General features: G+C 64.1%; 46 protein-coding genes (2 of these 46 only partly in view). 21 read left to right on the forward strand and 25 right to left on the reverse strand.

Annotated features, from left to right (window positions below; genetic code table 11):
• On the forward strand, positions 1-349 hold the final stretch of the coding sequence (locus tag WBP07_RS32335; protein ID WP_395397349.1) for a hypothetical protein. 482 nt of this gene lie to the left of the window's left edge; the window shows 349 of its 831 coding nt (coding positions 483-831); the start codon falls outside the window, past its left edge; the stop codon is at positions 347-349.
• A 2-nt stretch (positions 350-351) separates the two neighbouring features.
• Here WBP07_RS32335 and nagE read toward each other — a convergent pair whose 3' ends face one another.
• The 5 genes from nagE to WBP07_RS32360 form a co-directional block, all read right to left on the reverse strand.
• Positions 352-2,082 (reverse strand): N-acetylglucosamine-specific PTS transporter subunit IIBC, encoded by a 1,731-nt coding sequence (nagE, locus tag WBP07_RS32340; RefSeq protein WP_395397350.1) that lies wholly within the window; start codon positions 2,080-2,082, stop codon positions 352-354.
• A complete protein-coding gene (gene ptsP / locus WBP07_RS32345) occupies positions 2,079-4,667 on the reverse strand; it encodes a phosphoenolpyruvate--protein phosphotransferase (protein ID WP_395397351.1) in 2,589 nt (862 codons plus the stop codon). Before ptsP ends, nagE begins: the two co-directional genes overlap by 4 nt.
• A gap of 135 nt (positions 4,668-4,802) precedes the next feature.
• A complete protein-coding gene (nagA, locus tag WBP07_RS32350) occupies positions 4,803-5,933 on the reverse strand; it encodes an N-acetylglucosamine-6-phosphate deacetylase (protein WP_395397352.1) in 1,131 nt (376 codons plus the stop codon).
• Positions 5,933-6,988: an SIS domain-containing protein gene (locus WBP07_RS32355; protein WP_395397353.1), complete on the reverse strand. Its 1,056-nt coding sequence runs from the start codon at positions 6,986-6,988 to the stop codon at positions 5,933-5,935. Before WBP07_RS32355 ends, nagA begins: the two co-directional genes overlap by 1 nt.
• Before the next feature lie 232 nt (positions 6,989-7,220).
• Entirely contained in the window at positions 7,221-7,961 is a 741-nt protein-coding gene (locus tag WBP07_RS32360; protein ID WP_395397354.1) for a copper homeostasis protein CutC, read from the reverse strand.
• A 527-nt stretch (positions 7,962-8,488) separates the two neighbouring features.
• Here WBP07_RS32360 and WBP07_RS32365 point away from each other — a divergent pair.
• From WBP07_RS32365 to WBP07_RS32380, 4 genes are all read left to right on the forward strand, one after another.
• Complete coding sequence (locus WBP07_RS32365; protein WP_395397355.1) at positions 8,489-10,840, forward strand: GH92 family glycosyl hydrolase; 2,352 nt, start codon at positions 8,489-8,491, stop codon at positions 10,838-10,840.
• Positions 10,841-11,098: 258 nt separating this feature from the next.
• Positions 11,099-12,106 carry a N(4)-(beta-N-acetylglucosaminyl)-L-asparaginase gene (locus WBP07_RS32370; RefSeq protein ID WP_395397356.1) on the forward strand — a complete coding sequence of 336 codons (1,008 nt, stop codon included), beginning with the start codon at positions 11,099-11,101 and terminating at the stop codon, positions 12,104-12,106.
• A 100-nt stretch (positions 12,107-12,206) separates the two neighbouring features.
• Complete coding sequence (locus tag WBP07_RS32375) at positions 12,207-15,227, forward strand: TonB-dependent receptor domain-containing protein (protein ID WP_395397357.1); 3,021 nt, start codon at positions 12,207-12,209, stop codon at positions 15,225-15,227.
• A gap of 338 nt (positions 15,228-15,565) precedes the next feature.
• Positions 15,566-17,425 (forward strand): beta-N-acetylglucosaminidase domain-containing protein, encoded by a 1,860-nt coding sequence (locus WBP07_RS32380; protein ID WP_395397358.1) that lies wholly within the window; start codon positions 15,566-15,568, stop codon positions 17,423-17,425.
• A 60-nt stretch (positions 17,426-17,485) separates the two neighbouring features.
• Here WBP07_RS32380 and WBP07_RS32385 read toward each other — a convergent pair whose 3' ends face one another.
• On the reverse strand, positions 17,486-19,012 hold the full coding sequence (locus WBP07_RS32385) for a CehA/McbA family metallohydrolase (protein WP_395397359.1): 1,527 nt from the start codon (positions 19,010-19,012) through the stop codon (positions 17,486-17,488).
• Positions 19,012-21,486 carry a TonB-dependent receptor gene (locus WBP07_RS32390; RefSeq protein WP_395397360.1) on the reverse strand — a complete coding sequence of 825 codons (2,475 nt, stop codon included), beginning with the start codon at positions 21,484-21,486 and terminating at the stop codon, positions 19,012-19,014. Before WBP07_RS32390 ends, WBP07_RS32385 begins: the two co-directional genes overlap by 1 nt.
• Before the next feature lie 260 nt (positions 21,487-21,746).
• Between WBP07_RS32390 and WBP07_RS32395 the strand changes: the two genes are divergently transcribed.
• The 3 genes from WBP07_RS32395 to WBP07_RS32405 all read left to right on the forward strand — a co-directional run bounded on the left by WBP07_RS32395 (position 21,747) and on the right by WBP07_RS32405 (position 26,234).
• On the forward strand, positions 21,747-22,349 hold the full coding sequence (locus WBP07_RS32395) for an RNA polymerase sigma factor (RefSeq protein ID WP_395397361.1): 603 nt from the start codon (positions 21,747-21,749) through the stop codon (positions 22,347-22,349).
• Positions 22,292-23,359 (forward strand): FecR family protein, encoded by a 1,068-nt coding sequence (locus WBP07_RS32400; protein WP_395397362.1) that lies wholly within the window; start codon positions 22,292-22,294, stop codon positions 23,357-23,359. Before WBP07_RS32395 ends, WBP07_RS32400 begins: the two co-directional genes overlap by 58 nt.
• A 79-nt stretch (positions 23,360-23,438) precedes the next feature.
• Entirely contained in the window at positions 23,439-26,234 is a 2,796-nt protein-coding gene (locus WBP07_RS32405) for a TonB-dependent receptor domain-containing protein (RefSeq protein ID WP_395397363.1), read from the forward strand.
• Positions 26,235-26,282: 48 nt separating this feature from the next.
• On the opposite strand, the gene WBP07_RS32410 is transcribed toward WBP07_RS32405, so the two are convergent.
• Positions 26,283-27,989, reverse strand: coding sequence for a sulfatase-like hydrolase/transferase (locus tag WBP07_RS32410; RefSeq protein WP_395397364.1), 1,707 nt, complete (start codon positions 27,987-27,989; stop codon positions 26,283-26,285).
• 489 nt (positions 27,990-28,478) lie between these two features.
• On the opposite strand from WBP07_RS32410, the gene WBP07_RS32415 reads away from it, so the two are divergent.
• Positions 28,479-29,690, forward strand: a complete 1,212-nt coding sequence (locus WBP07_RS32415; protein WP_395397365.1) for an MFS transporter — start codon at positions 28,479-28,481, stop codon at positions 29,688-29,690.
• A 27-nt stretch (positions 29,691-29,717) separates the two neighbouring features.
• On the opposite strand, the gene WBP07_RS32420 is transcribed toward WBP07_RS32415, so the two are convergent.
• The 6 genes from WBP07_RS32420 to WBP07_RS32445 form a co-directional block, all read right to left on the reverse strand.
• Positions 29,718-30,161: a pyridoxamine 5'-phosphate oxidase family protein gene (locus WBP07_RS32420; protein ID WP_395397366.1), complete on the reverse strand. Its 444-nt coding sequence runs from the start codon at positions 30,159-30,161 to the stop codon at positions 29,718-29,720.
• Positions 30,162-30,315: 154 nt separating this feature from the next.
• Positions 30,316-30,894: a chemotaxis protein CheB gene (locus tag WBP07_RS32425; RefSeq protein ID WP_395397367.1), complete on the reverse strand. Its 579-nt coding sequence runs from the start codon at positions 30,892-30,894 to the stop codon at positions 30,316-30,318.
• Positions 30,891-31,715 (reverse strand): CheR family methyltransferase, encoded by an 825-nt coding sequence (locus tag WBP07_RS32430; protein ID WP_395396132.1) that lies wholly within the window; start codon positions 31,713-31,715, stop codon positions 30,891-30,893. Before WBP07_RS32430 ends, WBP07_RS32425 begins: the two co-directional genes overlap by 4 nt.
• A 9-nt stretch (positions 31,716-31,724) precedes the next feature.
• Positions 31,725-35,156, reverse strand: coding sequence for a response regulator (locus WBP07_RS32435; RefSeq protein ID WP_395397368.1), 3,432 nt, complete (start codon positions 35,154-35,156; stop codon positions 31,725-31,727).
• Between the two features lie 165 nt (positions 35,157-35,321).
• Positions 35,322-36,737 carry a UdgX family uracil-DNA binding protein gene (locus WBP07_RS32440; RefSeq protein WP_395397369.1) on the reverse strand — a complete coding sequence of 472 codons (1,416 nt, stop codon included), beginning with the start codon at positions 36,735-36,737 and terminating at the stop codon, positions 35,322-35,324.
• Positions 36,734-37,981 carry a putative DNA modification/repair radical SAM protein gene (locus tag WBP07_RS32445; protein WP_395397370.1) on the reverse strand — a complete coding sequence of 416 codons (1,248 nt, stop codon included), beginning with the start codon at positions 37,979-37,981 and terminating at the stop codon, positions 36,734-36,736. The genes WBP07_RS32440 and WBP07_RS32445 overlap by 4 nt, the downstream gene beginning before the upstream one ends.
• A 485-nt stretch (positions 37,982-38,466) precedes the next feature.
• Between WBP07_RS32445 and WBP07_RS32450 the strand changes: the two genes are divergently transcribed.
• The gene (locus WBP07_RS32450) at positions 38,467-39,984 is read left to right on the forward strand and encodes an alginate export family protein (protein ID WP_395397371.1); all 1,518 of its coding nucleotides are present in this window, start codon (positions 38,467-38,469) and stop codon (positions 39,982-39,984) included.
• 7 nt (positions 39,985-39,991) lie between these two features.
• On the opposite strand, the gene WBP07_RS32455 is transcribed toward WBP07_RS32450, so the two are convergent.
• From WBP07_RS32455 to WBP07_RS32465, 3 genes are all read right to left on the reverse strand, one after another.
• On the reverse strand, positions 39,992-40,447 hold the full coding sequence (locus WBP07_RS32455) for a c-type cytochrome (protein WP_395397372.1): 456 nt from the start codon (positions 40,445-40,447) through the stop codon (positions 39,992-39,994).
• Positions 40,448-40,451: 4 nt separating this feature from the next.
• Positions 40,452-40,724, reverse strand: coding sequence for a hypothetical protein (locus WBP07_RS32460; RefSeq protein ID WP_395397373.1), 273 nt, complete (start codon positions 40,722-40,724; stop codon positions 40,452-40,454).
• A gap of 61 nt (positions 40,725-40,785) precedes the next feature.
• Positions 40,786-41,214: a DUF983 domain-containing protein gene (locus tag WBP07_RS32465; protein ID WP_395397374.1), complete on the reverse strand. Its 429-nt coding sequence runs from the start codon at positions 41,212-41,214 to the stop codon at positions 40,786-40,788.
• 71 nt (positions 41,215-41,285) lie between these two features.
• Between WBP07_RS32465 and WBP07_RS32470 the strand changes: the two genes are divergently transcribed.
• From WBP07_RS32470 to WBP07_RS32505, 8 genes are all read left to right on the forward strand, one after another.
• Entirely contained in the window at positions 41,286-42,680 is a 1,395-nt protein-coding gene (locus WBP07_RS32470) for a PLP-dependent aminotransferase family protein (protein WP_395397375.1), read from the forward strand.
• 54 nt (positions 42,681-42,734) lie between these two features.
• On the forward strand, positions 42,735-43,343 hold the full coding sequence (locus tag WBP07_RS32475) for a hypothetical protein (protein WP_395397376.1): 609 nt from the start codon (positions 42,735-42,737) through the stop codon (positions 43,341-43,343).
• A gap of 360 nt (positions 43,344-43,703) precedes the next feature.
• The gene (locus WBP07_RS32480) at positions 43,704-44,717 is read left to right on the forward strand and encodes a sulfate ABC transporter substrate-binding protein (RefSeq protein WP_395398295.1); all 1,014 of its coding nucleotides are present in this window, start codon (positions 43,704-43,706) and stop codon (positions 44,715-44,717) included.
• Between the two features lie 56 nt (positions 44,718-44,773).
• Positions 44,774-45,625, forward strand: coding sequence for a sulfate ABC transporter permease subunit CysT (gene cysT / locus WBP07_RS32485; RefSeq protein ID WP_395397377.1), 852 nt, complete (start codon positions 44,774-44,776; stop codon positions 45,623-45,625).
• A complete protein-coding gene (cysW, locus tag WBP07_RS32490; RefSeq protein ID WP_395397378.1) occupies positions 45,622-46,461 on the forward strand; it encodes a sulfate ABC transporter permease subunit CysW in 840 nt (279 codons plus the stop codon). The genes cysT and cysW overlap by 4 nt, the downstream gene beginning before the upstream one ends.
• Positions 46,458-47,411 (forward strand): sulfate/molybdate ABC transporter ATP-binding protein, encoded by a 954-nt coding sequence (locus tag WBP07_RS32495; RefSeq protein ID WP_395397379.1) that lies wholly within the window; start codon positions 46,458-46,460, stop codon positions 47,409-47,411. The genes cysW and WBP07_RS32495 overlap by 4 nt, the downstream gene beginning before the upstream one ends.
• A gap of 16 nt (positions 47,412-47,427) precedes the next feature.
• Positions 47,428-47,604: a YezD family protein gene (locus tag WBP07_RS32500; protein ID WP_395397380.1), complete on the forward strand. Its 177-nt coding sequence runs from the start codon at positions 47,428-47,430 to the stop codon at positions 47,602-47,604.
• Positions 47,605-47,621: 17 nt separating this feature from the next.
• Positions 47,622-48,326 (forward strand): glutamine amidotransferase, encoded by a 705-nt coding sequence (locus WBP07_RS32505; RefSeq protein WP_395397381.1) that lies wholly within the window; start codon positions 47,622-47,624, stop codon positions 48,324-48,326.
• A gap of 24 nt (positions 48,327-48,350) precedes the next feature.
• Here the strand turns inward: WBP07_RS32505 and WBP07_RS32510 are convergent, their stop codons facing one another.
• The 4 genes from WBP07_RS32510 to WBP07_RS32525 form a co-directional block, all read right to left on the reverse strand.
• The gene (locus WBP07_RS32510) at positions 48,351-49,247 is read right to left on the reverse strand and encodes a bestrophin family protein (RefSeq protein WP_395397382.1); all 897 of its coding nucleotides are present in this window, start codon (positions 49,245-49,247) and stop codon (positions 48,351-48,353) included.
• On the reverse strand, positions 49,244-49,585 hold the full coding sequence (locus WBP07_RS32515; RefSeq protein WP_395397383.1) for a gamma-glutamylcyclotransferase family protein: 342 nt from the start codon (positions 49,583-49,585) through the stop codon (positions 49,244-49,246). The genes WBP07_RS32510 and WBP07_RS32515 overlap by 4 nt, the downstream gene beginning before the upstream one ends.
• Before the next feature lie 11 nt (positions 49,586-49,596).
• Positions 49,597-51,000 carry an aldehyde dehydrogenase family protein gene (locus WBP07_RS32520; protein ID WP_395397384.1) on the reverse strand — a complete coding sequence of 468 codons (1,404 nt, stop codon included), beginning with the start codon at positions 50,998-51,000 and terminating at the stop codon, positions 49,597-49,599.
• A 96-nt stretch (positions 51,001-51,096) separates the two neighbouring features.
• Complete coding sequence (locus tag WBP07_RS32525) at positions 51,097-51,459, reverse strand: hypothetical protein (protein ID WP_395397385.1); 363 nt, start codon at positions 51,457-51,459, stop codon at positions 51,097-51,099.
• 185 nt (positions 51,460-51,644) lie between these two features.
• Between WBP07_RS32525 and WBP07_RS32530 the strand changes: the two genes are divergently transcribed.
• Positions 51,645-52,190 carry a CHAP domain-containing protein gene (locus WBP07_RS32530; RefSeq protein WP_395397386.1) on the forward strand — a complete coding sequence of 182 codons (546 nt, stop codon included), beginning with the start codon at positions 51,645-51,647 and terminating at the stop codon, positions 52,188-52,190.
• 47 nt (positions 52,191-52,237) lie between these two features.
• Here WBP07_RS32530 and rfbA read toward each other — a convergent pair whose 3' ends face one another.
• Positions 52,238-53,185, reverse strand: coding sequence for a glucose-1-phosphate thymidylyltransferase RfbA (rfbA, locus tag WBP07_RS32535; RefSeq protein WP_395397387.1), 948 nt, complete (start codon positions 53,183-53,185; stop codon positions 52,238-52,240).
• A 545-nt stretch (positions 53,186-53,730) separates the two neighbouring features.
• Here rfbA and WBP07_RS32540 point away from each other — a divergent pair.
• Together WBP07_RS32540 and WBP07_RS32545 are read left to right on the forward strand one after the other, a co-directional pair.
• Positions 53,731-54,471 carry a LuxR C-terminal-related transcriptional regulator gene (locus tag WBP07_RS32540; RefSeq protein ID WP_395397388.1) on the forward strand — a complete coding sequence of 247 codons (741 nt, stop codon included), beginning with the start codon at positions 53,731-53,733 and terminating at the stop codon, positions 54,469-54,471.
• A gap of 260 nt (positions 54,472-54,731) precedes the next feature.
• Positions 54,732-54,992 carry a response regulator transcription factor gene (locus tag WBP07_RS32545; protein WP_395397389.1) on the forward strand — a complete coding sequence of 87 codons (261 nt, stop codon included), beginning with the start codon at positions 54,732-54,734 and terminating at the stop codon, positions 54,990-54,992.
• A 36-nt stretch (positions 54,993-55,028) separates the two neighbouring features.
• Here the strand turns inward: WBP07_RS32545 and WBP07_RS32550 are convergent, their stop codons facing one another.
• The 3 genes in view from WBP07_RS32550 to WBP07_RS32560 are tightly spaced (each overlapping or abutting the next) and all read right to left on the reverse strand, a layout consistent with a single transcriptional unit that may run on beyond the window.
• Positions 55,029-55,781, reverse strand: a complete 753-nt coding sequence (locus tag WBP07_RS32550) for a 4'-phosphopantetheinyl transferase family protein (RefSeq protein WP_395397390.1) — start codon at positions 55,779-55,781, stop codon at positions 55,029-55,031.
• On the reverse strand, positions 55,774-56,784 hold the full coding sequence (locus tag WBP07_RS32555) for a glycosyltransferase family 2 protein (RefSeq protein WP_395397391.1): 1,011 nt from the start codon (positions 56,782-56,784) through the stop codon (positions 55,774-55,776). Before WBP07_RS32555 ends, WBP07_RS32550 begins: the two co-directional genes overlap by 8 nt.
• A protein-coding gene (locus WBP07_RS32560; RefSeq protein ID WP_395397392.1) for a type I polyketide synthase crosses the window boundary here: on the reverse strand, positions 56,781-57,671 show its final stretch. It continues 5,526 nt past the right edge of the window; 891 of the gene's 6,417 nt are visible here — the last part of the coding sequence; its start codon lies beyond the right edge, outside the window; the stop codon is at positions 56,781-56,783. The genes WBP07_RS32555 and WBP07_RS32560 overlap by 4 nt, the downstream gene beginning before the upstream one ends.

Below are 57,671 nucleotides of genomic sequence, written 5' to 3' on the forward strand. Positions count from 1 at the left end.
GACCTCGACGCGCCTGTCCATGCCGATCCGACGGGATATCGTCAGTTCCGTAGTCCTGATCGACCGGGAGGCCGCCGCCGACCGCGACTTGCGGCAGATCGCCGACTATGCGGCGCTGCGGGCCCTGACAGGCGCCAAATTGAAGGGGTCGGCAACGGAACCCACCGTGCTGACGCTGTTTACCCGGGAAAGAGGCGCGGCGGCTCCCGACGGTCTCACCGAACCCGACCGCGCGTTCCTTTCCGCGTTCTACGCGGTCAGGGCAGACATGGCCCAGCCTCTCCAGCGCCAGCGGATGGTGGATCGCATGGCCCGATCGCACGTCACGAACGCGGACCAGGCCCCCTGAAATCAGGCCGCGAAGCGGTCTAGGTCCTCGGCTGCGAAGAGGAGGTGCACGGTGCTGCCTGCGGCTGTCGCCACGCCGCGAACGCCCGCCGCCGTCAGCGCAGCCGCATCGAGCAAGGCGGGGTCCTGCAATTCCACTCTCAGACGGTTGCCGTAGCGCTGCGCGCTGAGCACGTTCGCGCCGCCGCCAAGCGCCTGCTGCATCGCGCCGGGCACCGTCACCGTTGCCGAAGCGGCCGATGCAGCCTCGGGCGTGGCCGCAGCCTTCGGCGACGCCGGGCCTGCCGCAATCGCCTCGCGGATTTCCACCGAAACGATGTCCGCCACCGGGCCGAGGATCACCTGAAGCGCCTTGTCGGACGGGCGGATGATCCCCCGCGCGCCAAGGGCCTTTAACCGCGCATCGTCCACCGCGCCGTGATCGACGACGATCAGGCGCAGACGGGTGGTGCAGGCGGAAACGTCCACGATGTTGGCGCTGCCGCCCAAAGCCGCGAGATAGGCCGCGCCGCGCCCTTCGGCGATCGGGCTATCGGCAGCGGTGGGAACGGCGGCGACTTCCTCCTCGTCCTCGCGGCCGGGGGTCTTGAGGTCCAGCTTGCGGATCGCGAAGGAAAAGACGCCGTAGTAGACCGCGAAATAGACCAGCCCCACCGGCAGCAGCAGCAGCGGACGCGTGGCCTTTCCGAAGTTCAGCACATAGTCGAACAGACCGGCCGAAAAGCCGAAGCCAAGATGCATGCCCAGCGCGTCGGTCAGCCACATGGACAGGCCGGTCAGCACCGCGTGAATGGCGTAGAGCACCGGGGCAAGGAACATGAAGCTGAATTCGATAGGCTCCGTCACGCCGGTCAGCAGCGATGTCAGCGCCAGGCTGAAAAGCATGCCGGCCACTGCCTTGCGCCGCTCCGGCCGGGCCGCGCGGTACATGGCAAGGCAGGCTGCCGGCAGGCCGAACATCATCACCGGGAAGAAGCCGGTCATGAAGCTTCCGGCGGTGGGATCGCCGGCGAAGAACCGCCGGATATCGCCATGCGCGCCGTTATAGTCGCCGAAGACGAACCAGAAGAGGTTGTTGAACACGTGGTGCAGGCCGGTGACCAGCAGCAGCCGGTTGATCAGGCCGAACAGGAACAGCCCCGCGCCGCCAAGATCGGTGATGCTGTGGCTCACCCCGTCGATACCCAGCACGATCGGGTGGAAACCGAAGCCGACCACGCAGGCCAGCACCAGGCCGACCACGCCCGACACGATCGGCACGAACCGCCGCCCGCCGAAGAACGCAAGGTATTCCGGCAGCTTCACCGTCGCAAAGCGATTGTAGAACGTGCCACCGACAAGGCCCGAGATGATCCCGATCGGCACGTCTATCCGGCCGATGGCCTGGCTCTTCGCGGCCGCCACTGCCGCTGCGAGGGTTTCCCCCGATAGCGTGGGGTCTACGCCCAGCGGCACCGGCATCAGCACTTTCGCGCCTTCGGTGGTCACCAGAAAGCAGACGATGCCCGCAAGGCAGGCCGCTCCGTTGCCGTCCCGCGCATAGCCGGTGGCGACGCCGATGGAGAACAACAGGCCCAGGTGGGAGAACAGGGCATCGCCCGCCGCGCTCAGCAGTGCGATGTTCAGAAGATCCGGCTGGCCCAGACGCAGCAGCAGGCCGGCAACCGGCAGCACGGCGATCGGCAGCATGAGCGCACGGCCCAGCGGCTGCAATGCTTCGAGAACCCGCCTCATGCGCCCTGCTCCTTCAGAAATTCCCGCGCCAATTCGCGCACTTCCCCGGCCGTCGCGCATTCCAGCGCGGCGGCGGCGAGCTCGCGACAACGGTCGATCCGCAGCCCCGCGACCAGCGCCTTGATGTCCGGCACTTGCGCCGGCGTGGCGGAAAGCTCTGCCACGCCAAGGCCCAGCAGCAGCGGCACCGCCAGCGGATCGGACGCGAGCGAACCGCAAACCCCGGTCCAGCGACCGCCGCGCGAACCGCCCTCGCACGTCAGCCCGATCAGCCGCAGCACCGCGGGATGCAGGCCATCGATGGCCGATGCCACCGCCGCATTCCCGCGATCCATGGCAAGCGCATATTGCGTCAGGTCGTTGGTGCCGATGGAGAGGAAATCGGCTTCGCGCGCGAACACGTCCGCCGTTGCCGCCGCCGCCGGCGTTTCCACCATGATCCCCAGCGAAACCCGCTCGACCAATCCAAGGCGCGCGGCAACGCTATCGACCACGCCGCGCACGATGCGCAGTTCCGAAAGGCTGACGACCATCGGAACCATGATCCGGCATTGCCCTTCCGGACGCACGCGCAGGATCGCTTCCACTTGCGCTTCCAGCAGTTCGGGATGGGCCAGACAGACGCGGATGCCGCGCAGGCCCAGCGCCGGGTTTTCCTCCGCCGCCATCGGCAGGAACGGTGCCGGCTTGTCACCCCCAATATCGAGCAGGCGCACGATCAGCGGCCGCCCTTCCAGCGTATCGGCGATGGCCTGGTAGGTTTCCGCCTGCTCCGCCACACTGGGCGCCTGAGGACGCTCGACGAACAAAAACTCGCTCCGCAGCAGGCCGCAGCCTTCCGCTCCGTTCGCCATCGCCTGACGGGCATCGGCCAGCGAGCCCAGATTGGCAAAAACCTCGATGCGTACGCCGTCTGCGGTGTGACACGGCCCCTTCGCCTCGCGCGCGGCAGCGCGGCGCGCGGCGAGCGCTTCAAGCTGCCCGCGAACATGCGCGACCCGATCCTGAGAGGCAGCGGTTTCAAGCTGTGCGGCAGCCGCGTCCACTACCAGCGTGGTACCTTCGGCAACGCCGTCCAGCGCCGTTCCCATCGCCACCAGCATCGGCACGCCAAGCCCGGCCGCCAGGATCGCCACATGCGAAGTGGGCCCCCCGCTGACAAGGCAGATCGCCGTGAGCCGCTCCGGATCGAGCGCCATGAGCTGCGAGGGCAAAAGATCCTCGGCAATGACCACGGCGTTTTCGGGCAGTGTGAAGACCACTGCGTCCCCACCCGCCAGCGCGCAGAGCACCTGCCGCTCAAGGTCGCGCATGTCGTCCACACGCTCGGCAAGGCGGGGATCGCCGGATCGCAACAGAAGTTCGACCTGCGGGCCAATGGCGGCGCGCCAGCCTTCGCCGGCGCTGGCGCCACGGGCAATCGCCTCGTGCGCGGCGGCCAGCAGATCCTCATCCTCCAGCATTACCGCATGCGCGGCAAGGATCGAGGCGGCGTGTGCCGGTGCGCTTTCGCTTTCCGCTGCAATCTTCGCGCGCAACTGTGCCAGTGCCTGGTCCAGCGACGCGCGCTCGATGGCCGGATCGCCCGAACCGGCGGCAACTTCCACGTCGCCAAGCCGATAGTGAACCGCCTGTCCCACCGCCACGCCCGACGCGGCAACGACGCCCGCAAGCGTGCCGTCCGGCGCAATGGCCGTTTCCCGCCGCAGCACCGGCGCGGCGACGCGGCCGGGTTCGGGCGCGGGCTTCTCCTCGGGATGGGCCAGTTCGCCCATGCCGCTGGCGATCAGCGCTTCCAATGCATCCAGCACGTCCGCCGCCTGCGGCCCGCGCGCGTGGAGCGAAATGCGGTCGCCCAGCTTCACGCCCAACGCCAGCACGCCGACCGGGCTGCGCAGGCTGGCCGACTTGCCCGTGATCTCCATCCGCACGCCAGCGTCGAAAGACGTCGCCACTTGCCGCAGCCGCGCAGCCGGGCGCGCATGGATGCCGTGGCGAAGCGGCACCGGAACCTCACGCACCAGTTCCTCATCCCCGGATGCGGGCGAAGCCGCCTCGCCCGCTGCCACAGCAACCTGCCGCAGCGTCATGACCACATCGCCAACCCGGACCGGGCCGGGATCGCGCCGCGATTCCAGCGCCCATTCCTCGCCCGCAAGCAGCAGCACCGGCGTCATCGCGCTCGCCGCGCCGGTGACGATGGCGTCCAGATCGAAACGGATCAGCGGATCGCCCGCCGCAACGGTCTGGTCCTGCACCACCAGCGGCGTGAAACCGCGCCCGCCCATCGCCACGGTATCGACGCCGAGATGGACCAGCAGTTCCGCCCCGCCCTCAAGGCGCAAGGTCACCGCATGGCCGGTTGCCGCGATGGAGGCGATCATGCCGGCACAAGGCGCGTGGAGCACGGAGCCGGTGGGATCGATGACGACGCCATCGCCGACCATGCCGCTTGCGAAGGCCGGATCGGGAATTTCGCCAAGCGGCGCCAGCCAGCCATCCAACGGTGCGGCAACGGCAATCGTCCGTTCGGCAGGCGTGTGCGCGCGATCGGTGGTCAGAGTAGGGGAAACGGAAGCAGACATCGGACTTGCTTGTCTCCTGAAGCGTGCTCGAAGCCGGGGCCTATTGCCGGGCAATTCGAAAGCATGCAGCAAACAAAGGGAAATTCGAAAGGCACAATCCGCCTCGGCAGACCGGATTGCCCCCCGGCATCAATCTCAGAACACCCGCTCTCCGCCGATCCACGTCGCCTGCGGCTTCATGGCGCGATCGAGGCGGACGAAGTCAGCCACGCGACCGGCAGCGATGGTTCCCCGTTCCGCGGCGAGGCCCAGGAACGCGGCGGGTTGCAGAGTGGCCATTTCCACGGCCTGCGCAAGCGAAAGGCCCGCCATGTCCACGGCATTGCGAACGGCATCGGCCATGTTCAGCGAAGCGCCCGCCAGCGTGCCGTTTGCATCCACGCAGCGGCCGTCCGCCACGATAATCTCCCGCCCGTCAAGCTCGAAGCTTGCAAGGTCGGATCCGACGCAGGGCATCGCATCGGTCACCAGCACGAAGCGGTCGAGCGGGCGGCTCGCCAAGGCCACGCGCATCACTGCCGGGTGGACATGGTATCCATCCGCGATCAGTCCGCACCAGGCGGAGCGGTTTTCCAAGGCCGCGCCCACCATGCCGGGATTGCGATGATGCAGCGCGGACATGGCGTTGAACAGGTGCGTCACCCCGGTCACGCCCATGTCGAAGGCGGCCCGTGCGGTCTCGTAATCGGCGTCGGAATGGCCCATGGCCAGCACGACGCCGGCATCGACCAGCGCGCGTGCCTGATCGGCGTGGAGGTATTCGGGCGCAATGGTGAAGAGGACGCGTCCTGCGCGGGGCCGGGTGAGCAGCTCAACCATGGCATCGTCCAGCTTGCGCAGGCTGCCCTCGGAATGGATGCCCCGGCGCCGGGCATTGAGCACGGGCCCTTCCACGTGGATGCCGATGCAGCCCGGCACGCCGGAGGAAATCGCCTCGTCAGTGGCATCGAGCCCGGCGGCGATCACGTCCGGCGCGGCACTGATCAGGGTGGGCAGCATGGCCGTCGTGCCGAACTGCGCGTGCGCGGCGGCAATGGCGGCAATGCCCGCCACGGTGGGGCTATCGTTCAGCAGCACGCCGCCGCCGCCGTTGACCTGCACGTCGATGAAGCCCGGCAGCAGCCAGCCTCCCTCCAGATCGACAACCTCATCGGCGTCGCTGCCGCGCTCGGCGGTGACGATGCGGCCCTGCTCCACGCTCACCACGGCATCGCGCGCCCACGCGCGGCCAAGGTAGACGTTGCCGTTGACGAAAGCGGTCTTCATCACAGGGTCTCGGTAACCTTGCGCAAGTGGGCGGGTCTGTCGGGGTCCAGCCCCCGCGCCAGCGACAGCGCGTTCACTTGCGGATACAGCGCCTGGATCATCAGCAGCGGTTCCAGCGCGGCGTGACCGGCCAGTGCGGCAAGCGTTCCCGCACCAACGGCGCCGAACGGTTCGGCGGCATCGAAAAGCGCAACCTGCGCGCCGCGTCCGGCGAATTCACGGGCGGCTTCCCGCACGCTTTCACCGCTGGCGTCGGACGTGGCGAAGGCCACGATGGGAAAGCCGCCATCGATGATCGTCATCGGCCCATGCCGCACTTCGGCTGCACTGTAAGCTTCGGCATGGAGCGCACAGGTCTCCTTCAATTTCAGCGCGGCTTCCTGCGCCACGGCAAAGCCGTACCCGCGCGCGATCACGAACAGGTTGGCGGCATCGGCCAGCTGCTCGACCAGATCGAACGGGGCGGTTTTCGCGGCCGTTTCCATGGCATCCGGCAGGCTGTCCAGCGCTTGTCCAAGATCGGCATCGCCGGTCCAGTGCGCCACCAGCGCGGCAACGCCGGCCAGAGAGGCGATGTAGGACTTTGTGGCCGCCACCGATTTTTCCGGCCCGGCATGAAGCGGCAGCACCCAATGCGCCAGATCGGCGAGCGGTGCGCTCTCGTCATTCACCAGCGCGACGATGCGCGCGCCGGCGCGACGATGGGCCTCTACTGCAGCCAGCAGATCGGGGCTGCGCCCACTTTGCGAGATTGCCAGCACCAGCACGCCGCTCGACTGCATTTCCGCGCCGAACACCGACGAAACGCTGAGCGCGGAAGAGGAGACCGGCACACCGGCCATCGTCTCGATCAGATACTTGGCATAAGTCGCCGCGTTGTCGGAAGATCCGCGCGCACAGGTGACCACGACCGAAGGCGGATCGGCACGCAAGTCCCGCGCCAGATCGGCCAGGGCTTCGCGGTTGGCCGCCATGAAGGCGCGCACGGCCTGCGGCGCCTCGGCCGCCTCGCGGGCCATCAGCGAAAGAGAGGAAACGGCGGCGTCGGACTGCATTACGGCGAGATCTCCCTGGCTTCACACCCGCCGGCGAGCAATACGCCAGTGGACAAGCGGCCATCCTACCAATGTCTATATAAGTTCTATATTGGTATTCACGAAGTTGAAGCCGCGCGCAATTGGTTTTGCACAGCGGTACCGATTTTTCCCGACGCCCGCACTTGCGCAAGCGCGGGATCGGTACCGTTCGCGCACTGCTCCGGCAGCTTTAGGTGTCGTTAGGTGCCGTTCAGGTCACCGCCGCGATCGCGGCCTTGACCCTTGCCACCTCGCGGGCATCCGTCACCATCCGCGCCCCCTTCTGGAAGCCCAGTTGCTCAAGGCGCGAACCGCCTGCAGGCGCGGTTCCCGCAGTCCGGCAAGAGCCGTGAAACTCCCTGATACCGGCCGCCGCCAGCACCGGAATCGTTTCGGCCGAGACCCCCGATCCGGCCAGGATCACGATGCGCCCCGCCGCCTGCCTGCAAAGCTGCGCCAACCGCTCCGCACCATCGGCGGCCCGCACGGCTCCGCCCGAAGTCAGGATGCGGTCGAACCCCATCGCCACGGCCTGCTCCAGCCCACTCTCCATGTCATCCAGCAAGTCGAAGACACGGTGCAGTGTCACCGACAGCGGCGCACCGCGCGCAAGGCCGGCACGCCGGGCATGATCGAGCCATTCGCGCAGGACCGGCAAGTCAAGGCCCGCAGCACTGCCCGCGCCGATCACGATCCCCGCCAGCCCCATTTCAGCAGCAAGATCGATGTCATCCCGAACTTGCGCCACTTCCTGCGCGTCATAGGCGAAATCGCCCTCGCGCGGGCGGCACAACATATGCACGGCGATCGGCGCTTCGGCCGCGACCCGAACCAACGACCGGGGCGGCGTCAAGCCACCCAGCGCCAGTGCGCTGCAAAGCTCCACCCGGTCACCCCTACCCATTACGGCAGCGGCGATTCCCCCGGCATCCTCGACACAGACTTCCAGCACTGCACCCCTCCACAAACTGCCCTGTCAGGCCCTCGCGCGCCGATTCGGGCAGCGGGAAATTGGACATACTTTGGCCCATGATACGATCCAATTCCAAAAATTGGATAGAACCACATACACGCTGACATCGCTGACATATTCTCAAAAATAACGGATTTCAGCCACCAATGAGGCTGACGAGAAAATTTCGGCTCTGGAAAGGATCTATTTTGATAACATTGACTTCGCACATTGGAATGGTATTGGCATTGCTATAAGGAAACGTAGCGGCCTCGCCTTTCAGCAATGATCGGACGATGCCCACGGGGTATCGAGGAAAACCATGATGGAACGTGCGCGGGCAATTGTCGTCACCGGAAAGGCCAGCGCGCAAAATCCGTCCATGGGCCCCGCCTAAACCAGCTTCTAAGTCCCGTGCAAAGCGAGCAGGTCTCCCCCTCCTCCTCCGAGATCTGCATGCACACGGGCCGGCGCCTGCCGTAAGGTTTCGACCGTCCCGGCAGGCGCCGTCCTTTTAAGGAATTACCATGACAGCTTTCAGCCGCCGCCGTCTCATGGCCGGCTCCTGCCGCCTTGCGCTGCTGGCCGCCGCCGGTTCGGCCGCCACGACGCGAACGATGGCAGCCGAAACGCTCAATTCCGAAGGCCCTGAAAAGACCGATCCCTTTATCGGCACCGGTGGTGACGGTCACACTTTCCCCGGCGCCACCCTGCCCTTCGGCATGGTCCAGCTCAGTCCCGATACGGACACGGCGCGGTGGGATACCTGCTCGGGCTACCATCATGGCGATGCCTCGATGCTGGGCTTCTCGCACACCCATCTTTCCGGCACCGGCATCGGCGACATGCTGGACGTGCTGGTACAGCCCTGCCGGGGCGAAGTACGGCTTCAGCCCGGTCCGCTTGACCGGCCGGACGAAGGATACCGCCTGCGCTACAGCAATGAGGCGGCAGAGCCGGGCTATTATCGGGTCCAACTGGAAAACGGCGTCGCCAGCGAACTTACCGCCACGCTGCGCACCGGCATCCAGCGGCACACGTATCCGGCCGGCGGAGACGGTGGGCAGAGCGGCGGCCACCTGCTGATCGACCTGTCGCACCTCGTCCTGGATTCCTCGGACGCCCATCCGCTGATCGACGACGCTGCACTCACGCTGGAAGCAAACGGCACGCTCACCGGGCAGCGGCGCGTCTTCCGCTGGGCCAAGGGGCGGCACATCTACTTCGCCATGCAGTTCTCCCGCCCGCCAAGCCGGGTCGAGTTCTTCGGCGATGGAGATGCGCCGCAAGACGCCACCGCCCGGCAGGTCAAGGGCCGCCGGGTGAAGGCCGCCATCCATTTCGACGATGCCGGCACTGCGCCGATCGTCGTGCGCACCGGGATTTCGGCAGTCGATATCGCCGGCGCCAGGGCAAACCTTGCGGCCGAGGCCACGCATTTCGATTTCGACGCGTACCGGCAGGCCGCAAGCCGGGCCTGGGGTCAGGAGCTGGACCAGATTACCGTGCGCGGCGGCACTGCCGACCAGCATACGATCATGGCAACGGCGCTCTATCACACCCTTATCGGCCCAACGCTGTTTTCCGACGTAGACGGCCGCACGATGGGGCTGGACCGCGCCGTTCACCAGCTCGAGGCCGGACAGGCCGCCTACAGCGCCTATTCGCTCTGGGACACCTATCGCGCCGTCCACCCCTTGCACACGTTGCTCCGCCCCGCGCAGGTGGAACGGTTCGTGGGCGACCTTATCCGCCAGACCCAGCAGAGTCCCTACGGGCCGCCAGTCTGGCCGCTGCAGGGCGTGGAAACCGGATGCATGATCGGCTGGCACTCCGTGCCGGTGCTGGCCGAAGCCATGGCGAAGGGCATTCCCGGCGATTACGCCGCCGCCTGGCCCGGCATTCGCAAGCGCGCGTTCGACTTCGCGACACCGGCGCAGGACAATGCACTGGGCATTCCGCTGTACGATGCCAAGGGATACGTCCCGGCGGACAAGGTGTTCGAAAGCGTCAGCCGCACGCTCGAATACGCCTACGACGACTATGCCGGCGCTCGGATTGCGCGTGCTGCCGGCGCTTTGGACGATGCCAAGCGGCTGGAGAAGCGTTCGGGCAACTGGAAGAACGTGTTCGACACCGCGACCGGCCACGCCCGCCCGCGCCTTGACGACGGAAGCTGGGCAGAGCCTTACGATCCCGTGGAACTCGGCCATTCCGCAAAGTGGCGGGATTTTACGGAGAGCAACGGCTGGCAGGCGACTTTCCTCAACCAGCACGACGTTCACGGCCTGGCCGAAGCGATGGGCGGGCCCGCCGCGCTCGAAGCCAAGCTGGATGCGTTTTTCAATGCGCCATCCGTGCTGCCGAAGAACGCGCCGCCAGACATCAGCGGCATGGTCGGCCAGTATGCGCACGGGAACGAGCCCTCGCATCACGTGGCCTATCTCTACGCCTGGACCGGCGCGCACTGGAAAACGCAAGGCATGGTGCGCCGCCTGCTCGCAATGATGTACCGCGCGCATCCTTCCGGCGTGATCGGCAACGACGATTGCGGGCAGATGAGCGCCTGGTACGTGCTGTCCGCCCTTGGGTTCTATCCCGTGGATCCGGTCAGCGGCATCTACATCTTCGGCAGCCCGCTGTTCGAAGAAGCGCGCGTGAAACTGGGCAGCGGCCGCGAACTCATCGTCAGTGCGCCAGGCAACCGTTCGGACCGGCCGTACTATGGCCGCGTGGAATGGAATGGCAAGGCGCACGGAAGGTGCTGGATCAGCCACGAAGAGATCATGCAGGGCGGAAGGCTGACCTTCCACATGCAGACCACGGCAGACCTTTCGTTCGGACGCGATTCGCGCAACCGCCCACCGCGCCGGGGCTGACACAATAGGCAGGAATGGCTGAAATCCTTCCCTTCCCGTATGGAGGGAAGGATCGCCCGCAACAGCCATTACCCGGATAAATGATACCAATAAGCGACAAAGAGACAGAAAATGTCGCCAAAACATATCCAAAAGTAAATTTTGGTATTGAATTGATTCGGCGCCTATGACAGCTTTGTTGCAAGACAGGCTTTGGGAAACGGCAAGCCGGTCCACGTACGGAAACGGACGAGGACTTGTCGACAGGGGAAAATGGGCATGGGAATTTCGCGTCGCGATACCTTGGGACTTGCCTTGGCCGGATCGGTCACTGCCGCTACCGCGCGGGCTGCGCCCGCCGTTAAAGGCACTACCGGAAGCACCGGCAATGCCGCACTCGTCGTCTCGACATGGGACTTCGGCGCCGCGGCCAACGCAGCAGCCTACAACAGCTGGAAAGGCGGCGGCACGCTTGTCGATGCCGTGGAAGCCGGTGCTCGCGTGCCGGAAGCCGATGTCACCAACCATTCGGTAGGCCTGGGCGGCTATCCCGATCGGGACGGTCATGTCACGCTTGACGCGATCATCATGGACGATCGCGGCCACGCCGGCGCGGTTGCTGCACTTGAGGGCTATGTCCACGCCATTTCCGTGGCGCGGCGGGTCATGGAACGCACGCCCCACACGATGCTGGTCGGCGAAGGGGCAGCCCAGTTCGCGCGGGAGCAAGGCTTCACGGCCCAGAACCTGCTGACGCCGGAGGCCGAGGCGGCATGGCGTGAATGGCTTAAAACGGCGGAATACAAGCCGGTCGCCAATATCGAGAACCAACGCGGTTCCGCGCTCGACCACGACACCATCGGCATTCTTGCCCGCAGCCCCGAAGGGCGCCTCGCCGGTGCCTGCACGACGTCCGGCATGGCCTTCAAGTTACGTGGACGAGTGGGCGATTCACCCCAGGCCGGCTGCGGACTGCTGGTCGAACCGGGCGTGGGCGCCGCTTCGGCAACGGGCGTGGGTGAGGAAGTGACCCGCATTGCCGGATCCGCACGCGTGGTCAGCTCGATGCGCATGGGGCTGTCCCCCATGGCGGCGTGCCGCGAAGCGGTGGAACATATCGTCAGTCTGCGGGGTGACGCGGTGAAAGACGCACAAGTCGCCTTCATCGCCATCGACAAGAACGGCCGGGTAGGCGCTTTCGCGATACAGCCTGGCTTCACTTACGCCGTCACCGACGCGACGGGGCGAACGGTCGTCCACCCAGCGGACAGCCTCCGCCGCGCCTGACCGCATCATACCAATTTCGTACCTTTGCCGGAAACGGAAGCAAGGACGATTGCGTCAAGTAAAAATCGTATCAATTTCAGGGAAGAAGATGGGTCAACGAATGAGGAAGATTACAAAGTTACTGTTGGCGACAACCTGCATCTCCGGTCTCGCCGCCCCCGCCCTGGCGCAGGACAATGCGCCTGACGACGCTGCCACCGATGGCGCAAGCGGCGGTTCCGCCGGTTCCATCATCGTCACGGGTTCGCGCATCAACCGCCCGAACGCCACTGCGGCCGCGCCGATCACGTCCGTCACCAATGACGCGATCCGCGCGCAGGCCGCCGTGAATATCGAGGAAGTTCTCAACCGCATCCCGCAGATCGCGCCGGACAGCCAGCAGAACTACCAGGATTCCGACGGTCGCCAGCGCATCAAGCTGCGCAACCTCGGCTTCGAACGCACGCTGACCCTGATCGACGGCAAGCGCGTGGGCACCATGAACGGTGTCGATGCCAACATGATCCCCACCTCGCTGATCAAGCGCGTGGACGTACTGACCGGCGGCGCCTCCGCCGTCTACGGTTCGGACGCGGTCGCCGGCGTGGTGAACTTCGTCATGGATGACGATTTCGAAGGCGTCCAGATCAACGGCAACTACAACTTCTATCTTCACAACAACAAGCGCACGCTGGTTTCGGACGTTACCAGCCAGTACGGCTTCCAGCAGCCCGCCAGCGGCACCACTGCCGACGGTGGCCGCACCGACATCTCGCTGACGTTCGGTAAGAAGCTGTTCGATAACCGCTTCCACATCAGCGGTTACGTCAACTATCGCGAAGCCGCGCTGGTCCCCTACTCGTCGCGCGAAACCTCCGGCTGCCAGCTCACCGAATCCGTCAAGGACGGTCCGCTCGGCTGTACCGTTTCGACCTACACGCCCTATGGCTACGTCTCGCCCCGCACGGGTGCGGCCAGCGGCGAACAGTACGTCAACAATCCCGACGGGTCGCGCACGTTCGTTCCCTATAGCGATGCCCTGGCCGCCAATCCCTATGACGGCTACTCCTTCCAGCGCGCGGACAAGCGCTGGAATGCCGGCGGTTTCACCTCGTTCGAGATTTCCGACGCGGCCGAACTCTACGGCAGCCTGATGTGGTTCCGCGACCGTTCGACGAACCCCTACCCGGCGCGGGTCTATAGCCCCACCGCCTATGGCGACGGTTCTTCGCCCTACTATGTGAACTGCAACAATCCGCTGATGTCGGCCTCTCAGGCACAGACCGTCTGCGGCGCCGACGCGGGCACTTCCACGCTCGCGCCGATCGAACTGCGCTATCGCTTCAACAACGCGCAGCCGCTCGACGACGTCTATCTCAACAAGGGCCTGCGCACCACAGCCGGCGTGCGCGGCCAGTTCGCGCAGGGATGGAACTACGACCTGGGCGGCGTCTATGCCCGCAACCGCCAGGACATCACCTGGGGCCAGCCGGACTATGACCGCGTCAACAACGCACTCAACGTGGTCAGCGTCAACGGCCAGCTTCAGTGCGCCACCGGCTCGGCCGACGGCTGCGTTCCGTTTGACGCCTTCAGCGCCAATTCGGCACTCAACACGCAGGCGCTCTACAACTACCTGATCGAAGGCAACTTCGGCACCAGCACCACGATCAACACGCTCTACAACGTCGTCGGCACGGTTCAGGGCGACCTCGGCACCTACGGCATCAAGACGCCGTGGGCCGAACAGGGCGTTGCGGTCGCTTTCGGCGCGGAATTCCGCGAGGATAAGCTGAAGAGCTACGCCGACGACGTCTGGCGTGAACAGAACGGCGGTTCGGACAGCAACCTTTCGCAGCACGCCTGGGAAGGTAACGTGGAACTTCAGGTTCCGATTGCCGAACACCAGCGTTTTGCAGATCTGCTCCAGTTCAACGGCGCCTATCGACTGTCCAAGTACAGTTCCAACCCCAGCGTCTTCTCCACCTGGAAGGCCGAGGCGATCTGGTCGCCGATCCGGGACATCACCTTCCGCGGATCCATCAACCGCGCCCAGCGCGCGCCCACGGTGGTGGAAGCCTACCAGGGCTCCAACATCAGCTACGGCCGTGCCACCACCGCCTATAACGACATCTGCGCACCGACGGTCAGCTATACGACCGACCCGGTAACCGGCCAGCAGGTGCCCGTCTACGGCGCTCCGGCAGCGTCGCGCGAAGTCTGCGCGGCAACTGGGCTGGCTGACAACCTCTACGGCAGCCCGACCCTGATCTGCCCGACCGACATCGGCTGCACGGTGCGTCACGGTGGCTACACGGTGGACCCGGAAACCGCCTATACCAAGACCTTCGGCGTCGTCCTCAAGCCGTCGTTCATTCCGGGCCTTACCGTCTCGGTCGACCGCTTCCTGATCGATATCAACGACTCGATCGGTTACAACGACTTCGACTACTTCTCGAACGGCTGTCTGCAGACCGGCAGCGACTTCTTCTGCTCGATGTTCGTGCGCAATGCGGACGGCACGCTGTCGAGCAATCCCAGCACCAATCCGACCACCGGCTACATCCGCGGCGGCACGACGAACTATTACAAGAGCAAGTCGCACGGCTGGGACTTCCAGGGTCAGTACAACCTTGGCCTTGGCAATTACGGCAGCATCGCGTTCGACTTCGCCGGCTCGCTTACGACCCTGGCCGGCGGGCAGGATTCGCCGATCCTCGCAAAGTACAACTGCGCGGGATACTACGGCGGTCCTTGCGGTCAGCTGATCCCCAAGTGGACCCACACCCTTCGCGCCACGTACACCACGGACAATCGCGTGTTCAACGCGTCGTTCAACTGGCGCTATGTCGGCCCGCTGACGAATGTGTCCAATTCGGGCGATCCGGCACTGGGCTGGAGCGAGAGCACCGAGCGTGAGACGTTCTACCGCATCGGCGCGCAGAACTACTTCGACCTTGCCCTCACCGTCCGCGTGAACGAGCAGTTCTCGCTGCGCATGTCGGCGAACAACATCTTCGACAAGCTGCCGCCGCTGCTTCCCAATTCGTACAACTACGGATTGTCGCGCAGCAACACGCTGTCCGCCCGTTACGACTCGCTGGGCCGCCAGCTCGCAATCGGCGCAACCGTCAACTTCTGATAGCCATGTGCCGGGATCCTGGAAAACGGGATCCCGGCATTTGCCGATACGTCGGCATTCATTCGTGACGCCGGGCCTGACGGCACGCCTTCCGATGTGGAAGAACCCTGCGTCCTTCCGCCGCGCCACTTGCCAACCGGACGGCCATCGCCCGAAAGCACGGAAAATCAGGCTTCCACGGTGCTTGCATTGTGGTGATGCGCCTGATTTACCAGACCTATACAACACCATTTGAATACCGGAGAGCCTTGGTGAAACAGTATCGTCGCCGTCTGAATCTGAGCGCAAAGGGGGCCCTCCTCCTCGCCGCGGCCTTTGCCGCGCCGCATGCCAGCGCCATGACGGAGACACTGCCGGGCATCTTCCCCACGCCCACTTCGATGCAGCTCAACGGCGGCACGGTTGCGCTCGGCACGTCGGTCGTGCTGGTGCAATCGGCGAAGACCGATGCCGAAACCATCGAATTGGTGCGGCAAATCCTGGCCAATGCCGGTGTCACCAAAATTCGCACCGCAACCCGCGTTCCGGCCAAGCTGGACCAGTCCTATATCGTTATCGGCACCGGAAATTCGGCGGTCCTGCGCGATGCGGCAAGCCGGGCAAAGGCCGCCCTTCCCACAGAGAAAGAGGGCTACACGCTCGCCAGCACAGTGGAAGGCAACGGCAACCTGACCGTCCTTGCTGGCTTCGACGGGGACGGGCTGTTTCACGCCGCGCAGACGCTGCGCCAACTGGCGAAGCAGGCCAGCTTCCCTGCCGTGCGGATCCACGACTTCCCCTCCATGCCCGTGCGTGGCACGATCGAGGGCTTCTACGGCGCCCCGTGGACGATGCAGGACCGCGACGCACACCTGGCATTCCTGGGCCGCGCAAAAGCCAATACCTACATCTACAGCCCCAAGGACGATCCCTACGCACGCGACCGCTGGCGCGACGATTATCCCGCCGCGACACTGAGCGAGCTGGGCGCGCTGGTGCATCAGGCCAAGCGCAACCACATCGATTTCGTATACGCCGTCTCGCCCGGCCCTTCGGTCTGCTATTCCAGCGCGTCGGACCTCAAAGCGCTGCTGCGCAAGTTCGATGCCATTCGCGCGTTGTCCGTGCGGTCGTTCTACGTGGCGCTGGACGACATCGAGTACACCAAGTGGAATTGCGATGCGGACAAGGAGAAGTTCGGCCCTTCCAGCGATAAGGCCGCTGCCGCCGCGCAGGCCTATCTGCTGAATGCCGTTCAGGCCGATCTCGCGTCCGGCGGCCACGACATTCCATCGCTGATCATGGTGCCGACCGAATATTACGATGCCAAGGAAACGCCCTACAAGGCGGGGCTGCGCGAGAAGCTCGATCCCCGAATCATCGTGCAGTGGACCGGCACCGACGTCGTGCCGCCGGCCATCTCGATCCCCGATGCCAAGGCCGCGACCAAGGCGTTCGGCCGCAAGACGCTGCTCTGGGACAATTACCCGGTGAACGACTACGCCCAGTCCACGGGCAGGCTTCTGCTTGCGCCTTACACGCGGCGCGAAGCCGGCCTGTCGAGCGAGTTGACCGGCATTGTCGCCAACCCAATGAACCAGGAGGCACCCAGCCGCGTCGCGGTGATGGGGCTGACCGCCTTCGCCTGGAACGACAAGGCCTACGACGCGGAGCTGACGTGGCATGCGGCGGCGCGGGAAATCGCATCCGACGATCCGCGCACGACGGCGGCCTTGCTCACTTTCTTCGATACACAGCACCTTGCGCCCACGTTCGGCACGCAGCCCTGGCAGCCGCAATCGCCACGACTGAAAACGGTGCTGGATCGCGTGCGGGAAACCCTCGCCCATGGCGATGCGGATGCGCGCAAGGCGGCTCTCAAGGATCTTGCGCGTCAGGCCGACGATATCGCCAATGCGCCCGCTACCATCCGCGCCGGCGTTGCAGACAAGAACTTCATTGCGCAAGCAGCGCCATGGTTGGACGCCATGCAGCGCTGGGGCAGCGCCCTGCAACTGACAGCCGCAGGCCTGAGCGCCGCCAATGACGGAAGCGCCACGGCAAGGTCCCTCTTCGCCGATGCGAAGAAGCAGGCGGACGAAGCCGCAGCGGTGCAGTCGATCCCCGGCGCGACCCGTTTCGATGGTCCGATCAAGATCGCCGATGGCGTGCTGGACCTGTTCATCGCCGATGCTCCGGGCCTGATCGCCGTACCGTGATCGCTACGGGAAACGTCGCGCTTAGGGGCGCGGCGTTTCCCGATGGCAGCAAACGGCCTGTCAGCGGGCCGGTGCGATATAGACGGGATTGCCGAGCAGGATCAGCTTCCCCGCCTTGTCGCGGACTTCCGCGCGTATCGAGTGACGCTCACCATCGCTGCGCCACATCACGGAGCCACTGACGCCATCCGTCGCCCGCGTCAGGGCGGACACCGCCACGCCATCGACCAACAGGGCCACAGTCCCCTGCTCCACGCCGCGCACTTGCGGGTCGAGGGTGACCTCGTCGCCCTTCGGAACCTCAAGGGTCTCGCCCATGTGGATTGCCCTGCCCTGCGCGCTGGCGACAAGGTCGAGCATGCGTCCGCCCGTTCCGTCGATGTCGATGAAGACGCGGCCGGCGCGAATGCCCGCCAGAAAACCGGGAACTGACAGCTCCTTCATGTAGACGACCGTTGTCGGCGTGCCGACCGGGTTCGGCAGCTTGTCCGCCGTGGGCGCATCATGATTGTCGCTGCCGCCGATACCGGTAACGTGCTTCCCGGCGGCAAGCAGGCGATCCCACAGGCCGATGCCCTGATTGGGACTGTCCGGCCGGCCGGTTTCAGCCATCGTCCCCCCGTTGATCACTTCCACCGCGCCCACCGTACCGGCTGGCAGGTCCGGAACGCGCCAGCCGCAGCCCATGCAGTTCTCCCCGCTGGGAGAGCCTGCGTGATTGAGCGATACGATGCCGCCCGCGCGGTTGGCCGCCTCCATCCACTTGCGCGCCTGGGCCCAGGTCGGTGCATCCATTCGCCAGTCGAGTGGGGCGGTAATGCCGAACACATTGGCATGGCCGTAAAACGTCGTGATCTCGCGCCCCGGCACCAGCAGCAATCGGTCGAACGCCGGCTGCAGTTCACGCAAGGCGTTGGATTGCGCGGTGGTGTTGTGATCGGTCACAGCAATGAAATCGAGCCCGCGCGCAGCCGCCGCCTCCAGCGTACGATAGACCGGGCATGGCACTTTCCGGCCGCTCTGCGCGCTGCATTTGCCGTCGCTGTTGCCGGTGTGCATGTGCAAGTCGCCGCGATACCAACCGGCCTTGTCGTTCAGCGGGGCGTCCGCGAAGGACGTGACGATGGCTCCGCGCTCCACGAAGATTTCCGCCTTCCACGGCGCATGTCCGTCCACGCGCAAGTTCGGCACACCCAACAGCAGGTGCCACTTGCCCGCCGGAAGCAGGCCGGGAAGGTAGCCCGGCGTGGCGTCGGTTTCGGACAGCGTCATCCCGCTGCGCGCACCACCGCTCCATCCGCGCAGGCGCTGGGGATCGACAAGCCCCATGTCGATGGCGGCTTTCTGCTCCCTGCCTTCATAACTGAAGCGGATCGTCAGCCTCGTCACTCCAGCGGGAAGAATGAAAGGTATCTCGCGATAATGTTCGTGATCGGCGCGTGTCATCGTGCCGGTCAAGGTGGCGAAAGGACGGACCGCCGTATCCACGCGGGCAGGCGCATCGTCGGCAGCGGCCGTGGCCGGAACCGCTGTCCCCATGGTGAGGAGCAGCGGCAGGGCGCACCGAACGAGGGTTCGCACGATCATCAGAACTTGTAGAGCACCGAGGCGCGGAAATTGCGGCCCAGCAACGGGCGGGCGATGAACACGCTGGCCCCCGCATCGCCGTTCTGCACTTCGCCCGCGCGGGGATTACCCTCGGTCAAGCCCAGCGAATTGTTCACATTGTCGACATAGGCGAACACCGTCAGACGATCGCTCACCGCAAAGCTGCCGCTCAGGTTGACGGTGGCATAGGCGGGCAGCTTCACCGAATTGGCGGTATCGACATAGCGAGCGCCTTCATACTCCCACGATCCCTGAAGGCGCAGGCGGCCATCCACCAGATTGAAGCCCGGCACGATCCGCAGGCTGGTAATCGGCACGCGGATCAGGCGATTGCCGTCGTAATCGTTGATGGCGCCGGTGCTGTCCGTGTAAGTCAGCCCCTTGTAGCGCGGATCCTGCAGCGTTGCCGTGCCGGAAATGTCGAACCACGAAGTGGGCCGCAGCGTGCCTTCCAGTTCAAGGCCGAACGTCTGCGTATCCGCATAGAGCGTCTGGCTGGTCGTCGAGCCGTTGAGGTTGAAGATGTAGTTGGTGAAGCTGACGTCGTTGTAGCGCGTCCAGAAGCCGGTGGCGTAGAATTCGACCAGCCGGCTGGCATACTTGAAGCCCGCCTCACCCAGGCTCATCGTCTGCACATAGGGCTTGGCGCTGGCGTTGGTGACGTAGTTGCCAAGGCTGGGCAGGCGGTTCGCATATGTATAGCGCGCGAATACGCCGGAGCGGTCGTTGAACTGGTAGTTCGCACCGGCCGTCCACGTGGCATGGCTGAAGGTATCGTTATAGTTGGCGTAGACGCCGCTGCCGGTAACGATGTTGGATGTGGCGAACGTGCCCAGGTTCGCCGTCGTCTTCAGCCCAACGGTACCGCGGGTGTTCATCGTTTCCCACCGCACGCCGGCATCGATACGCAGCGCGGGGGTGATCTGCCATTCGTCGGTCAGGTACAGCGCATTGGTGGACTGCTGGCCGTGGGCATCCTCCCACTCATAGCCGTAGCGATAGATGCCGTTGTCCGTGATCGTGGAAAGCACCTTGCCCGTGTTGTCCAGCGCGACAAGATCAAGCAGGCGGGCGTTGTCCTGCACGTCCAGCAGCGCGGTCGACGAATAGCGGCTGAAACTCTCGTCCAGATGCGCGTAGTAATAGCCGAAGGTGACGTTGTGCGTCGTCCCGCCCATGGCGAACTTGTGGGCGATACGCGTATCGCTCATGAATTCCTTCACCGGCATCGTGATCCCGCGCAACCCGCCAACGATGACAAGGCCGTTGCCATTCTGGTTCGCGGTGTCGAACATATCGCCACTGGTGGTGTACCGCAGCCCCAGCGCGGTTGCGCCCGGCACCGTTGCCAGCAGCGGCGATCCCGACTGCAGCAGGCTCTGCGCGCTCTGTATCGAGTTGGGATAGACGCCGTTGCGCTGCGTCCAGGTATCGTTGTAGCGCATCGACTCGCTGACGCGCCAGCCGTCTGCCGGTTCGAAATCGAACTTGCCGGTGATCTGGGTGCGCTTGACGTGGGTTCCTTCGGTATTGTCGAAAGTATAAGTGCTACCGTCACCCTGGATCATCTTGATCAGCTGGGTTTCGGGACCGGCAACAGTGCCGGTGTGTCCGCTGAAACCCTTGACCGCAACGATGTCTCCATCATTGTCGTAAGTCATGGGAATGCCGGTATAGAAGATGACCTTGTCATCCATCCGCTTGACGTCCAGGCTGAAGTGGCCCGTGCTCCAGTCGCGCGAGAGGGTGGCGCGGACTTGCCCGCCCTGATTGCCAGTGAAGCCCGGATCGCGCACGCCGTCATCCGCGCGGTAGAAACCGCCTGCGGCCAGTTTCCATTCGCCGCCGATCGGCGTGCCGACCCAGAAATCCGCGCGATAGAGGCTGCTTCCGCCCACCGTCAGCTTCACAAGGCCTTCGGCGGTGTCGCCAGCCTGACGCGGAATGTAGTTCACGGCACCGGCCGGGGCGTTGGAATAGAACAGTGCCGAAGGGCCGCCGCGCACCACTTCGATCCGGTCGATCGTTTCATCCAGGCGGAAAGCCTGGTCGGCATTCAGATAGCCCAGTGCCGGATCGTGCTGGACCGGCATGCCGTCTTCCAGAAGCTGGATCGAACCGAAACCGTCAACCGGCACACCGCGTGCGCGCACGTTGCCGCTGGCCTCGCCGCCCGACGCTTCGACCCAGAAACCGGGAACGGACTTCAGGGATTCGGTGACGCTGGTGGGCGCCTGCAGGCGAAGCTTTTCCTCGTCGATATTGGTCACGGAATAGCTCGTCTGCGCCTTGGTCAGTTCGCCGGTGCCGGCACGGCCGGTGACGATGATCTCGTTGTAGCCGTTCTTGTCCTGATCGCCGGTCTCGGCCGGCGCGGCGGCGGCTTCCTGTGCCTGGGCGGGCACGGCAAGCGCAAGGGCGATGAGAGAGGAAGTCAGCAGTAACGATCGCATGGAATAGCCCCTTAAAAGTCTGAAAAATATGCAGTCTTCACAAGTCCACATGCATCGATGCATGCGCCTGCCCCGCCGCTTCGCCGGTAAGATCGAAGCGGTTCGCGGCATTCGGCGGGAGGACGCGGGGAGAGAGACTTTCCGCTATCGAGAGGCGAAAAAAATTTCTGCCGAAGCAGGCGATGGAGTGTCAGCCGGCTGTAACATCACCCCGCTACCCGGCTGCCAAAGGGCGCATGAGGGAGTGAAAACGGGGAACTATGGCCTGGCTGCGCGACATCGACGTATGGTTCGCCGACCACGTCTTCATTCACCGCGATCGTCACCGTCGCTATGCGGCCAGCATCGTTCGCAGTGCCGACGATGCCGAGGAACTGGTACAGGAGGCCTATGCCCGGCTGTTCGCGCTGGAAAACTGGCGCGCCATCGTCAACCCCCATGCCTTCACCATCCGCATCATCCGCAATCTGGCGATCGAAAGGGCGCGCAAGGCCGATGTCGTGCGGATCGACGACGCCGCATTGCTGCACAGGGCCGAACTGGCGGACGAGCAACCGACGCCCGATGTGGTCGCCTCGGATCGCAGCGAGCTTGACCGCGTGGTCTGCGCCATGCAGGAACTGCCGCCGCGCATGCGCGAGGCACTCTATCTGCGCAGGGTCGAAGGTTTGCCCCCGCCGCAGGTAGCGGAAAGGATGAACATATCAGTCTCCACAGTGGAGACACACTTGGTAAAGGGCCTGCGATTGCTGGTCAGACGCCTTGCGGGGCGTGACGGGCAGATCGGGGCGGAGAATACGGTTCAATGCGAGGCGACGGACAAGACGAACACCAGCACGAGAGGCCGTCGCGAGACGACCTGACGGACCAGGCGGCCGCCTGGCTGGTCGCGCTTGATTGCGGCACCGCGGACGAGGCCGCTTTCGAAGCCTGGCGCAATGCCCATCCCCGGAACGCTTCCGCCTTCGCACAAGCGGCAGCAACCTGGCGCCGTACCGCCGATCCGCGCATCCCCTCGCTGTTGACCACTTCGCCCGCTGCTTTGCCTGTATCCGCATTTCACCCTGCGACAGCGGATATTCCCGATGACGCAGCGTTCCTGCCCGCCCCGTCATCGGCCATGTCGCGCCGCTCCGCACTCGGCGCGGGCCTTGCCGCCGTACTGGCCGCCGGTGGAGTTACCACCTGGCTGGCGTTCCCCCAGCGCGCCTACGCCGAAACTATGGTGGGCGAGCGCCGCCGCGTCGTGCTGCCAGACGGCAGCGCCGCAATGCTCAACACCAACTCGCGCATTGGCTGGCATTTCGGGAACGAGCGATCGATCTGGCTGGAACGTGGGGAAGCCGTCTTCGAAGTCCGGGCTGGCAACCGGGCGCTGCGGCTCCACAGCGAACCGATGCAGGCAGAGCTGGGCCCGGGCCGTTTCAGCCTGCGGCTTGAACCGGACGCAGGCCGCTTGATGGTGTTGGCGGGCACCGCGAAAGTGAAATCCTACACCGTGGGCAGCGGTCATATGGCCACGGCACGCGGAGGCGGCCTCTCGATCGATCCGCTCGATCCGCAAGCCGCCGCCGATGCCACCGCCTGGGAAGCCGGCCGGATCGTGTTCAACGGCATGAGGCTGGATCAGGCCGTTGCCGAATACAATCGCTACCTGCCCTACGCGATCGAAGTCGCGCAGCCTGACCTTGCATCGACGCGGCTGGGCGGCGAGTTCCAGATCAGCCAGCCCGAAGTCTTCCTGCGTTCGCTGGAAGACGGTTTCGGCGTCCATCACTTTTGGCGCGACGGGAAAATCCAGCTCGTTTCCGCAGCGGTGCCGACCGGCAGCCCTCCATCATCCCCCGCTTCAGCAAGCACCGTCGGCAAATGACATGAAGCTGTCGCCCCGCCGTTGCATGGCGGTGCCACAATAAGCGAATCGGGGCGCGAGCCGGGCGAACAGGCAAGTCATGTACAAGCAAGCAACGCGCCTGCTGGCGGCGACGCCCTGCGCCATGGCTGCCCTTGCGTGCACCACCCAGCCGCTGGCAGCCCGCACCGATCTGCGCGCCTTCGACATTCCCGCAGGCAATCTTGCGGCCGCCCTTGATGCATTCGGCCATCAGGCCGGCGTGCAGATTCTCTATCCCTACGCATTGGCGGCAAGTCTGCGCACGCCTGGTCTTCATGGCCGGATGAGCGCACGCAGCGCGCTGGACAGGCTGTTGAGCGGTCAGCAATTGGCGGTAGCACGCTTCGAAGCCGGTCTCGTCGTCCTGCGGCCCCTTCCTCCTCGCCAGCCGGTCCTTCCTTCCGCGCGCGCGCAGGCCAAGCCCCATGCCGCGACGCCCCTGCCCGCGGCCCCAAAACCGCCAATCGAACCGCAAGCGGACATCGTGGTAACCGGCCGGGCCGCGAACGCAGCGCTGTTGCCATCCGAATTGAGCTATGCGCTGACCGGCCTCGACCATGGAACCATCATGCGCGAAGGCGCGGTTTCAACGGCCTCCCTGTTTGAGCATATCCCCGGCTTCTGGGTGGAGGCTACCGGCGGCGAAGCCAGCAACAACGTGCGCGCGCGGGGCATACCCACCGATGGCTACTCCTCCGTCGCCATCCTGGAGGACGGACTGCCCGTTCAATACGACGGCGGCCTGGGCTATCTCAATACCGACCAGGTCTTCCGCACCGACGCCAGCGTGGAGCGGGCCGAGGCGGTGCGCGGCGGCCCATCGGCTGTGTTCGTGCCCAACGCGCCAGGCGGCAGCGTCAACTTCCTCACCCGCAGCCCGCTCAGGCACCCCGGCGCCGACATCTCCGTAACCGGTGGAAGCTTCGGCTATGCCCGCATCGATGGCTATGCCGGGATCCGGCTGAGCCCGAACATTGGGGTCGGGCTTGGCGGATTCTACCGCACCGACGCGGGCTTGCGCGATCCCGGTTACCCGGCGGATCGCGGCGGGCAGCTACGCGCCGCGATCGCCTATGACGATGGCAACCTGAAGATCGATGCAAACGTCAAGCATCTGGACGACAGGGTAATCCTCTACCTCCCGGTGCCGCTGCAATTCGGGGCGGACGGGCATGTGGAGGCGATCCCGGGTTTCGATCCGCTGCAAGACACGCTGGCCGGGCCGGACAATGTCCACGTGCCTTTTCTCACACCCAATGGCCCCCGTGATTTCGACCTTTCACAAGGCACGACCAGCCGGATAACATTCTATTCGCTCAGCGCGCGAATGGCTCTTCCCGGCAGCAGCGCGCTGGAAGTTCGCACACGGCTGCGGACCGGGACGACCCGCCGCAGCGGCCTGTTTCCCATCGGCCGGCCCACCACCGCCGAGGGCTACCTCGCCGGCGCCATGGCGAAGCTGCGCGCGGCGTGGCCCGGCGCGGCGAGTGCAGAAATCCGATACGCGGACGATGGCTCCGCCTTTTCCGGTGCAAGCAACGGCAACGGGCTGGTTGTGGGCGCAAACCTGATGGCCATTCAGATGCCCCTGCGCGAGGCCATGGCGGACGCACGCTTCACGACCGCTATGGAACTGGCCGGTCATCACGATCTGGCCCTGGGCGCGACTTTCGACGCCATGGACATGACGTTCGACCGGCAGACGGGCACAGTGCTGCTCGATGTGCGCGGGCAAGCGCGGCGGCTCGACGTCTTGGCGCTGGACGCGGCCGGGCAGGTCCTTGGCGGGCTGACCGACAACGGGTTCGTACGCTACGGATCGATCTACAACGCGGCGTCGCTGAATTCGAAAAACGTCGCCATCTATGCGGCAGACGAGTGGAAGCTCACGCCAACATGGCGGCTGGACTTCGGCGCGCGCTGGGAGAAGGTGCGGATCGGCGGTGGTACGGAACAAACGACCACCGTAGACCTCGGCGATCCGGCTACGCTTGCCGACGACGCGGTGATGACAGGAACTGGCGTGATCGAACCGATCGACAAGGCCTATTCCGGCGTGAGCTGGACGATCGCGGTGAACCATCGGCCGATCGCAGGCATCGGTACTTTTGCACGTTTCACTCGCACCGCGAGACTGCCCGCACCCACCGACTTCACCGAGAATGCGCAAGGCGTCGATCTCGCCCCCGTGCCGATCACGATGGCCGAAGCCGGGCTGACGCTCGAACACCGGAACTGGAACCTGACGGCCGTGGCGTTCCGCTCCCACTTCGCCCGCCTGCCCTTCACCGACTATCGCTTCGATACGACGAGCAATGCCTACATCGAGCAGACGTCCATTGCCGACACGACCACCTGGGGGCTGGAACTGAGTGGGCAAGCCCATGTCGCCGGACCGCTGCGCCTCGACTGGCAGGCCACCCTGCAAAACCCGCGATACCACGACTTTCGCTACACCGCGCTGGACGGGAACGCCAATGGCTCCTCCCAGGATGCCAACGGCAACCAACTGGTGCGGGTGCCCCGCCTTTCCCTCCGCGCCAGCTCGAGCATGGACCTATTCGATGGTAAGCTGACCATCGCCATGGATTTCCTGCGCTTTTCGCAGCGGTTTGCGGACGTTGCCAATACGCAGCGCCTGCCCGGCTATTCCATGATCAATGCACGCATCCACGCGGTGCTGCCCGATCACTTCGAACTGAACGTGCAGCTCAGCAACCTGACGAATGCTTTGGGCCTTACCGAAGGCAATCCGCGGGTGGGATCCTTCGATGCCGGAGGCAGCACCGGATACTTCCTTGCCCGCCCCGAATTCGGGCGCTCCATGCGCGTGACGCTCGCCTGGAATTACTGAGCCCTTGCCAATGATGCCCGCCGACCTGCTGCGTCTCCGCCGGACGATCTAGCTGTCAGACGAGAGAGGCTGGATCAACCGCCGGCGGTCGAGCGGCACCCAGACCGGCTGACGTTTGAGCCTGGCGTTGAACAAGATGTTGAAAGTGCCCGGGTCGATCGAAGGCGCGTCAAGGGGCAACCCATAACGCTGCTTGCTGATGACCGGATCGTAACCCATCAATTGCAATAGCGTCGGAAAGATCATGAAATGGCTTGAGCGGTCGTGATTGCCTGCAAGATCGCGCCGCCAGTCCACGCCGGAACCTCCCCTACCCGAACCACCTTTGCCCTCAATGACGACCAGCGGCACAGCCCCCTCCTGAGAAACCGGGGCTGGATCGCAGTGGGTATAGAGGCCAGAACTGCCATCCTCATGCAAGTTCTGGCCGTGGTCGGATGTGTAAATCAGGGTGGTATCTGCAAAATTGCCGTGTCGCAGCAGCAGGTCGAAAAAGACGCCAACGTTCCAAAGCAGCGTATTGCGATAACTGTTGCGATAGGTGACCCATTCGGACGGAGACCCAGTGAAGCCGATCTGCTTTCCGGTGTTGAACGGGTCAGCCACACCGCGCTTCAGCGCGGGCAAATACCGTAGTTCCGCGTCGGGATAGCGGTCCTGGATGGGGAAATGGGCCCCCTCCTTATTGATCAGGACGAACTTGGGCCGGGGGTCGTCAAGTGCCCGAATAAGCTGCCGTGCAGCAGCCATGTCGCGCTGTTGCAGCGGCAGATCCCGCAACTGAATGAAGTCGTCGATTTCGGCGCGCTCTGCCTCGGTCATGAAGTTCTGCAGGGTGCCGCCGGAGGTCTGGGCGTCGATATAGACGGTGCGCAGGCCGGCTTTGTGCGCGTAGGCCCAGATGGATGGCTGGGTTGCGATAATTCGCCGGTAATCGCCTCGAGTTCCGCCGTAACGCAGGGTCACGTTACTGCTCGAACTGCAATTGCTGACCGAGACAGCAAGGCCATAGTTGTAGATATCAAGCCCGGACCACGGGTGGGACAAGGGCGTCGGCACGCCTCCAGGTGAATTGATGTCAAGATATTGGCCCGCAATGCTCTCATCGACGACCAAGACGATATTCCGACTGCCCGGCCGCCGAATGCGGCGGATTTGCACGGGTTGGCGAGCGCCAATCTCTCCGCTCAACGCTTCGTAACCAGCAAGCCCCATATAAGCGATTGGCGGGAACGCGGACGGAAGCCCATCGCCACCGTCTCCGCCACGCACGAACATGATGAGGGCAAGGCCAAGCGAAGCCAGCCAAGGCGCTGCAACCGCCGCCCAGTTCGGCAACAGCGCCTTGCGTTTGCCCGGCCCCCACCCAATCGACAGCAGAAGAATAAGTGCAGGCACAAGCGCGCCAAGGAAGGCCGCTGCGTTCTGCGCGAAGGCATCGCCTAGCTCCCCCGTCGCATTCGTCAGGTTGATGAAGGCCTCATACGTCATGAACTGGGTGGTCGCGTGCCGGAACACCACCATAAAGTAGGCCGAACATGACAAAACCAGTGCACTCAGCCACCGAACCGCCGCTGGACGGATGAAAGCTGCGGCGAAAATTGCGCCCCACAGGAGCAGGAGCCTGCCGGCGAAACCCAGAAACATCTCCGGACCGTCCAGCATGGAAATATATCTGACCGTATTGGGCACCTCGATCAGAAAGGCGAGCGTCAGAAGGATGCCCTTCAGGTTAGCCCTACTAAAATAGATCATGCCGCAACGATCCGGGTTTAACGTGGAAAATCTTTGCTATGGAAGCGGGAACGCCGATCGATGCTGCGCCGGTAAAGACGCGTGCAATAATGCCTATTTGCCAAGTCGCATATTAAATCCCACCCCAGATAAGGGGGTATAGAAGCCACCGAGCCAGACGATACAGCCTGTGAAACAATTTTAATTGATTGAGGCGCCATTTTCTCAATATCGAAAATAGCTGATCGCACGCTAATCGTTGAATACGCCTTGCTACCTGGCGATAGCCATTGAAAAATAGCTTCCCGAAAGCGTCAGCGAGGGTGCCATCGGACTCCGGCGCATCGCAAACTTTCCAAACCCGGCTCGCAAACGGCCGGAGTGACCGCCGGGGTGATCAATGGGCCTGCCACGCGCGATTTTCCTGGTAGCATTCGTGTCCATCCTGTCTGCGGTGTAGGGTCAGGGCCACATCGCACCGGCTGAAAGGCCAGAAGAGCAGGTATTTTCGTGACCTATCTGGATGAATTGCGCTCGAATTGGCGCCCGCTACTTGCCGCAACGCTGGGGATCGGCACTGGAATGTCGCTCATCGGAACGGTCACGAGCGCCATCGCCCCCAGCATGATCGCCGACAACCACTGGTCGAAGGCAAGCTTCGCCATGGTGGGCAGCCTGGGCATCCTGACGGCGCTGGCCTTCCCGTTCATCGGCCGGCTTGCCGATGTGATCGGCGTGCGGTGGACGGCGCTGATCGGGCAGGTTTCGCTGCCGCTGGTCTACCTGGCCTACAGCATGATGAGTGGCGCGCTGGCCACGTATGTGTGGATCTTCGTGGTCCAGAGCACGATCTGCGTGACTACTACCGCCACCGTCTATGCCCGTCTGCCCGTGCAATACGTTCTGCGCGCAAGAGGCATGGCGCTTGCGATCGTCGCCTCCGGCCCCGCCATTACGAGCGCCATCGGCGGGCCCATCCTCAACACCTACGTAGAGACGAGCGGTTGGCGCGCAGCCTACGTGGCGATGGCGATCTTTACGGCGATCGCCGGCCTTGCGACCTTCCTGCTCATCCCATCACAGACGGGAACGCAGGCGGGGGCGATTGCCAAACCCAGAAGAGGGCGCGAGGACTATCCCGAAATCTTCCGCACGCGTGCATTCTGGATCTTGCTGGTCGTGATGCTGCTATGCAACTTGCCGCAGGTGATCATGCTGACCCAATTGAAGCTGGTTCTCCTCGACAACGGCGTGAGCGGCAAGGGTGCGGCGGTCATGATCAGCGCGCTGTCCATCGGCATGCTGTGCGGTCGTTTCATTACCGGATTTTCGCTCGATCGCTTCAATCCCTTCACGACCTCGTTCGTCACCCTTGGCCTGCCGAGCATCGGCCTGCTGATCATCGCCACCAGTTTCGATGCACCGGCGGTTCTGACACTGGCCGTCTTCCTCCTGGGCTTCGCGTTCGGAGCGGAAGGCGACATCGTGGCGTTTCTGGTCGGCGCCTGTTTCCCCGTGCGCGTGTTCGGTTCGGTGATGGGGCTTTTGACGGGCGCCATCTCGCTATCCGCCGCCTCGGGGGCCATGCTGCTCAGCTTCACGCTGGCCAGAACGGGCGGCTATGACCTGTTCCTTCAGATATCCGGCTGCGCGGTCATCGCCGGCGCTGGGTTGCTCTTGTTGCTAGGCAGGCAAAAGCAAGGGCTTGTGGAGGGAGTTTGAGAAGTCACTCAGCTTCGAAGCGGCTGATCAATAATGTTCGCCCAGCTTCGAATGATCCCAACTCACGAACTTGAATGGCGTAAACAAAACGACGGCGCGCTTTGTCATCGAAGCGCGTACTTGCCCCTCCATTTCCGAGCCTTCCGGGATCTTGAGCAGACCGCTCGAACGAATGTGGCGCATGTTCTCCGCCACCCGGTCGGGATCGAGGATGATTTCCGCGTCCGCATAGAGGATGACCGATTTAAGCGCATGATAGGTGTCACCGCTTTCCACCAGCAACGTCGCCCTTGGATCGCGCTGCAGGTTGAGGATCTTCTGGCTCTTGCGGAATGTCGTTATGATGATCCGGCCGGCGTGATCGATGCCGTAGTTCATCGGGACAGGATGGGGCATGCCGTCCGGGCCGATCGTAACGACGATGATGCGGCGCTGCTCATCCAGATATTGGCGAATTTCCTCCAGGGTCATCCTTATGAGGCTGCGACGCGAAGTCATCGTCCAATCCCGCTACAATCGATCCAGACTTGAAGTGGAATTGCAGGTGCAAAAACTCAATCGGGATCGCCGCCAGCCCCACGCATGATCGCCCCCGCGTCTCACGGAAGGCAATTCCAGCGCTTGGTCAGGTGGCCGCCGCCAGCCGCCGCATGCAATCGATGATGCCCGGCAGGTCTAGCACCAGAGCGGTCGGACAGGCCGACCGAGCCGCAGCCGGCATGGCCGCGCTGGCGGCGCTAGCCGGATCTTCGACGATTGCCAGTCCGCCAGCCTCGGCGATCGCCTTCAAACCCGCCGCGCCGTCATGGTTTGCCCCGGTCAGCACGATCCCTGCCAGTGCAGCGCCGAAAGCATCGGCAGCGCTCTCGAACAAAACATCGATCGCCGGCCGCGAGTAATTTACCGGGTCATCTACCGACAGGGCAAGCGATCCGCCGCTCTCGACAAGAAGGTGATAATCGGCGGGCGCGAAATAGACGACGCCGGGTAGCGCGATTTCCTTGTCTTCCGCTTCCTTGACCGGAAGACGGCAACGCGCAGCGAACAGGTCCGGCAATGCGCTGGCGCGATCGGGCGGGATATGCACGACGATGAGGATCGGCAGCGGATATGTTTCGGGCAGCGCCGGCAGGATCTCCAGCAAGGCCTGCACGGCTCCCGCCGATGCGCCGATGACGACGGCCTCGACCGGGTTCGGCGTCATCCGTCCAGCCTCTGATAGATTTTCTCTTCGCTCACAAAGTCCCCGAACGAACCGGCGTGCTGCGAGAAACGCAGGCTCTCCTTGGAGCCAAGCCCCAGGAAGCCCTTCCGTGCAAGCGAATCCCGGAAAAGGCCAATGGCGCGATCCTGCAATGGCCGGTCGAAATAGATCAGCACATTGCGGCAGGATATGAGGTGCATCTCTGCAAAGACGGCGTCGGTCACCAGACTGTGGTCGGAAAAGACCACCTGACTGCGCAGGCTCCTGTCAAAGACCGCCCGGCCGTAATCAGCCATGTAGTAGTCGGAAAGGGATGTGCGCCCGCCGGAATTCTGGTGGTTCTCGGTATATTTCTTGATCTGGTCCAGCGGATAGAAGCCAGCCTCCGCCGCGCGCAGCGCTTCCGGATTGATGTCGGTTGCATAAAAGATCGTACGGTCAGCCAAGCCCTCCTCCCGGAAGAGGATCGAAAGCGAATAAAGCTCTTCCCCATTGCTGCACCCCGCGACCCAGACCTTCAGGGAAGGATAGGTGGCAAGATGGGGAATGACCTGTTCGCGCAGCGCCCGATAATAGCCGGGATCGCGAAACATCTCGCTCACCTGCACGGTCAGGTAATTGAGCAGGCGCGGCAGGGTTCTCCCGTCATGCAGAAGCCCCTCCTGCATGGCGGAAAAGTTTGCAAAGCCCAGCCTCGCCCGCGCCTCCGTCAGACGCCGTTTGATGGACGCACGGGCGTAGTGCCGGAAGTCATAGTGATAATGCTGGTAGAGCGCCTCCAGAAGAAGCTCGATCTCCAGATCCTCAACCCCGTCGCGCACAAGGCCTCCTCATCGCGGCATCCATACGCGAACAAGCGAAAGCAGCTTGTCCACGTCGATCGGCTTGGCCAGATAATCATTGGCACCCGCCTCCAGACAACGTTGCTGGTCATCGGGCATGGCCTGCGCGGTGAGCATGATGATCGGCAGCTTGCCCCAGCGGGCATCGGCGCGAATTTCCCGCGTCGCGGTGAGGCCGTCCTTCACCGGCATCATCACGTCCATCAGCACGAGATCGATCGGGGACGAAGCGTCCTCGCCAGCGCTTGCCAGTGTATCGATCGCCTCCTGCCCATTGCGGGCAATCTCGACGATGGCGCCGCGCGGTTCGAGCACGCTCGACAGCGAGTAGATATTGCGCACATCGTCCTCGACGATGAGGATGCGCCGCCCCTCAAGCGCGGCATCGCGATGCCGGGCCTGCTCGATCATGCGGCGGCGCTCGGGCGGCAATTCGGACACTACTTGGTGCAGGAAGAGCGAGACTTCGTCGAGCAGGCGCTCGGGCGATTTGGCCCCCTTGATGATGATCGAACTGGAATAGCGGCGCAGCCGCTGCTCGTCGTCGGCGGAAAGTTCATGACCGGTATAGACGATCACCGGCGGGAAGCCGTGTTCGCCCTCTTCACTCAGCGCTTCGAGCAGGGCGAAACCGGACGTGTCCGGCAGCGAGAGGTCCAGCACCATGCAGTCGAACGTCTGGAGGCGAAGCTGTTCCAGGCACTCTGCGGCCGACCCGACGCCCACCGTCTCGACATCGTCGGAAACCAGCAGGCGCGAGACCGCGTCGCGCTGGATATCGTCGTCCTCGACAATGAGCACGCGGCGCATGCGCGAGGCAAGTTTGGCCTGAAGCCCCGCCAGCACTTCGGCAAGCTCCTCTCGCTTGACCGGCTTGATATGATAGCCAACGGCACCGAGGGACAGCGCGGTCTGGCTCTGGTCCGCCGCCGAGATCACATGGATCGGGATGTGCCGCGTCTGGTCGTCATGCTTGAGGCGGTCCAGCACGGTAAGGCCAGACTGGTCCGGCAGGCCGAGATCCAGCACGATGGCGCTTGGGTGGAATTCGTGCGCAAGCTTCATGGCCTCTTCCGCCGTCCCGGCGACAATGCACCGGAAATCGAGTTCGCGCGAAAGATCGCAGACGATCCTGGCAAACACCGCATCGTCCTCGATCACGAGCAGGACGCGATGGCCTTCCGACAGAGCACCGCGATCGTCCTCCAGGCTCCATGCAGAGGCCATGGGCGCGGCTGGCGCCTTCGCTGCCGGGATGGCCGGAACCTCCACCGGTCGCGTTGCCCTCGCAGCCGGCAAAGCAATGGCGCCGGCATCGTAGGCCGCAGGCAGACGCAGGCTGAAGGTGCTGCCCTCGCCTTCACGGCTTTCCAGTGCAATCCTGCCCCCCAGAAGGCGCGCCAGTTCGCGGGAGATCGAAAGCCCCAGCCCGGTGCCCCCGAACTTGCGGCTGATGGTGCTGTCGGCCTGGTGAAAAGCCTCGAATATAGTGGACTGCTGCTGCGCGGATATGCCGATCCCGGTATCGCGCACGGCAAAGGCAATGCCCTGCTCTCCCCCGCCGCCGATTGCCAAGGTAACGCCGCCACGCTCGGTGAATTTGAAGGCGTTCGAAAGCAAATTCTTGAGGATCTGCTCAAGCCGCACGCGATCCGTTTCGATGGTGCGCGGGCAATCTTCGGCAAGCGCGATGTCAAAGCTGAGCGAGCGTGCTTTAGCTACAGGTTCGAACACCTGCCGCAAGTCCGCGGTTAGCCGCTGCAAGGCCACCGTTTCGGGACGGATATCGACATGTCCCGCCTCGATCTTCGACAGGTCCAGGATGTCGTTGATCAATGTCAGCAGATCGTTCCCGGAGGATTCGATCGTCTGGGCGAACTTGATCTGTTCGTCGGAAAGATTGCCCTGCGGATTATCTCCCAGCAACTTTGCCAGAATGAGCAAGGAATTGAGCGGCGTGCGCAGTTCATGGCTCATGTTCGCAAGGAAGTCGGACTTGTACTGGCTTGCCTGTTCCAGCTCGCGCGCCTTGGTTTCCAGCCCGGCCGCTGACCGTTCGAGTTCGTCGCGCTGGGTTTCCAGCGTTTGCGCCTGCTCCTCCAGCTGGCTGTTGTTCTGCTCCAGCGCGACCTGCTGCTGTTCCAGGCGCGTCTGCGATTCCTTGAGCGCGCGGCCCTGCTCCTCAAGCTCCTCGTTGGATACGCGCAGTTCCTCGCTCTGCGCCTGCAATTCGCCGGCCTGCCGCCGCGTTTCCTCAAGCGCATCTTCAAGGCGGGCCCGGAATCGTGCCGAGCGAAGCGCTATGCCGATCGCGGGCGCGGCCTCTTCCAGGAGTTCGAGTAATTGCGGATCGACCGTCTTGAAAAAGCCAAGTTCCATGACGGCGTTGACGACACCGTCGGCAAGCGCCGGAACGATCACAAGGTGTCGGGGACGGTCGCGACCGAATGCCGAACCTATGGTAAGGTAGCCGGAAGGCACGTCCCGCAGCACCATCGGCCGGGCATCTTCTGCAACCTGCCCCAGCAGGCCTTCCTTGAGATTGAAGGCTGCCGGCATATCGGCGTCTTGCGGAACGCCGCGCGTTGCGACGCGGATGAACCGGCCATTCTCTCCCTTGAACAGCGCCCCGCCCTCAAGGCCGGTATAGGCGGCCAAATGCGAAAGAATGTCTTCGCCAAGCCGCTCGACCGACTTGTCGCCGCGCATGGCCTCGGCCAGTCCGACCTGGCCGGACTGCAACCATTGCCTGCGTTCCTGACTGCGCGCGTTGCGCCGCAACAGAATGAAGATCGCGATCGTCAGCCCGCCACCCAGCAAACCCGAGACGATGCAACTGGTGATCGCTGCCTGGGACGCAAGGTTCATCTCGTAAACGCGTTGCTGCCTTAGCCGCAGTTCCTCCCGCGCCATCGTCTCGACCTGGCTGCGTATCGCATCCATCGACTGCTTTCCGCGATCCCCCGTAACGACGGTCATGGCCGCAGCCAACCCGCTGGATCGGCGAAGGTCGATCGTTTCGCGCAGCTCTCCCAACTTGGTGTCGATATGCCGGCGCAAGGGCGCGATACTGGCCTGCTGCACGGGATTGTCGCTGGTCAGGCTGGCCAGTTTGGACAGCCGGTTCGGCAGCGCCGCAACGGCGGCGAGATAAGGTTCAAGGTATTTGTCGGCACCGGTCAGCAGATATCCGCGCTGCCCCGTCTCCGCGTCCTGCGTGGTGGAAAGGAGATCGTCGAGCGCGATGAGCACTTCGTGCGTATGCCGAATGGCTTCATCGGCATCCTGGATATCCTGGATGTTCGAATAGGCAGCCCACGCGCTGACGAGGAAAAAGCCCAGCCCCAATATCAATCCGGCAACGGACCAGCTCTTCGACCGGCCAGCCGAACCAAATCCCACCGTTGTATCCCCCGTCATTCATCTCGATCCGTTACCCTGTCAGATCGCCCCAACTCATTCATCTCCAAAAGGTTCCCGCCCGCAAAGGGCAGCCACATGATTATGGAGAAAGAAGCACCGGAAACAGCCAGATCATCCTTCGCGGTTCATTACGCCCCCGGATGCAACGCCCGCCCCGCCAATTTACGAACGGTGCGTCGCTTCGATCGTGATGGTTGCCAAGATACGCGCCAACCCGGCCAGATCTTCGGCGAACCGGGCATGTTCGCGCTCGCGGGCATCGCCTTCCAGGCGCAAGAGATAGCTGGGGTGGGCTGTCAACCAAACCGTGCTTCCATCAGCCATCGCGATCGCCTGACCGCGCTCTCGGCCGATGGCGGGTGTGCGGCCCAATAGACCGCGCGCACCGGTTGCGCCCAGGGCCAGGATGACCTTCGGCTTTACCAGTGCACGTTCGGTGTCGAGCCACCAGCGGCACATGTCAATCTCGTTGGCCGTCGGCGTCTGGTGCAGGCGCCGCTTTCCACGCGGCGCGAACTTGAAGTGCTTTACCGCATTGGTCACAAAGGCCCGGCTCCGATCGATCCCCGCCTCGCCAAGCGCGCGGTCTAGCAATTGGCCGGCCGGCCCGACGAAGGGACGATGTTCGCGCTCTTCACTGTCGCCGGGCTGTTCGCCCACGATCATGAGTTCGGCCAATTCCGGCCCTTCTCCCATCACCGCGCGGGTTCCATTGCAGCCGATCGGGCAGCGGCGACATCGAGCGATCCCTTCCGCCACCCCGCCGAGGCTAAGAGGCGCCGGTTCCTGCGCGAAAAGGTCGGTGCCCGTGTCGATCATCGCCGTCTCGCGCTTGTGTGCGCTGGCGATCAGGTCCGGTATCTGGCTCGCTTCGGGCAGGTTCTTCCAATAGCGGCGCGGCATTTCCTTGACCATCATGCCCACCTTCAGCCGGGCGGGATTGAAGATCGATCGGTAATAGCCCAGCCACAAGTCCTCTATCGCGTCCTCGGCCGGGGCATCGCCGCGCGCTGCGGCGGGACCTTCGAACAAAGCCGCACCGTCCCAGTGGAGCGAGAGGCGCGGGGTCAGGATCGACCAGCGCTGGCTGGCGAAACGATTGACGAAAAACGCGGCATTGGCACGCTCGATCCGATGTTCCGGTTCGAACCAGGCGACATACCGTTCGCCGCCATCTTCGTCCGTCACCGCCCGGAAGCGGACGAAGGCCCGCATCTTGTGGATGTCGCGCCTTACCTGTTTCGCCAGACGCTCCAGCGCCACCACATCGCGATCGGCCGCATCGTCGAGCAGGCGCGGTCGATCCTGCAAACGCCACAAGATGCGATACAGCAAGCCTAGCCGTGCTGGATCTACATGAAGAACAGCACTTCGGGCCAGATCCATGAACGCGAGGCTGGCACGAACTTCGCGCCAAGAGCCGCTTTGCACCGGCGAAGGTCCGGCGAAGAGATCCATCGCCCCGGTCCCATCGCTCCATGCCGCGTCTTCCGGCGCCACCCCTTGCATAATCAGCCGACGAGCCTCGTCACGCCAGGCCTCGAAATCGTCCGGCTCGGCCAGTTCGGCCGCGATCATGCGAAAAGTTCCATCTGCTTGGCCGGGGGAGCCAGTCGGGCGCGCAAGTCCGCGCTGTCCAGCAGGGTCGGGCGCCAGTCCGCCGTCACCACGAAAGGACGAAGCTTGCGCACGGAAACGGTCAGCCGCGCAACGTCCTCGATCCTGATCGCCCGATGTCGGCGGGCGATCAGGATCGCATCCACCGCCTTTACCCCCAGCCCCGGCACCCGCAGCATCGCCTCTCGCGGAGCGCGGTTGAGGTCGATCGGGAAACGCCCCCGGAACTTGAGCGCCCAGGCCAGCTTCGGATCGATGTCCAACGGCAGCATGCCGTCGTCATCCGCCGCCTGCTGCACCTCCTGCGGCGCGAAGCCATAGAAGCGCATCAGCCAATCGAACTGATAAAGCCGATGCTCGCGCATAAGCGGCGGGCGTTTCAGCGGCAGGACGGCGCTAGCCTCGGGGATCGGGCTGAAGGCCGAATAGTAGACCCGTTTCAGCGCGAAGCGATCGTAAAGCGTGCTGGCCTTGCCGACGATCTGCGCATCGCTGGCCCCGTCCGCGCCGACAATCATCTGCGTCGATTGCCCGGCGGGCGCGAACTGCGGCGCCTTGGTGAAGCGCTTCTGCGCATCCCGCGCCTCTATTATCGCACCTGAAAGCGTGCCCATCGCGCCTTCGATCACCGGGCCATTTTTGTCTGGAGCGAGACGGGCGAGGCCATCGCTGGTGGGCAGTTCCACGTTGATGGAGACGCGGTCCGCCCATAGCCCGGCCTGCGCCAGCAATTCGGGATCCGCCTCAGGAATGGTCTTCAGATGGATGTAGCCGCGAAAATCGTGCTCCTCCCGCAAGATCCGGGCAACTTCGACGAGTTGTTCCATCGTGTGGTTCGACGATTTCACGATGCCCGAGGAAAGGAACAGCCCCTCGATATAATTGCGGCGATAGAAAGAGAGGGTGAGGTCCACGACCTCTTGCGGCGTGAAGCGCGCCCGGCGGACGTTGGAACTCTTGCGATTGATGCAGTAGTGGCAGTCAAAGATGCAGTGGTTGGTCAGCAGCAGCTTGAGCAGGGAAATGCAGCGTCCGTCCGGCGCGTAAGCGTGGCAGATGCCCATGCCCTCCGTCGATCCCAGCCCGCGTCCGTCGCTGCTGTTTCGCTTGGCCGTCCCGGACGATGCGCAAGAGGCATCGTACTTGGCCGCGTCAGCCAGAATTTCGAGGCGCTCCTTGATCGAAAGGGGGGATGTTCGGGACATTTGTTCTTTATATGTTCCATCCATCCTCCGCGCAACCCGTTCCGCGGCTGAAGGGCGGTAAGTCCTATGGGCATTCGGGTGACTTGCCATCCGGCGCCGTGACGGGCCGGGTATCGGACGCATACTGCATTGGTCTTGGCCATGCGGGCCGCAAGACGATATTTCCATCGGCAGGGGCATTCCGCGTCCACGCGGTGGCACCCGATAAAACAAGAAATGTTGATGGAGAAGATGCCGTGGTCGCCATGACCCTCGCGGGAATTCCCGCGCCGAATTCACTCGCCCGCTCCGGATTGTCGCAGTCGTAGCGCCGTCGGCCTAGAGCAGTTGATCCGATTGCATCGGATCAACTGCTCTAAGCTTTTGGTTTGGCGCGTTTTCCGAGTCATCAGGTGATTCCACCTGATTAGAAAACGCTCTAGCGCCAACGGAAAGCCGCATCGGCTTCCCACCCGCTTTCGCACGCACATCATCGGAGAGTGACGATGGTCAGCCTTCTGGTTCTGGCCGCGGCTACGGCTGCGCCTGCAATGCCCGCCCCTCAGGACGAACTGCAACAGGTGCCGACGGCCCCTGCCCCGACGACACCCGCACAACCGCCGCGCGTGACACTGCCCGTGCCGCCCACTGCGCCCACCGATCTTTCCAAGGCCGCGGTGGAGAACCCGCCGATGGGTTCGGACGTCCAGCTTCAGCGCACGCCGCGCGCGCAGGCGCTGCCTTATGACGAGGATTACAGCGACTTTGCCGATCCGGCCAAGCGCAAGGGACTCTGGGCCAATCTCAAGTACATTCCGCTGACGGACGCCAGTTACCTTACGCTTGGCGGCGAACTGCGCTGGCGCTTCGAACTGCGCAACGAGGAACGCTTCGGCGGCGGCAAGCAGGATGACGACGGCAACTTCGAACAGCGCATCCGCGTCTGGGCCGACCTGCATCTGGGCGATCATCTGCGCGTGTTCGGCGAACTGAAGAGCGGGTTGCAGGCCGGCTATAGCGGCCAGCAACTCGTTTCGGACAAGAAGACGATCGATCTGGCCCAGGCCTTCATTGAAGTACATGCCCCGGCTGGCGACGGCACGCTGAGTTTCCGCGTCGGCCGGCAGGAAATTGGCATCGGCGGCTTTCGCCTGTTCGACATGCGCGATGGGCCGAACGTTCGCCGCTCTTTCGATGCAGCGCGCATCCGCTACACGCGCGGGCCGTGGGACGCGGAAGTGCTGGGCGGCTTCACGATCACCGAGACGACCACAGCCTTCGACAATAGCACCAATTACGATGCGCCCTTCTGGGGCGCGCGCGTGGCCCGCGACATGGGCTGGATGCTTTCCGGCGCAAGGCTGGAGGGGCTGTGGGTCCACACGAGGCGGCCCATCGCGAAGTATGACGCCGGCGCTGCGGCGGAGGACCGCGATACCTTCTCGCTCCGTTTCAGCGGCAAGCACGAAAAGCTGGAGTGGGATGTTGAAGGTATCGGCCAGACCGGACACTGGGGCCAGCAGACCGTTCGCGCCGGCTTTCTGACTGCGTACGCCAGCTACGGCCTCTCGCTACCCGCCGCCCCGCGCCTTGGCATGCGGTTCGAGATCGGATCGGGCGACAAGAACAAGTCCGACAACCGGATGAACACATACTATCAGCTGTTCGCCCGTCCGCTGACGATCAACGGCGAACTGGGCCGGGCCAACCTCATAACCGTGGGCCCTACCGCCACGATCACGCCGATGAAGAAGCTAACGGTCGACGCCACGGTGATGGGCCTCTGGCGCACGTCTCGCCAGGACGGGCTCTATGGCGCGCCAGGGCAGCTTATCATCAACGCGGACGAGGGAACCGCACGGCAGGTCGGCGTGCGCGGCACGCTGGGCGCGCGCTATGCGATTTCGCCGTTCTGGGTGGTGGGCACCTACTACAACCACGTCCAGAAGGGCCGCTTCCTGAATCAGGTGCCTGACGGCCACAACCTTGATTACTTCAACATGTTCACGACGCTGCGCTTCTGACGGAGGATCAGCGTGTGGGTGCCTGCGTCCGCAGGTAGGCGATCAGATCGGCGCGGTCGAGCGGATCGGGCACCCCACCGAACTGCATCGCGGTCCCGGGGACGAGTGCGGCGGGATTTGCCATCCATGCATCCAGCGTCCGCTCGTCCCACTGCCCATCCGCCCGAGTGAGCGCGGCGGTATAACCATATCGCGTGCGATTGGTGCCGAACCTCTTGCCGAAGACGCCGAAGAGGTTCGGTCCGCCCCGGTCCATCGCGCCTTCCATCACGCTGTGGCAGCTGGCGCATTGCCCGAACTTGCGCGCGCCGGCATCGGCACTGGCGACTTTCATCAGGCTTTCCAGCGTGGGGTGAGGGCCAGCCGCCTTCAGACGTTCGTCATGGCGGTCGTCTCCGCAACCACCCAACATCGCGGCGGCGGCCAGCATGACCGGCAGGGCCTTGGCAGTAAAACCAGTCATGTGGTCAGTCGCGATGGAAGAACGCAGGGCGGCCGGCCAGCACATTGCGCGCCATCAGCCCGCCGTCGTGCGTCGCCAGCGCGCCGCCCGGCATGGCATCGTCCCAGAAGCCGTGATCGGCATATTGGCCGAGCGCTTCCTCATACCGTTCCACCAATCCCGCCTGCGCGGAGAACAGATCGAGCGCGACGCGGATTTCCGGAAAGTCGTCCCCCTCCCCGTCACGCACCGCGCGCGAAAGGTCCGCGCGTCCGGTCGCATCGAAGCATCCGGCCACGAATGCGCGGGCCAAATCGAGCGGCCGCTGTCGCGACGGACGAACGCGTTCCAAGGTGCCCTCAGCCGTCACGCTGCTTCGCCCGCGCGTTGAGATCGGCCCAAAGCTTCTCGGTCCCAGCCTCCTGCGCCTTGTTCACGTATTGAGAGGCGACCAGCCAGCCCTTGATATATTGCAGCGGCACCACGCACCCGATCCCCAGCAAGGGGAACGAGGTTACCAGGTGAACCCAGAACGGCGGTTCGAAGGCGACCTGCAACCACACCGCGAAGAACGTGAGTGGAAAGGCGATGAGGCAGAGTGAAAAGAACGCCGGCCCGTCATCCGGCGCAGCGAAGCCGTAGTCCAGCCCGCAATTCGGGCAGGTAGTCTGCAGTTTCAGCCACTTGCGAAACATCGGCCCCTTCCCGCAACGCGGGCACAAGCCTTTGAGACCGCAGCGGAATATCCACTGCGCTTTGGTGGTCTGCGGTGTGTCTGGTGTCGTCATGGTCCAATCCGCGTAAGCGTGTCCCTCGAGTCGATATTGCCTTATATGGGTTTTGCATGCATACAAAGTCAATGCATACCACGACGCAAAGATGGCTGCCGGATATCGGGCAGGTCAACGGACCGGTCTATCTGGCCATATGCGCCGCCATTGCGCGCGATCTTGAACAGGGCCGGCTGACCCCCGGCGATCGTCTTCCGCCCCAGCGCGAACTGGCGGATGCTCTCGGGGTCGATGCCGGAACGGTGACTCGCGCTTATGCGGAGGCCCGCAGGCAAGGCCTGATCGATGCAGAAGGCCGGCGCGGCAGCTTCGTGCGGGGAAGGCCCGGCAGCAACGCTGCGGACGAGATCCCCCCTTTCGACACCGGAATGAACCTGCCTCCGGTCCCAGCGAGCGGCACATTCGCAAAGAGTTTCGCGGCAAACTTGCAGGAAGTTCTGAGCGGGCCCGCCGCAGCGAACCGCCTGCAATACCAACCGTCAGGCGGATCGCCCGAGGATCGCTCCGCCGGAGCGCAGTGGCTCGCCTCCTCCGGCATCGAGGCGAGCGAAGACAACGTCGTGGTCACCAGCGGCGCGCAGACCGCGCTTCACGCCGTTGCCAGTTCCATCCTGCAACCCGGAGACTCGGTCTGCACCGGACCCTTCGTCTATCCGGGCTGGACGGCCATCTGCCGCCGGCGGGGCATTACCATCGTCCCGCTTCCCGCCGACGAGCACGGCATCGATCCGGATGGGCTTGAGCGGGCCTGCGCGGCGGCAACCATCCGCGCCGTCTATCTGGTTCCGGACAACGACAATCCGACGACCGCGACACTCAGCCATGAACGGCGGACACGGATCGTCGAGATCGCACGCCGGTACGACGTGCTGATCATAGAGGATGATCCGTACTCCCGCCTGGGGACCGGCGACCTTCCTCCCCTTGCCGCGCTGGCGCCGGAGCGGACGTGGCATGTCGCCAGCCTGTCCAAGCTGATCTCCCCGTCGCTGCGCATCGCCTATCTTCGCGCGCCCCTTCTTCGCGACGCGCTGCGCCTTGCCACCGATACGCATGAGACCACGATCATGCCGCCGCCACTCAACATGGCCGTATCCACGCGCTGGCTGAACGACGGTAGCTGGGCGACACTCGTCGGCGAAGTGCGTGCCGAATGTCAGGCGCGGCAGGCGATCGTCGCCGATGTCCTGCCCGCCGATACCTATCGCGCAGCGCCGACCGGCTATCACCTCTGGATCCCTCTCCCCGGCGAAACGCGTGCATTCGAATTGGTAAACGCCTTGCGCACGCTGGGCGTTTCGGCCGTATCTAGCGAGCACTTCCGCGTCGATCCCGCGTGCTCGCAACATGCCGTGCGGCTATCGATCGGCGGCAGCGTGGACCATCGGCGGCTGCGGCGCGCGCTGGAAGTGACCGAAGCCATGCTCCACCACCGGGACGGCCGGGCCAGCCCGATGGTGTGAGGATCAACCAGTCGGGCTATGGCCTCCGACTGCTTGCGGCGCTAAGGGGCCGCCATGTCGATTGTCAAAGATCTCGTCGAACTGGGTAAGCATATAGCCGCGCAGCATGGCTGGCCCGCCGCCAAGGCGTTCAAGGCCTATGAAATGAGCGAGGCCGATCGCGCCGTGCTGTCGAAATGCGCGGTCGATCTGTTGAAGATTTTCCCGTCGGCCCCCGGAACCAGCGCCTTGATGAGCGCCGCCCTGGCCGTCCATCTCGAAAGCCGGCTGGATGCGCCCATCCAGGTCGTGGCGGGCACGCTCTCGGTCGAGGGCGTGCCGGTATTTGGCGACCGCATGCCGTTCGACGGCGCCACGATCTTTGGCGACGCCGATACGGATTGGGCCCATCCGGACTGGAACGGCCACGTTTGGGTGATGATCGGCGGCTATATCGTCGACATTTCAATCTTCCGATCCGCCTATTCGGCTCAGGGACCGGCCCGGCTGGCGCGGCACGTCGATCTGGTCTTCGGGCCGAACAAGGGCCTCTACGTGGATCGCTGGAAGCGCACCGCGCAAATGGGCCTGAGCTACGAGCCGCAATATGTCCTCAGCGCGGAAGACGTGACGCGCCTGATGGGCGGCGCCTACCACCTTATCAAGCAGAACGGCGCCGAGTGACCCGCCGCCGGTAGCGCGAAAGCTACCGCCCCGGTGATCCCTTGACCTTTATGCCCCGCGCCTTGGATGAAGGCGCGGGTGTTTTCGGCTGCCTGTCACTGGAACGCGGCAGCGCCCCATCCATTGTGATTCCTGAATGGGAACGCCGGAACACGCCTTCTTTTCACGGCATATCTTGAAAACGGAGCACCTTGCCGCGCGCCTTATTCCGCCTCCCTCGCATGGGCGATGGCCTGCCTCCAAAACCCCGCTTGTATCCCTGCAACAAGAACTTTAATGTCAACCAAATCAATTGAGATTAGGCATGCACTTCTGAACGGGAGACGTGACAAGATGAGTGCCACCAAAATCCACCGCCGCATGTTCCTTGCCGCGGCAGCCGCAACGGCGCTGACCGCTTCGCTTGCGGGCTGCGGGGGCGGCGGGAAGGCTGGAAACAGCGTTCAGATCACCAATGTCTCCTACGATCCGACTCGCGAACTCTACCAAGCGATCAACCCAGCCTTCGCCACCTACTGGAAGAAGAAGACCGGGCAGGACGTGACCTTCCGCATGAGCCACGGCGGTTCGGGCAAGCAGAGCCGCGCGATCATCGACGGGCTCGACGCCGATGTCGCCACGCTGGCGCTGGCCTATGACATCGACGTGATCTCAACCAAGGCGAAGCTGCTGCCCGCCGATTGGCAGAAGGCCCTGCCCGACAACAGCTCTCCCTACACGTCCACCATCGTGTTCCTCGTCCGCAAGGGCAATCCGAAGGGCATTCACGACTGGAACGATCTGGTGAAGCCGGGCGTAGAGGTCATCACCCCCAACCCCAAGACCAGCGGCGGCGCGCGCTGGAACTTCCTGGCCGCCTGGGCCTATGGCCGCAAGGCCGGCGGCGGATCGGAAGCGGCGGGCGAGGCCTATGTGAAGCAGCTCTTCTCGCACGTGCCCGTGCTGGACAGCGGCGCGCGCGGATCGACCACCACCTTCGTCGAACGCGGCATCGGCGACGTCCTGCTGGCCTGGGAGAACGAGGCACTGCTGGCCGAGAAGAAGCTTGGCGCCGGCAAGTTCGAAATCGTCAATCCCTCGATCTCGATCCTGGCAGAGCCGCCGGTTGCCGTCATCGCCGCCAACGCGAAGAAGCATGGCACCGAGGAAGTATCCAAGGCCTACCTCGAATATCTCTACACGCCTGAGGCGCAAGTGGCGATCGCGCGCAACTTCTACCGGCCCAGCGATCCCAAGATCGCCGAACAGTTTGCGGGACAGTTCCCGAAGATCAACCTCGTGACTATCGACAAGGACTTCGGCGGATGGACCAAGGCTCAGAAAACGTTCTTCGACGACGGGGGCGCGTTCGACCGGATCTACACCAAGAAGTAAACCGGCGCCCCCGGGTTCCTGACCCCCGGCGCCCCCAATCGAGCAGGCCACTGCAGATGACTTCAACCGCAAAGCGCAAGACGCGCTGGCGTGCGCCTTCGGTGCTGCCGGGCTTCGGGCTGACCTTCGGGTTCAGCCTGGCCTGGCTGTCGCTGATCGTGCTCATTCCGCTATCCACCCTGTTCCTGAAATCGGCCGGCATGGGCTGGCACGCTTTCGTGGAAGTGGGCTTTTCGCCGCGCGCGCTGGCCGCATATCGCCTCAGCTTCGGCACGGCGGCCGCTGCGGCGGTGATCAATGCCGTGTTCGGCCTGCTGGTGGCCTGGGTTCTGGTCCGCTACGAATTCCCCGGAAAGCGGGTGGTCGGCGCGCTGGTGGACCTGCCTTTCGCGCTGCCGACGGCGGTTGCGGGTATCGCGCTGACGTCGCTCTACACGCCGACCGGATGGATCGGGCAGTTCCTGGACCCGCTGGGCATCAAGATCGCCTTCACCGCCGCCGGCATCACCATCGCGCTGGTCTTCATCGGCCTGCCTTTCGTGGTGCGATCGGTGGAGCCGGTGCTGGCCGATCTGGGCAAGGATGTGGAGGAAGCAGCCGCCACGCTGGGCGCCAACCGTTTCGAGACTTTCTTTCGCGTGATCTTCCCGGCGATCATGCCGGCCCTCTTCACCGGCGCGGCGCTCGCCTTCGCGCGCGGCGTGGGGGAGTACGGATCGGTGATCTTCATTTCCGGCAACATGCCCGGCAAGACCGAGATCGCGCCGCTGCTGATCGTCACCCAGCTGGAGCAATATGCCTATGACGGCGCAACCGCGATCGCCATGGTCATGATGCTGATTTCCTTCGCAATCCTGTTCACGCTCAATGCGTTGCAGTCCGCCCGCCGCAGGAGGCTTGGAGCATGACCCAGCGCAGCGTTGGAACCGAAACCCGCCCCACGCAGGTGATCCTGATCCTGCTGGCGCTTGCCTTCCTTGCCTTCTTCCTCGTCATGCCGCTGCTGGCGGTGTTCAGCGAGGCGCTGAAGCAGGGGCTGGAGCCCTTCCTGGAAGCCGTGGTGAACCCCGATGCGCTGGCCGCGATCAAGCTGACGCTGCTGATCGCGGCGATCAGCGTGCCGCTGAACGTGATCTTCGGGCTTGCCGCAAGCTGGGCGATCACCAAGTTCAGCTTCCCCGGCAAGAACCTGCTGCTGACGCTGATCGACCTGCCGTTCTCGGTCTCTCCGGTGGTCTCGGGCCTGATCTTCGTGCTGCTGTTCGGCGCTCAGGGCCTGCTGGGCCCCTGGCTGGCCGAGCATGATCTGAAGATCATCTTCGCCGTACCCGGCATCATCCTCGCCACCGTGTTCATCACTTTCCCGTTCGTTGCGCGCGAGCTGATCCCGCTGATGATGGAACAGGGCAAGGATGACGAGGAAGCCGCCGTTTCGCTGGGGGCCAATGGCTGGCAGACCTTCTGGCACGTGACCCTGCCGAACATCCGCTGGGGCCTGCTCTACGGCGTACTGCTCTGCAATGCGCGCGCGATGGGCGAATTCGGCGCGGTATCGGTCGTCTCCGGCCATATCCGGGGCGAGACCAACACCATGCCGCTGCATGTCGAGATCCTCTACAACGAATACGATTTCGTCGGAGCCTTCGCGGTCGCCTCGCTGCTGGCCGCCCTCGCCCTCGTCACGCTCGTCCTCAAGAGCGTGCTGGAATGGCGCTTCGACCTTCACTCGGGAGCAAAGCATTGATCCGCGTCGAGAACATCACCAAGCGCTTTGGCGATTACGCCGCGCTCCACGGCATCGATCTTGAGATCCAGCCGGGCGAGTTCATTGCCCTGCTCGGCCCCTCCGGCTCGGGCAAGACCACGCTGCTGCGCATCATCGCCGGCTTGGAATTTCAGGACGAAGGCCACGTCTACTTCGATGGCGAAGACGTGTCCCACATCCCGGTCGGGCGGCGCAACGTGGGCTTCGTGTTCCAGCAATATGCGCTGTTCAAGCATATGACGGTGGCGGACAACGTCGCCTTCGGCCTTAACGTGCGCAAGGCGAAGAACCGCCCGAAGAAGACCGAAATCCGCGATCGGGCGGAGGAACTGCTGCGCATCGTCCAGCTTGAGGGTCTTGGCGGGCGCTATCCAGGCCAGCTTTCGGGCGGCCAGCGCCAGCGCGTGGCGCTCGCCCGCGCTCTTGCCATCGAACCCAGCCTGCTGCTGCTGGACGAGCCGTTCGGCGCGCTGGACGCCAAAGTCCGCAAGGATCTGCGCCGCTGGCTGCGCGATCTGCACAAGCAGATGGGCCTGACCTCCATCTTCGTGACGCACGATCAGGAAGAAGCGCTGGAACTGGCCGATCGCGTGGTGGTGATGGACCACGGCCGGATCGACCAGATCGGCACGCCGGAGCAGGTCTACATGGAGCCGGCCACGGCCTTCGTCTCGCACTTCGTGGGTGAGACCAACCGCCTGCCCGATGGCCGCCATGTGCGCCCGCACGACATCGCCATCGTCTCCGAAGGCGGACAGGCCCTGGCAGTGGACAACGTGTTCCGCAAGGGCAGCGCCTGGCGCGTCGAGGGTCGCCTTGCGGCCAGTGAAACCGTGGTCGAAATCGACATCGACGCCAACGAAATTCCCCCCACCATCGGCCAGACCGTGCGGATCGAAGCCCGGCGCGCCCTGACCTTTGCCAGCTGATTTCAAGGAGCCCCCGATGACTGCCAATTCGCCCCAGACGGGCAACGCGTCCCAGACGGAACGACAGCTTGAAGAAAACATCGCCACCGTTCGCGAAGCATTGAAGAACCTGCGTTACGGGAATATCTCGCTGACCGTCCACGACGGCCGCGTCGTGCAGATCGACGTCACCGAAAAGAAGCGATTCCAGTAAGGCGCACCCACCCCCAAATGCCGCAGAAATCCGCGCTGATCATCCGGCACGTCCCGCACGAGGGCGTGGCCGGATACCGCCAGCCCATCGAAGACCACGGATATCTCGTCGACCGTATCGACGTGACCGATCCGGCCTTTTCCTCGCTCGACTTGTGCGAGCCGGACCTGCTCATCATGATGGGCGGACCGATGGGGATCTATGAGCAGGACGTGCATCCGTGGATTTCGTGCCAGATGCGCCGCCTTGCCCGCAGGCTGGAAGCGGACCGGCCAACGCTGGGCGTCTGCTTCGGCGCCCAGATGATCGCAGCGGCAATGGGCGCACATGTCTATGCGGGGCCGGCCAAGGAAGTGGGCTTTCACGCGGTGACCGTGCGCGACACGGCGCTGGAAGGGCCGCTGCGCCATATCTCCGGCGTGCCGGTGCTGCACTGGCACGGCGACACTTTTACCCTGCCCGAAAACGTCGAACTGCTGGCATCCAGCCATGTCTACGAACATCAGGCCTTCCGGCGCGGCAGCAATATCCTGGCGCTTCAGTTCCATGCCGAAATGGGCATGGACCCGCGCTTCGATGCGTGGATCGAGCAATGGCCGGGCGCCGTGATCGAGGCTGGCGGTGACGAGGCCTCGCTACGCCGCGCGCATGAGGAACTGGGCCCCGGTGCCGTCGCTGCCGGGCGGGCGATGATCGACGAGTGGTTGCTTGGTTTGAATTGAGCCTTCCCGTCGTTCGGCTGCGGCTCAGTTCAACAGGTAGTTCACCGGTGCGATCGCGGGCGGCAGATCGCATTCGCCCAAGGCTGACAGCATCTCACGCTCCACCGTGCGTGCCATGGCATCGAGCGGCAGGTCGTTCGGCTCCATGCCGAAGGGATCTTCCAACTGATCGCCCAGCGCGTCGAGGCCGAAGAACGTGTAGCTGACCAGAAGCACTGGCAAAGGCGTCCACCAGCCTAGTGTTCCGGCCAAAGCGAACGGCAGCGCCAGACAGAAAATATAGGCGGTGCGGTGCAACAGCAGCGAATAGCTGAAAGGTACCGGAGTCAGCGCGATACGCTCGCAGCCCGCTTGCACCTGGGCAAGTAGGTGCAGTTGCTCCTCGATCAGCGAATGATGGATTGCGCCAATCTTCTCCGCTTGCATGAGCGTGAGGCAGCGCCGGCCGATCTCGGTAAGCAGCCGGTCGCACGGATTGACGGCACCGCGCCATGGCCCCTCACCGGAATGCGCGACAATGGCGGCAACCTCGTCCCGATCACGAAGACGAGCGGCAAGGCCTGCCGTGAAACCGGATACGCCGTTCAGAATGAACGCGCGATCGCCTTCGTCCAGCGTAGTTATCCGCCGTGCCAGCGATCGGACGGCGATCACCAGTGAGCCCCACAGCTTTCGCCCTTCCCACCAACGATCGTAGCAGGCGTTGTTGCGAAAGCTCATGAAAATCGACAGCGCTATGCCGATCAACGTGAAGGGAATGGCGCTGATCTGCGCAAACAGCCCGGGGCGGGCCTCCGCCGCCAGAACGGCGAAAACGCAGATCACCGCGATCGACGCCAGTCGCCCCGCGATCCGCGGCAGGATGGAGCCGCGAACCGCAAAGGCAACTTGCCATAGACCCGGCTTGGGGCGGACGATCATTCGGTGGGGTCGCCGTAGATGAAGGCCACAGTGCCCGAACGCAATCGCACTTCGCGGCGCACATAGTCCACTTCGTACGCGTCTGCGCTGGCGACGTCCGCGGCGGTCAGCCGGAAAACCGTGCCTTCCACCGCGTCGGCCGGATCGTCGCTACGTTCCACCATCGGATGCCAGCGGGTGCCGCTCTTGGCGATGACTTCGGGATCGGTGATCTCGATCATCCGCTGCCGCCAGTCCGGAATGGCGTCCGGCTCGCCATCGACAAGCCGGCCGAATAGCGCCTTTTGCACGGCCGGATCGCGCAAAGTGCCATAAGAGAATAGCAGCACGTCGCTCATCGCCGGTAACCTCAGGCCAGAGCCACGTTGACGATGCGCGGCTGCGTGAAGTCCTCCATGCCCTCGATCCCCTGCTGGCGACCGATGCCGGACTGCTTGGCGCCCCCGAAAGGCACGTCGAACGGCAATTCCAGATGGCGGTTGACCCACACGGTGCCGCTCTCGATCCGCGCCGCCACTTCCGCGCCGCGCTCCACGTTGGAGGTCCAGATCGTTGCGCCAAGGCCGTAATCGCTGTCGTTCACGCGGGCGATGGCATCGTCCAGATCGTCGTAGGCCAGCACCGGCAGTACCGGGCCGAACTGTTCCTCGCGCACCAGACGGGCATCGTCGGGCAAGTCGCGCACGATGGTCGGCGCGATGAAGTAGCCGTCTCGGTCGATCGGCTCGCCGCCGGCAACAAGCGTGCCCTGCCCCTTCGCCTCCTCGATGAAGCCGAGCACCTTTTCGTACTGCGCGCGGTTCTGGATCGGGCCCATCGTGGTGCCTTGCTCCAGCCCATCGCCCACGACCGCATCGCCAGCCTGCCCCGCAAGCGCATCGCAGAGGGCGTCCACCATGTCGCGCGGAGCATAGACGCGCTTGATTGCAAGGCAGATCTGGCCGGAATTCGTCGTCGCGCCCGCGAAGATCCGGGGAGCGACGCGGGCGACGTCCGCATCGTCGAGGATCAGCGCGGCATCGTTGCCGCCCAACTCCAACGTGAAGCGCTTCAGCGTGTCGGCCGCGCTGGCCAGCACTTTCTTGCCGGTCGGCGTCGACCCGGTGAAGCTGACGTGCGCGACATGCGGATGGCGGCTGAGCAGCGCGCCTAGGTCGTTCTGGTCGACCAGCGTCTGGAAGACGCCGGCGGGCAGGATGTCTGCGGCGACCTCACCCAGCAGCAGCGTGGTCAGCGGTGTCGTCGGCGCCGGCTTGGCGATCACCGCGTTACCGGTGATGAGCGCGGGCGCCATCTTCACCACCAGCAGTAGCAGCGGATAGTTCCACGGCGTGATCGCGGCCACAACGCCCAGCGGATAGCGCTGCTCGACGATCCGTTCCTCCGCAGTTTCGCGAAGGGTATGCGGCTTCAGTTCCTGCTCCGCATAATAGGTGATCGCGGCGATGCTGGCGCCGACCTCACCGCGCGCTTGATCCAGCGGCTTGCCCTGTTCCTGCGTAAGCAGGCGGGCGAAATCCTCCGCCCTTTCCGTCATCGCGGCGGCCAGTCGCTCAAGATAAACGCGGCGATCGGCGTAGCTGCGGCCCGACCATGCGGGAAAAGCACGGCGAGCGGCCGCGATCGCCGCTTCGGCCTGCGACTCGTCCGCGCGGGGCGCCAGGGCGAGGCGGCTGCCGGTTGCCGGATTGACGACTTCCAGCGTGGCGGCGCCGGGCACCAGCTTGCCGTCGATCAAGAGCGCGTATTCCATGGAGGGCATCCTCGAAAACTCGTTTGGGGGGAGTGCCGACATGGGCCATGCAGCCGGCGGGGACAAGGGGGTTGGATGCCTGCCTGACAAGCAGCGCTACTTGCTCCGCGCGGCCTTGACCAAGGCGTAACTCGTTATGCCGCAAAGACCTATCGCCAGCACCAGCCCCACCCCCGCGCCCCATTTCGCGCCGGTGCCGCCGCCCAGCAGTCCGCCCAGAACCAGGCCGAGCAGCGGCAGCACGATAAGGGAAAGGCATCCGATGGCGACCATGGCCTGCTCCTGCGCTTCGATCGATCCCCGCCCCGTGGAACGGCGGACCTGAACGGCACCTTGCCGCACATTGACGGCACCGAAATCGAAATTGTTCCCGCGACGAACTCCATCCATCGCTATCCAGAACCGGTTGGAGGCAAGCCGGTGGCCAAGCGAAAGCGGCCCTGCTTTTGACTGGTCCACCGGACGAATCGCACTCCGTCGATCAGTTGAGATCGAAACAGGGTCGACCGTTTCGGCATGCCTTTCCCTCCGTGGATGCTGTTTCGCAGCATCGTCAGCGGGTCGCCGGGGAGGCTTCGTAAAAGAATGTGGGTGGCGTCGGTGACGGCGTGTGGGTCTCTTTTGTCAAAGCATCTTCGGGAAGCATGAACAACAAGATCAAAATGCCGGGTCGCCCGGTTCTGGCGCGCGCGATGGCGCTGCTGTTCGCGGTGGGCCTTGCCGGCGGACTTTCCGGCCAGGCGCTGGCCTCTCCGCTGCAATGCGTGCCCTATGCCCGCGACCATTCGGGCATCGACATCCACGGCAATGCCTGGACCTGGTGGGAGCAGGCACGCGGCGTCTATGCGCGCGGCAGTTCCCCGAAGATCGGCGCGGTGATGACCATGGCGCCGTCGCAGGCGATGCCGCTGGGTCATGTTGCCGTCGTCGAGAAGATCGTCGATTCCCGGCACATCCTGCTCGACCATGCCAACTGGTCCGGTCCCGGAAAGATCGATCGCGGTGCCTTGGCGGAGGACGTGTCCGCCGCCGGCGACTGGAGCGAAGTGCGCGTGTATTATGCCCCCTCCGGCGGCCTGGGATCGCGCACGAACCCGGTCTTCGGCTTCATCTACGCCGAAGCTTCTTCGATGACCGAAACCACGATCGCCGCCGCACCTGCGGACGACGATATGGGCGACGCCGGCTAACCTCTCTGCGGCTAACCTCTTTCAGCGCCCCCTCTTGATCGGGCGCTTCAACCCGCGGCGGCACGCCTGACGGACGTTCCCCCGAACGCCTCACTTTCGGCAATTGCCGCCGCGCCGTTCGCGACACTGGCCTGCGCCAGAATGCCCAGCAGATAGCGCCCATAATCCGACTTGCCGAGGCGCGAGATCGAGCGTTCGAACTGTCCCTCGTCGATGAAACCCCGGCGAAAGGCGATCTCTTCCGGGCAGGCGATCTTCACGCTCTGCCGCTTCTCCAGGATGCGCACGAATTCGGCGGCGTCCATCAGGCTTTCCGCCGTGCCGGTGTCCAGCCAGGCATAGCCCCGCCCCATCAGTTCCACCGATAGCGCGCCCCGTTCCAGATAAGCGCGGTTGACGTCGGTGATCTCCAGCTCGCCCCGCGCCGAAGGCTGCAGGTTCGCGGCGATGTCCACCACTTGCGCATCGTAGAAGTAGAGGCCCGTCACCGCCCAGTTGGATCGCGGATGCCGGGGCTTCTCCTCGATGGAGACCGCGTTCATCCCGGCGTCGAACTCCACCACGCCGTAGCGTTCGGGATCCTGCACGTGATAGGCGAAGATGCTGGCACCATGGCCGCGCCCGGCGGCGCGCGCCAGCAGTTCGGGCAGGCCGTGGCCGTGGAAGATATTGTCGCCCAGGATAAGCGCCGAAGGTTCGCCCGCCACGAAATCCGCGCCGATCACATAGGCCTGCGCCAGACCCTCCGGCCGGGGCTGCTCCGCATATTCGATCTCCATGCCCCACTGGCTGCCATCACCCAATAGCTCGCGGAAGGCGGGCAGATCGCGCGGGGTGGATATCAGCAGGACCTGCCGGATCCCCGCCAGCATCAGCGTGCTGAGCGGATAGTAGATCATCGGCTTGTCGTAGACGGGCATCAGCTGCTTCGATGCGGCCAGCGTCATCGGATAGAGCCGCGTTCCGCTTCCGCCCGCCAGGATGATGCCCTTCATGTCCAAGCTCCCGCAAATTGGTGGCGTACCGATGCATGCACCGGCCGCACGATGAAGTCGAACGCGCAGATCGCACTTTTGCTGCGCACGACTTATCTGCAACCGGCGCAGAAAGCCGGAAAACGCCGGCTTTCGCCATTCGGTGGCCGGGGACCACGTTACCCTATCCCCCAATCCTCCCCCCGGAAATCACCAAGGCAATGAAGTGAATATCGCGCCGGACCGGTGCGCACGAGAATGCGCCTTTGCCGATACCCCGCCATTGACCGTCCGGCCGTTCGGTCATCAGCCTGCATCCCGCTGCGCGGCCCAGACCTTCCTCACAGACCTACAGGGCATCGCCGCGCATCGAACAGATTGCGACAACGCAACAACACTAATAGAATGCACAGGCATCCACTTTGAAATCCCTGCTTGGCGGAGCAGTACATACGGCCACCTCGTCTGAGGCGCTGCACAATTTGCGCGTTGGAAAACAGAGGCGTTCGAACCCGATGGCTACCGCAGTCTCTCTCGCAATAAGAAATGCACTCGTCCGGGAAGGCGTGCGCCGCATCCTTTCCGATTCGTGGTTCGAGATCGTCGAGACCGTCGACGATCTGGACGAGCTGGACCTTGCGCTGCCCTGCGCATCGGAAGCCCACATCCTGGTGATCGACCGATCGCTGCTGGGCCCCGATGGCGCGCTGACCGTGGCGGCGACGCACACCCGCTTTCCGGGCACGCGGATCGTCACGCTGGTGGACACTTTCGATTTTCCGCAGATGGTGGCGATCTACGCAGCGGGCGCCTACGCCTATTTCCTTGACCACGTTCCCTATCAATCGCTGGTGGCGATGATGCAGATGGTGGCGATCGGCCAGAAAGTGGCCCCGCCCGAACTGGTGGACCTGCTGGACAACATGCTGCTGGTGACCAGTTCCCCGCCGCAGCGGACCTCCACCGACACGTACAACCTTAACCCGCGTGAGCGATCCGTCCTCATCCATCTGGGTCAAGGCCTGCCCAACAAGGCCATCGCGCGCGACCTTGGGGTCAGCGAATCCGCGATGAAAGCCACCGTAAAATCGATTTTAAAAAAGCTGGGGGTCCGAAATAGGACACAAGCGGCCGTCATGGCCCGCGAACTGGCACTGTCCGAACCGCTGCGCCCGGCACGCGATGCCCTCACCCCGAACACACCCTCAGGTGATGCCAGAAAGGCCCGCCAGCCCCGGTTCAACGCGCATACGGAACGGCTCGACCATCAACGGAAGCCTTTGCCGAAAAGCGGTTTTGTTAGCTAGGAGCTAACGAGACCCCGTCATTTTCCCGCAAGAGAGCCAGTCACCTGCACCCCGCAGCAGACCCTGCTGCGGGGATTTATGTGCAAACGTGTACATAACCCGCCGGAGCAACTGTCATACCCATTCGGCGATTAAGTATGACTTCGGCCGGCTCATGTGATGCGAAAGATAGCCCGATGCAAATCCATCCGGCTGTACCCGCGCCCAAAATATAGCGTGACTCACTTGGGTCACTAGGTAACACTACGAAGGAGGCCAAGTTGGCTTCACCAATTAAATGGGGGAATTTCATGCACAGGTTTGGTAATGATGATGCCGTGCAACTTACGGCCCGTGAATTGGATGTATTGCGTTATGTCGCAATGGGCCGTTCTGCCAAAGAAACGGCAATTGAATTGAACATCGCGCCTTGCACTGTCGAACGCCATGTTGAAAACGTTCGGCTAAAGACCAGGACGCGCAACCGCGCCCACATGATCGCACATGTCATCCGCGAAGGGCTTCTCCAGCCCCAACAATAAGCCAGGTTGTCAGGCAGCATATGCCGATGGTTCCGGTCAGGCCACGCGGCGCAACCGGGCCCAAGCGACCGCAAGGTCGCCCTTCAGGTCGTAATTTCCGCACTCCACGCAATGTCCGTCGATATGGACCTCGCTGATTACGGGACCGGCCCCGCAGTCGAATGAAGACGGCGGAATCGCGAAACCCTTACCCATTGCCTTCATGCAGGCTTCCTTTCGGGTCCACAGCCCCAGGAATGCCAGATCGGAGAGGGGGCGCACTGCGCCCCCTTCTTCGCCCTGCGCCAATTCCCGCTGGCCCAGCTCCCGCTGTTCCGCCTGCGTGCAATGAAGCGCAACCAGGTCGCCGGCATCCTCTATGGGCCGGACGATCTCCAGATCGACACCGATCTCGCTTTCGCGCGACCACGCCACCAGGATCCATCCACCGCTGTAGCTGATGCTGCACTGGGCGCCGTCCGGTCCGGACAGATAGGGTTTGCCGAAGCCGTTGGGCCGGTAATCCTGGCGCGCGGCCTCCACTCCGAAATAGCATTCGCCCAACACTCTCAGCGCCCCGTGCGCGGCCAGATAGCGCCTTTGCAGCAACGCGTCGGCAAAACGCCCGGCACGTGCCAGCTCCGCTTCGGTCAGGAGGGCGAGCAGCCCGGCATCGACGCGATCGGGCACGGCCACCAGCCACAACGGAAAGGGGGCGGAAATCCGTTGCCCCACCAGTCCGACGCGGCGCAAAGCCGCTTCGGCATCGTCCCGTGGCGCCGCAACCGCGCGCGGCGCGATGCTAGGCACTTTCAAGCCTTTGGCCCGGGCGCAGCAGCAAGGCGCTGTGGCGGGCGAAATCGCTCAGCAGGCGGTGCGGATCGTTGCGCTTCTGACGGCGCAACGCCTGCTTCATCATAAACAGCGCATGCGCGCCCATCCACGCGACGTCGGCCGCCAGGGCATAGGCTTTCCCGTGATTTTTCACGAAATAGCGCTGCCGCGAATCGAACCAGTAGGCGGGCATGCGCCGTACGCCCGCGTTCCCGGCCGGAACGCCGGTGCTCTGGCCCACGATGTGCAGGACGACCGCCTGCGGCAGATACCAGCATTGCCAGCCCTGATTGCGCGCCATGCGGCAGAAATCGACTTCCTCGTAATAGAGGAAAAAGCCCTCGTCGAAGCGCAGCCCCTCCTGCACCATCGCAGTGCGGACCGCGAAGCTGGCCCCGCTGACCCAGTCCACCCGTTCGGGTTGCGCGCCCATCAGGCGCGGGATCGCATGGCGCGCCAGCATGACCGAGGCAGGACGCCAGCGCAGCCCGCGCTCCAGTTCGCCTAGCACGCCGGGAAAGCGGAAGGCATAGGGCCATGGCTGCCCATCGCCATTCAGCAGCGCCGTGCCGACGATGCCGGCCGCCGGCACTTGCGCCATGAAACGCACCAGCGCCGCCACGGCGCCCGGCATCACCCGCGTATCGGGATTGAGCAGCCAGATCGTCTCGGCCGGATCGTCCTCTTCCAGCACGGCGGCAAAACCCAGGTTGTTGCCCGCGCCGAACCCGCCGTTGACGGGCGAACGGATCAGCCGCGCCCAGTCCCAGCCCTTGCTGGCGATGGCCTTTTCGATGACATTGGCGGAATCGTCGGGAGAGGCATTGTCCACCACGAAGGCGCGCAGGCGAATGTCCGGCCCCCGCTGGGCGGCCAACGTTTCAAGGCAGGCGACAGCCAGCGCCCCGGTGCGATAATTCACCAGAACCACATCCAGCGTGTGCTGTGCGTCGCCCCTTTTGCCGGTTGCTTGCGTCATTCTGCGGCCACCCCCAGCAGTTCGTCGGTCATCGAATCGTTGGCGCCGGAAAGGGACGGCGCGATATCGGCCAGTGCGGTGTCCAGCGCCTCCTGAAACAGCGGCGCCAGCGTCTCCACATGCGGCTCCTGCAGGTTGCTGCCGTGGCCGCCCGGTACGTCGACGATCACGATCTCCTCCCGCACGCGCTTGCCCCAGCCCAGCGCATAGTCGCGATAGGTCATCCGATAGGGCAGATCGTCGGGCAGGTCCGTCAGGTCTCGCGCCTTGAACAGCGCCACCATGCCGCCTTCGAAAATGCCGCGCGGCCGGTGTTCGCGGTGCGCGACTTCGTAAAGCTTCAGAAACGAGATGGCGGGGCGGGGCGCACTCTCGGTCGCCACCCGCATCGTCTGCACAGTGCGGCGGTCCTGCATGTGCCGCACGCGGGAGCCCACTTCCCAGCGGGCCATGTTCCACGCCCGGCGCGTCAGTTCGGACAGGGCCTGCCCGGCTTTCAACCCGCTCACTTGCGCCCTCACGCGCGCCAGCCTCAGCCGGGAATTGCGGAAGCGAAGCTTGCGCGCCTCCACATCGGCGGCATCGATGATGCCCACGAAGGCCACCTGCTCGCCATGGTCCTGCAATTGGCGCGCCACTTCGAAGGCGATCACCCCGCCCGCGCACAGCCCGGCCAGCAGATAGGGGCCCGCTGGCTGCGCCTGGCGGATCAGGCCGACGAAGTGGCCGGCCATCTCGTCGATGCGAGTGTGGACGTAGTTGCCGTCCTCGCTCCGCAGCGGTTCCAGGCCCAGCACCGGCCGCGCCGGATCGAGGCGGAGCGCAAGGCCGCGATAGAGCAGCGTCTCGCCCAGTCCGTCATGGATGAAGAACAGCGGCGTGGCCGG

Source organism: Novosphingobium oxfordense, from assembly GCF_044029435.1.
Taxonomy (GTDB): domain Bacteria; phylum Pseudomonadota; class Alphaproteobacteria; order Sphingomonadales; family Sphingomonadaceae; genus Novosphingobium.

What these genes read in the sequence shown, in the direction of transcription:
- nagE (WP_395397350.1), bottom strand. Translation starts at nt 2,082, where the DNA reads ATGAGGCGGGTTCTCGAAGCATTGCAGCCGCTGGGCCGTGCGCTCATG.
- ptsP (WP_395397351.1), bottom strand. Translation starts at nt 4,667, where the DNA reads ATGTCTGCTTCCGTTTCCCCTACTCTGACCACCGATCGCGCGCACACG.
- nagA (WP_395397352.1), bottom strand. Translation starts at nt 5,933, where the DNA reads ATGAAGACCGCTTTCGTCAACGGCAACGTCTACCTTGGCCGCGCGTGG.
- WBP07_RS32355 (WP_395397353.1), bottom strand. Translation starts at nt 6,988, where the DNA reads ATGCAGTCCGACGCCGCCGTTTCCTCTCTTTCGCTGATGGCCCGCGAG.
- WBP07_RS32365 (WP_395397355.1), top strand. Translation starts at nt 8,489, where the DNA reads ATGACAGCTTTCAGCCGCCGCCGTCTCATGGCCGGCTCCTGCCGCCTT.
- WBP07_RS32370 (WP_395397356.1), top strand. Translation starts at nt 11,099, where the DNA reads ATGGGAATTTCGCGTCGCGATACCTTGGGACTTGCCTTGGCCGGATCG.
- WBP07_RS32375 (WP_395397357.1), top strand. Translation starts at nt 12,207, where the DNA reads ATGAGGAAGATTACAAAGTTACTGTTGGCGACAACCTGCATCTCCGGT.
- WBP07_RS32380 (WP_395397358.1), top strand. Translation starts at nt 15,566, where the DNA reads ATGACGGAGACACTGCCGGGCATCTTCCCCACGCCCACTTCGATGCAG.
- WBP07_RS32385 (WP_395397359.1), bottom strand. Translation starts at nt 19,012, where the DNA reads ATGATCGTGCGAACCCTCGTTCGGTGCGCCCTGCCGCTGCTCCTCACC.
- WBP07_RS32390 (WP_395397360.1), bottom strand. Translation starts at nt 21,486, where the DNA reads ATGCGATCGTTACTGCTGACTTCCTCTCTCATCGCCCTTGCGCTTGCC.
- WBP07_RS32395 (WP_395397361.1), top strand. Translation starts at nt 21,747, where the DNA reads ATGGCCTGGCTGCGCGACATCGACGTATGGTTCGCCGACCACGTCTTC.
- WBP07_RS32400 (WP_395397362.1), top strand. Translation starts at nt 22,292, where the DNA reads ATGCGAGGCGACGGACAAGACGAACACCAGCACGAGAGGCCGTCGCGA.
- WBP07_RS32405 (WP_395397363.1), top strand. Translation starts at nt 23,439, where the DNA reads ATGTACAAGCAAGCAACGCGCCTGCTGGCGGCGACGCCCTGCGCCATG.
- WBP07_RS32410 (WP_395397364.1), bottom strand. Translation starts at nt 27,989, where the DNA reads ATGATCTATTTTAGTAGGGCTAACCTGAAGGGCATCCTTCTGACGCTC.
- WBP07_RS32420 (WP_395397366.1), bottom strand. Translation starts at nt 30,161, where the DNA reads ATGACCCTGGAGGAAATTCGCCAATATCTGGATGAGCAGCGCCGCATC.
- WBP07_RS32425 (WP_395397367.1), bottom strand. Translation starts at nt 30,894, where the DNA reads ATGACGCCGAACCCGGTCGAGGCCGTCGTCATCGGCGCATCGGCGGGA.
- WBP07_RS32435 (WP_395397368.1), bottom strand. Translation starts at nt 35,156, where the DNA reads ATGACGGGGGATACAACGGTGGGATTTGGTTCGGCTGGCCGGTCGAAG.
- WBP07_RS32440 (WP_395397369.1), bottom strand. Translation starts at nt 36,737, where the DNA reads ATGATCGCGGCCGAACTGGCCGAGCCGGACGATTTCGAGGCCTGGCGT.
- WBP07_RS32445 (WP_395397370.1), bottom strand. Translation starts at nt 37,981, where the DNA reads ATGTCCCGAACATCCCCCCTTTCGATCAAGGAGCGCCTCGAAATTCTG.
- WBP07_RS32450 (WP_395397371.1), top strand. Translation starts at nt 38,467, where the DNA reads ATGGTCAGCCTTCTGGTTCTGGCCGCGGCTACGGCTGCGCCTGCAATG.
- WBP07_RS32455 (WP_395397372.1), bottom strand. Translation starts at nt 40,447, where the DNA reads ATGACTGGTTTTACTGCCAAGGCCCTGCCGGTCATGCTGGCCGCCGCC.
- WBP07_RS32465 (WP_395397374.1), bottom strand. Translation starts at nt 41,214, where the DNA reads ATGACGACACCAGACACACCGCAGACCACCAAAGCGCAGTGGATATTC.
- WBP07_RS32470 (WP_395397375.1), top strand. Translation starts at nt 41,286, where the DNA reads ATGCATACCACGACGCAAAGATGGCTGCCGGATATCGGGCAGGTCAAC.
- WBP07_RS32475 (WP_395397376.1), top strand. Translation starts at nt 42,735, where the DNA reads ATGTCGATTGTCAAAGATCTCGTCGAACTGGGTAAGCATATAGCCGCG.
- WBP07_RS32480 (WP_395398295.1), top strand. Translation starts at nt 43,704, where the DNA reads ATGTTCCTTGCCGCGGCAGCCGCAACGGCGCTGACCGCTTCGCTTGCG.
- cysT (WP_395397377.1), top strand. Translation starts at nt 44,774, where the DNA reads ATGACTTCAACCGCAAAGCGCAAGACGCGCTGGCGTGCGCCTTCGGTG.
- cysW (WP_395397378.1), top strand. Translation starts at nt 45,622, where the DNA reads ATGACCCAGCGCAGCGTTGGAACCGAAACCCGCCCCACGCAGGTGATC.
- WBP07_RS32500 (WP_395397380.1), top strand. Translation starts at nt 47,428, where the DNA reads ATGACTGCCAATTCGCCCCAGACGGGCAACGCGTCCCAGACGGAACGA.
- WBP07_RS32505 (WP_395397381.1), top strand. Translation starts at nt 47,622, where the DNA reads ATGCCGCAGAAATCCGCGCTGATCATCCGGCACGTCCCGCACGAGGGC.
- WBP07_RS32510 (WP_395397382.1), bottom strand. Translation starts at nt 49,247, where the DNA reads ATGATCGTCCGCCCCAAGCCGGGTCTATGGCAAGTTGCCTTTGCGGTT.
- WBP07_RS32515 (WP_395397383.1), bottom strand. Translation starts at nt 49,585, where the DNA reads ATGAGCGACGTGCTGCTATTCTCTTATGGCACTTTGCGCGATCCGGCC.
- WBP07_RS32520 (WP_395397384.1), bottom strand. Translation starts at nt 51,000, where the DNA reads ATGGAATACGCGCTCTTGATCGACGGCAAGCTGGTGCCCGGCGCCGCC.
- WBP07_RS32530 (WP_395397386.1), top strand. Translation starts at nt 51,645, where the DNA reads ATGAACAACAAGATCAAAATGCCGGGTCGCCCGGTTCTGGCGCGCGCG.
- rfbA (WP_395397387.1), bottom strand. Translation starts at nt 53,185, where the DNA reads ATGAAGGGCATCATCCTGGCGGGCGGAAGCGGAACGCGGCTCTATCCG.
- WBP07_RS32555 (WP_395397391.1), bottom strand. Translation starts at nt 56,784, where the DNA reads ATGACGCAAGCAACCGGCAAAAGGGGCGACGCACAGCACACGCTGGAT.